This is a genomic window from Formosa sp. Hel1_33_131 (assembly GCF_001735745.1).
Lineage (GTDB): Bacteria > Bacteroidota > Bacteroidia > Flavobacteriales > Flavobacteriaceae > Hel1-33-131.
The window spans coordinates 346,029-403,699 of record NZ_CP017260.1 but is presented as its reverse complement, the minus strand read 5'-3'; the positions used below and the strand labels follow the sequence as shown (position 1 = coordinate 403,699).

Genomic DNA, 57,671 nt, shown 5'->3' with positions numbered 1-57,671 from the left:
TCAAGCGATTGTTTTTCCAACCATCTCATTTGACAAAACGGAATACGATTTCGGTCAAATCATGAATGGAACGCCTGTTGAAACTGTGTTTTCTTACACAAATACAGGAAAATCTCCTCTAGTAGTTACAAACATCAAAAGTACTTGTGGATGTACGGTGCCTCAAGGGTGGAGTAAAGAACCTTTAATGCCAGGAGCATCGTCTCAGTTTACTGTTAAGTTTAACGGGAAAGGTGCCAATAAAATTTCTAAAACAATTACGTTGACTACCAATACAGAAAAAGGAAATGAGCAAGTAAGAATTTCAGCATTTATCACTCCAGATCCAAATGCACCTGTGAAAACTCCTGCGAACAAACCACTTAATATACAATAATAACAACAATACAATAATACGATATGGAAGGTCTTGGTGAATTTGCCCCCTTTATTTTAATGGCTGTAATAGTCTATTTCTTTATGATTGCGCCTCAAATGAAGCGTGCTAAAAAAGAAAAAGCATTTGCAGCAGAGCTTAAAAAAGGAAACAAAGTAATTACTAAAAGTGGAATGCATGGTAAGATTGCCGAATTGAATGATAAAGACAATTCTTGTGTCATTGAAACCTCAGCAGGTAAAATTAAATTTGACCGTTCAGCCATTTCGATGGAAATGAGTCAAAAACTTAATACACCGCCTCCAGTAAAAAAATAACAATCAAAGAGGTCGTCTAAAAAGTAGAATTTCTGTCATTCTGAACTTGTTTCAGAATCTGAAATAAACCTGCCTACCGATGGGCAGGATTTCCTGACGGTAGGCAGGTTCAGATTGATTTCAGATACGTTTTTTTATAGATAACGTTTTTGAGTCAGATCGGCTATTTTACAAATAACCTCGGTTGCACTCAAAATACTTTCCAAAGGTACATATTCATAACGCCCGTGAAAGTTATGTCCTCCTGCAAAGATATTCGGGCAGGGCAGTCCCATAAAACTCAATTGTGAGCCGTCTGTACCCCCTCTAATTGGTTTGATTAACGGTTGGATGTTTAGTGCTTTCATAGCGTCTTCAGCGATGTCAACAATGTGCATCACAGGCACCACCATTTCTTTCATATTAAAATACTGATCCTTAATTTCGATTTCAAAAACACTACTTCCCAAGTTTGTATTGAGTTCTTTTACCAAATTAAGCATGTGTTGTTTTCGAGCTTCAAATTTATCTCGATCGTGATCTCTTACAATGTATTGTAAAACGGTTTCCTCTACCTTGCCTTCCATGCTGTGTAAATGATAAAAACCTTCGTAACCTTCCGTTTGTTCTGGAGTTTCCGTTTTTGGAAGTGCCTCCATAAACTTAGAAGCATAGTACATCGAATTGATCATTTTGCCTTTGGCATAACCCGGGTGTACAATTTTACCTTTTACTTTGATGACGGCACCGGCTGCATTAAAATTCTCGTATTCGAGTTCCCCAATTTGACTGCCGTCCATGGTGTAAGCCCAATCGGCTCCAAATTTTTTGACATCAAATTTATGTGCGCCACGTCCAATTTCTTCGTCGGGAGTAAAGCCAACTTTAATTGTGCCATGCTTTATTTCAGGATGCTGAACAAGGTATTCCATCGCACTCACAATTTCACAAATCCCAGCTTTGTCATCCGCTCCTAAAAGCGTTGTGCCATCTGTTGTGATCAACGTTTGTCCTTTGTAGAGTAATAAATCTTCAAAATAATTGGGCGATAAAACGATGTTTTCTTTTTCGTTTAAGACAATGTCCGATCCATCATAATTTTCTATGATTTGAGGACTCACATTTTTAGCAGTGAAATCTGGAGAAGTGTCAAAATGAGATACAAATCCGATGGTTGGTACTTTGTGCGCAACATTGGATGGCAAGGTCGCCATGATGTAAGCATTCGCATCTATAGAAACGTCTTGCATTCCAATCGCTTTCAATTCGTCCGCCAGTTTATGTGCCAAGTCCCATTGCTTTTCGGTACTCGGGGTTGACATGGAATTTGGATCGCTCTCGGTGTCTATTTTCACATAGCCAATAAATCGATTCAGAATGTGATTTTTATCTAACATATAATTTTGTCTTTGGTCAAAAATAATTAACCCAGCCTTCAAACACAAGAGTTCGCTTGCTTTCTTTTATATTGTGTCTATTTAATGTATTTTTGCACTCAAAATACGCTTCATGTACAAATCGATTATCCGTCCAATTCTTTTTAAATTTGACCCTGAAGTCGTTCATTATTTCACGTTTGATGCCATCAAACTGTTATCTAAAATCCCTGGAATTCCTTTTTTAATCCGACGTCTTTTTCAAGTCAATCACCCTGTTTTGGAACGCGAATTGTTCGGGCTCCGCTTTAAAAACCCGGTGGGACTTGCGGCTGGATTTGATAAAAATGCCGTGCTTTATAACGAGCTTGCAAATTTTGGATTTGGATTTATTGAAATTGGAACCGTTACCCCAAAACCACAAGAAGGCAATCCGAAACAACGTTTGTTTAGGCTTCAAGAGGATAAAGGAATTATCAACCGAATGGGCTTTAATAATGCCGGTTTGGAAGCGGCGATTGTACAGTTAAAGAAAAACAAAAAACAACTCATTATAGGAGGGAATATTGGTAAAAATACCCAAACGCCTTCTGATGGATATACGGCTGATTACTTAGAGTGTTTTGAAGCCTTACATCCTTATGTCGATTACTTTGTATTGAATGTCAGTTGTCCTAATGTTGGGAGCCATGCCAAGCTGAATGACAAAGATTATTTAGAGGAATTGATAAAAGCGGTGCAAGCATTAAACGCCACTTTTGAGGGGTCTAAACCGATCCTTTTAAAAATAGCACCCGACTTGAACGACACCCAATTGGATGAAATTATAGAGCTTGTAGCCGTGACTAAATTGGAAGGCGTCATTGCTTCGAATACCTCTATTTCTAGAGAAAACCTCAAAACCGATGTTGCGAGGTTGGAAGCCATTGGAAACGGTGGTGTCAGCGGTCAACCCATCAAAGAAAAGAGCACTCAAGTCATTAAATATTTGTCCGAAAAAAGTCAAAAAGCATTTCCAATTATTGGAGTAGGAGGGATTCACTCCGCACAAGATGCTTTGGATAAAATAGCTGCTGGTGCCGATTTAGTTCAAATTTATACGGGCTTCATTTACGAAGGTCCCGCTCTTGTCAAGCGCATTAACAAAGCGATTTTGAAATCATCTCTCAAAAATTAGTTTGGATACTGAAATTCTCATCTCGTTTATAATTGCCACAGCGACCTTGGCACTATCTCCTGGGCCCGATAATATTTTTGTACTTATTCAGAGTATGACCTATGGCAAAAAACAAGGCATGGCCATTGTCTGCGGACTGATATCGGGCTGTATCATTCATACCAGCTTAGTCGCTTTTGGGCTGTCTTCTTTTATAAAATCAAACGCAGAATTACTTCTTATTTTAAAACTGATGGGAGCAGGGTATATGCTCTTTCTAGCCTACCGTGTTTTCACATCACCGGCGGTCATAAATACAAACACAGCCACTAAAAGTAAATCGGTAGTTACGTTGTTTAAGCAGGGGTTTATCATGAATGTAATCAATCCAAAAGTCTCCATATTTTTTATGGCCTTTTTCCCTGCATTTTTATACAGTAAAACCCAGTCTTTAGTGGTTCAGTTTTACACCCTTGGATTTTTATTTATGACAACCTCCTTTTTAATCTTTTCAATGCTTGTATTTTTCTCAAGTTCAGTAGGTTCTGCCTTAAAGTCAAATACACGTTTTGGGGTTGTATTAAAATGGGCGCAAATAACCGTCTTTTTAGGCATTGCAATTTTTATATTAATCACACAATAGCTTCAACCATAAATTAACAGATGGAAAAAATTAAACTTATTTGGGATTTCAGAGGTCCTGCAAGCCCACACACTGCGGCTCATTTTAAGATTCACTTATTAGAATTTTTTGCATCCGAAAAATTACTCCTCATAGAATCAGGAGTGGAGTCCGTCAATGAAGTACACCACTATACCTATGCCATCATTGATAAACAGAATTTAGAGGTAATTAAAACTGCATTAAAACCGACAAGAGGCCAGCGCGTCAAAGTGGACGATTAGGAGTTCTATTTATAGGTTTCTAAAAGTTTGTATTGGGCTTTGATGGCTTCTGTAAACTCCGTTTTCATGCTCGCTACCAGTTCCGCAACAGATGGTGAATCATGAATACTGGTCACACCTTGTCCAGCAGACCAGATGGTTGCCCAAGCTTTCGCTTCATTTTCATGAGCGGTGAGTTCTTTTCCAAAATCGATTTTCTTTTGCTGACTGAGCATTTCTTCGGTAATGCCCATGGCTTCCATACTCGGGCGTAAGAAATTAGCTGCGACTCCAGAGATTGCAGCCGTATAGACCACATCATTGGCGCCACTGGAGATAATCATATCTCTATATTCTTTAGGGGCTTTACTTTCTTTCGTATTGATAAATCGAGTTCCCATATAGGCAACATCGGCACCCATTTGCATGGCAGAGGCGATGTCACGACCGTTACTAATACAACCCGACAGAATCACTGTTTTCTTGAAAAAGCTTTTAATTTCAGCCACTAAAGGCATTGGGTTGAGAGTTCCTGCATGGCCTCCTGCACCTGCAGCGACGACGATCAGTCCATCCACATTGGCTTCCGCAGCTTTTTCGGCATGGCGTTTTTTGATCACATCATGGAAGACCAAACCACCATAACTGTGGATCGCATCGACCAATTGAGGCACGGCTCCTAAAGACGTAATAATAATAGGCACTTGGTGTTTCACGCAAATAGCCAAATCCGCCTGTACGCGTGGATTGGATTGATGCACAATTAAATTCACCCCATAAGGCGCGGGTTTTGTGCCTGTTTTTTTTTCAAAATCCGCCAGTGCTGTTTTAATTTCAATCAACCATTCCTCAAAGCCTTCTGTGGTGCGTTGGTTCAATGCTGGGAAGGTTCCAACAATTCCGTTTTTACAACATTCAATGACCAGTTTTGGACCGGAGATTAAAAACATGGGTGCCGCAATGGCTGGAATGGACAGTTCTTTTATAAAGGAGGGTTGACTCATGGTATGTATTTTTAAACAGTGTATTTGTTATTCGTTTGTCATTGCAATATAAGACTTGTAGGGCAAATAGTTGTTTTAATTTTAAAGTACTCTTTAATTGGGTGTCAGATTGCAGTCGTCTAGCAGCGTTAATTTTATGATAAAGACAAATATTACTGTTTAATTAAATACTATATTTGAATCAACAAAACATTAAACACCTCTTTCAATGAAGTCAAAAGTCATCACTACTCTCGCGCTTGTATTTGTTTTTTTAATCTCAACAAGTGTGAATGAAACACAGACCACGCAAGAATTTCAAGCGAAAGCGTATTATTTTTCTAAATCTAAAATGGACCTCGGAAAGTGGGGGGCTCGATTGAGTGAGGCTCAGAAAAAAGAAGTTGGGGCACGGATGAAAAACAGACTCGAAAAAGGCTATGTGTTGTCCTTTAATAAAGAGGAGTCGGTGTTTACTGAGGAGGATCAATTGGATGCGATTTCTGGAGCGACGGATTCTTGGGGTAAGAATTTCGCCCCAGGCAAACAGTATAAAAATGTAAAAACAAACACCCAACTACAACAGCAAGAATTTTATGGAAAAAAGTTTTTGGTAAAGGATGTATTACAACCCATAGAGTGGAGCTTAGATTCCGAAACAAAAAAAATCGGAAATTATTCTTGTTTTAAAGCGACGGCCTTAATTCCGACGAACGAATTGACGTGGTATTCCTTTTCTTGGGATAAGTTGAGAAACACAACTGAGTCCGATTCTACGGAAGTCAAAGAAGTTAAAATGACACAAATAGAAGCGTGGTATGCCCCTCAAATTCCGGTACGTCACGGGCCTTTAGATTATTGGGGTCTTCCAGGTTTGATCTTAGAAGTCAGTGCGGATAATACAACCATGCTTTGTTCAAAACTGGTACTGAACCCCGGTGAAATCATTGAGATTGAAGCACCGAGTAAGGGGAAAGAAGTTTCTAAAATCGAGTATCAGGACATCATTACTAAAAAAATGAAAGAGTTTCGTAAAAACCGTATGGGACGCTAGTGGGGGTTGTTTAGGTTAATTATTGTTTTTAGTTGAAATAATACTTGCACTTAATAAGTGTAAATCCCTTTTGAAACTCAGCCAGAAATTGCATTCACTTTTGGGGTTAGAATTCGGTCGTTTCACTTATCTTTGGAAATAACCAATTGACCAATCAAAACATTGAAAGAAAATATTAAAATTGCATTGTTTGAATTTATAGATTTAACAGAATCTGAATGGTTGGTTTTTTCAGAGTCTTTCATAGTAAAACATTATAATAAAGGGGAATACCTTTTAAAAGCAGACGATCTTTGTGATTATGTTGGATTTGTAGATAAAGGTTTTTTTACCTTCTTCTACCTAATTGAGGGCGTTCAACATATACGAGGGTTTTTTTTCCCCAATGAATTTATTTCTAATTATTCATGTTTTCTTTTAGAGAATAAGTCCAAATTTAATATTCAAGCTTTGGAAGACTCTTCAGTCACACTAATACACAGAGATGCTCTCTTTCGGTCATATAAAAAACTTCCAAAAGTTCAAGAATTGAGCAGAAATATAGTTGAAAATTTATACATAGAAGTTTCAGAAAAATACGAATCATTCTTTCTTAAAACTGCTGAGGAGCGTTATCTGGAATTAATTAACAGTAGGCCTACAATTATTCAAAGGATACCCCAGTATATGATTGCTTCCTATTTGGGAATTACACCCGAAGGATTAAGTCGAATTAGAAAACGATTAGCCAAAAAATAATTTACATTTCTTAACCCAGATCAATGTATAAAGTTGATCGATAAAGTAATTTTGTTTAAATTTTTTGAATAATAGTACGTGTGTATCTAACAAATACAACTTGCGTGATACAATCAAATTAACCAATTACTAATTTAAATTAACCAAATTCATATATCATGAAAAAAATTGCTTTAACTTTTAGTGCCTTATTTTTTACCTTAATTAGTTTTTCACAAGGCATCGCCGTTCAAGGCCTTGCTAGAGATGCGAACAATACTGCAAGAACAAATGCCAGCGTCCCATTGACATTTGAAATTTATTACTTAAACTCCAGTAATAGTCCTGTAGATGTTTACTCAAGTACATCAACACTTCAAACAGATGCATTTGGAGTCTTTTCTCATGTTATTAATTTACCAAACACCACAGAAACTCAATTTAGCAATCATGAGTTGTATTTAAAAATCAAAGAAGGAGCTACTGAAATTTCTAATGAAGTTTTTAAACGTGTGCCTTTAGCATATGCTGCTAGTAACGGCGTTCCTACGGGCTCTATCATGCCATTTATAGGAACAGCAGCTCCAGCAGGCTGGATATTATGTGATGGTGGCGCGATACCTATTGATTCTAACACATTAACTTTAAGAACCTTATTAGGAAGTGCCAATGCCCCCAACTTACAAGGAATGTTTTTAAGAGGGACAGGCACAAGTCCTGTGAACTCTCAGGCCGGTCCCGCATTAAAAACAACACAACAAGATGCTAATAAATCACATAGTCATGCTAAAGGTACTTTAGCTACATCTGATGCTGGTGCTCATAGTCATAATTTATTTATAAGAAAGCACTGGAGGTCATTTGAAGGAGATAGTGGTTCGCCAATACCATATTCAGAAGGGGGTGATTATTCATCTAATTTGCCCACTGATACAGAGCCAGCTCATAGTCATTCCATTACAGGCTCAACAGCTAATCAAGGAACTGAAAGCAGGCCCGTAAACTATGGAGTTAATTATATTATTAAACTATAACTCTCCTAGCTATGAAATTAAATTTATTAATTAAAAAGAGATTAGCAATTTTTGCTTTTCTTCTAGGACTGTGCTATACACTCCATTCACAGGACCAAGAGGGTGCAAGGGTTGTGACGGTTTCGCAAGCAAGCAGCACGCAAGCAAGCAACAGTAATCAATTTTATGTACAAGTTGGCCTTCCTTATTTAGGAATTACAACAGGTTCAGTACATACTACAACACCAGTGGATGTTCGTTTTCCATGGCACATTCTGTATTTATATGATACGTTTGCCGAAGAAACGTTTACAGTTTCAAAAGGGTATTTTACAGATAAAGTGAAGATTAGCTGGAATGTTAGAGCGAATCAAGATTTAATTTCAGGGTTTTATATTTATAGAAAAGAAATAGGTGCTGAAGAGTACGTGCGAATCGCTAGTTTAGGTTCTTTTTCAACGGAATATGAGGACGAATATATCGAAGGCGGTCAACTCTATGAATATAAGGTAGAAGCTATAGGGGTCAGTGCTGTAGAAGAAAAATACAAAACCTTTATGGAAGGGATCGGATTTAGAAGTCCTTCTGGCATTGTGACAGGTAGAATTAGTTTTGAGGGTGGTAACCCCGTAAGGGATGTGGCCGTTTTGGCAACGTCTGCTACAGGGACTCCGTTTAGGTCCTCAGCAATCAGTATTCCTGAAAATAGCAGCTTAAAAATTAACCAATTTCCAGATGCTATCGACGACCGTATCACATTTCAGGCATGGGTTCGACCAGTAGCTGATTTTACAAATACAGGAGATGCATTAACCGTTTTTTCATTAGCAAATTTTGATGGAACTCTGGAGAAAAATGTGAATGTAAAATTGTTTACGGGAGCCGTAAATTATCTAGAGGTGGATATTGATGGCGGTATTTATACAATCAACAACTATTATCCTTCTGGGCAGCTCAATGCAAGAGGAGACGATATACTAAATCCAATTACAGCGTTTAATAGTGAGTTTATTCATTTTTCCATCGTTCTAGAAGACGGTCAAATTCCTGTTTTGTATATAAATGGGCGACAAATGAACGAAGCCTATGCAGAAACAGCTCATGCTGTATTAGTAGATTTAGATGCTAATTATACAGCACCTCATTTTTCAGTTGTATCTCCTACATCTCCTATAAATTTAGATGGAATACACAATGGTGTAGAAACGCATTGGGAGCGCATCTCATTTGGTTCACAAAAAGCCATGCTCATAGATGAAATTAGAGTTTGGAATCGCGTGCTAACAGAAAGTGCTGTATATACCGACTACAAACGAATTATTGATGGGAATGATGTCAATTTAATTTCTTATTTAAGAATGGACGAAGCCGCAGGCGACGTGGCATACGATATGTCACATGCGGGTTTTAGCTACAACAACAACAATGCCGCCGTTTTTGCTGCTGACGCTACAATACCAACAACTCCAAATTGGGTTTTTGGGGAGAATACGCCAAACTCAGACCAACTGGGTATTTTGGGGGTCACAGATATTAATGGAAATTACATCATCAGTGCAATCCCTTACAGTGGTGCTGGAGAAACCTATACCATTACGCCAATTTTAGGCATTCATGAGTTTGATCCTTCACAACAATTGGTTTATATAGGGGAAACAAATACAGTTATTAACAGCGTAAACTTCACTGACACGTCCTCATTTGTATTTAAAGGGAAGATTTTTTATGACAGTAGAGACGTCTTTAAATCGTTTGTAGAAGTAAATAGTCCAGATCCAGATGTACCTAGTTTTACAGATTTAACCGATGGAGATCAATATGTTAGTGGTCCTGGTCTTATAGATGAAGGCTATAATTATTATGAAAAAGGGGTTGATAAATTTTCAAAAGGTGATTACTGGCTAAACGATGCTGGAACAGCAGAGGATACTTCGGATGACTATCTAGAACGCTATGCGCGAATCCCTTCAGAAGGGGTTAGTATCTACATAGATAATGAAATTGTCTTAGATTCTAACAATACACCCATCGTTTCCGATAGCAATGGGGAATTTGAAATTAATGTTCCAATAGGAGAGCATTACATCAGTATTAGAAGAGACGGACACGAATTTGGATATTCAGGAAGGTTTCCTGCAGACCCCACTGTTTTAGATGAATTTTTTGAAGATAGAGAAGAGCAAGTTACCTTTATCGATCAAACAAAAGTAACCCTTGTAGGGAGAGTTGTTGGTGGGGCTGTTGAAAGCGCAAAACCAATAGGTTTCGGACATGAAGGGACGGTGTCTAGAGATATTACCGACTCAAATGGATTTCCACAAACAACCGTAGTCACTTCTGTTAATAATATAGGAACCGCTTCAATTACTTTTGACTATACGCCAGCAGTAGGTGGAATTACAGCCTATACAAAAGCAAATGCAACCACAAATACGGATACTGGAGAATACCGTCTCGATTTGTTGCCATTAGGGTATTCTATAAACCAAACGAATGGTGTGAGTATTGCAAGTAATTCTACATTAAACATACTAGATGCCGTCGAAACGATCAATGTTTCAAGAATACAAGATTCAACAATTCCGTCTTTTGAGTATTCTGACGGAACCACCGAAACAGGGCTTCCTTATGCTTACGAAAAAAGTTTCACCCACAGGTCAACACCTGTTTTAAGTGTCACAGAACAAACGTCTGAAAGTGATTTGGAACGTGCGGATGGGACTACAATCAGTACAGAAGGATTTGACTATTTAGTATATAAACAATTTCAAACGTATTCTATTGAAATGAATCGTTTTGAACCTTATTCAAATTCTGATGACCCTGACGCTGTTCTCACATTTCAAGTTCCAGTATTGGATGGGGAATTAATTATAAACAACAATTTAGCATTGGCAGATTCTGAATCTGAAGTTACAAGCGAAACAGATCCAAGTATTTCAACCTATACATTTAGAGGTGGAGTACCGTCAATAAATGCGCCATTCACAAAAACGTTAAGCATTAATTACCGCTTAAATGGTGTTGATAGTGCTGCACAAAATTATGAAACCGAGGGAATTTTATTAGGAGGCCAATCTGATGGCAGTCAAACTTTTGTGACAAGTGCTCCAGATAAACCAGATATGATTTTGAGAGATCCCCCTGGCTCCAACAGTCAGGCGACCATTAGTAGCGGGGAAACCGTTTCATTTACAACCGAAACGGATTTTACAAATTCTAGCGGAATATCAACAGAATTTAAGGTCTTATTGGGCGTAAAATTTGCAGCTGGTGGTGGTTTAGCAGGGCCCGTAATTGAGTCTCAAGGCACAAACAGTCCTTCTTTAGGTATTGCTGTAACAGCCTCTAGTACGAATGCAGAAAAATTAACCAAAACATATTCCTTTTCTCAATCAATTTCTACAAGCAGCGATACAAGTTTTGTTGGAGCAGATGGCGATTTATACATTGGGCAGTCCAAAAATTACTTTTACGGCTCGTATGATGATATCGATGTGAGAGCCTCTGCAAGTGCAGAGAATTTTACGCTTACAAATTCCGATGGAGAAACTGTTTTTATAGGCAAACAAAAAGCAGTTTATTTTGCTGAAGAGCCCTCAGATACCTTTTTCGTTTTTTCTCAATTTTATATTGTGAATACGCTCATTCCAGAACTGCAAGGTTTTGTAACAGGCTTAGAAGATGGAACCATTGATCCAAGTACTTCTGGTGTGCTAACCATAGAACAATACCAAACGCAAATTAATTTATGGAGATCGACCATTAGAGAAAACGAGCGTCTCAAGTATTTGGCTTTAAACGATCGTGCAAATTACAAAGCAGGTCTAGAAACAACCTTAGACACTTTTATAGCAGAATTAACGGATGCACTTGATCAAGACAATGATCCACTTTCCGAAGCAGAGTTAACAAATAATCTAGAATCATCGACTCTGATAAGAGATTTATTAAACACCAATTTTGAGGATAATGTGTCTATCGATAATGGGGTTGGACAATTTACGAGAAGTGTTGAAACGGCAGTTGTTAGCACAAGCTCAAGTTTAGTGAACTTAAATGCCGATGAAAGCTTTGCTCTTGATTTAGGATTTAATATAAATGGAGTTGGTTTATTAAATACGACCGGAGGTTTTGTAAATCAAGATATCAATACGTCGTTTTCAACTGAAGAAACAGCGACAACCTCTATCTCTTACACATTAGTTGAGAGTGATCCTGGAAATGTTTTAAGTATCGATGTTGTCAACTCTTTTGATGGGAATGGTCCTATTTTTATCACCAGAGGTGGTAGAACGTCCTGCCCGTACGAAGGTGTTCAAAAATCTATATATTATAACCCGGCTACCTATGTAGCAAATGACCCAAATATTATAGAACTCGCGGAAGGTGATCGCCAAGAATTAAGTCTCGCTACACAACAAATTGAAGTCCCACAAATTACGGCTGAGGTTGTAGATGTGAGTAATGTTCCTGAAGATGTGAGTGCTGAATTTAGAGTGCAATTAGAAAACATTAGTACTACAAGACTGGAATCCGACTATATTTTAAGAGTCAACCCATCTTCAAACCCTAACAGTGCAATCATTAATATTCCATCTGATGGAATATTATTTCCATCCTTTCAATATGGAGTTCCAAGGGAGTTTGTTGTGACCATCGGAAAATCGCTTTCAGATGTGTACGACTACGATGATATTGAAATTGTTTTTGAAAGTTTATGTGGTGGTGACGCAAGCGATTCAGTAACCCTTTCAGCTCATTTTGTACCTTCCTGTTCTAATGTGGTGGTATCTGCTCCTTTAGACAACTGGGTGTATAATATCTCAGAAGCTTATAACCTTGATGGCACAAGCAATCCACTTGCTGTAGAACTAAGTGAATACACGACTGGGTTTTCTAGTTTTCAAAAATTAGACTTACAATACAGATCAGCAACTTCATCAACATGGACGCGTTTACATACGTATTATGGAACTCAAGATTTTTATGACGAAGCTGTTATAAATAATGAAACAGAAATTTCAGTGATTACGGAGACTACAATTAATTATCCTTGGGATATTGTAGGGCAAAATATTCAGAATGGTACTTACGAAATCCGTGCTATTAGTACGTGTACCAACGATACGTCCTATATTTCTGAAGTGATCACAGGAAAAGTAGATTTGTTTGCACCCCGTGCTTTTGGAACCCCAACTCCAATAGATGGTATTTTGGGTTATGGTGAAGATATATCTGTACGTTTCAACGAAGCTATTTTTTATAACTCTTCGGTCAGTTTAATCGAAATTAAAGGAGAAACCAACCAATTGCCAATTAACAACAATGTCTCTCTTTACTTTAACGGTTCAACAAATACAGCAACTATTGAAAGTCCATATATTCAGACAGGCGATTTTAGCTTTGAATTTTGGATGAACAATCAAACTGAAGCTGGTACAGCTTCTATAGTAGATCAGGAGAGAGGAATTAATATCGATTTACAAGGGTCAACGATTAGTTTCCAATTTGGGGACTCTACAGTCTCTGGAGGGATCTCAAGCGATAACCTGTTCCACCACTATACATTTACATATGATAGTGCGGCAGGAGTCATCAGCATTTTTGAAGATGATAGAGTTGTTCAAACGGATTCTGCACCCCAAAATTTGCAATATAATTTTGATGCCAATATGGTATTTGGAGGGAACACCTTTATAGGAAACCTTCACGATGTAAGACTCTGGTCCAAAGCCCTCAATTTCACAGATGCCTATGCAAATATTTACACCAAATATGTAGGTAATGAACTCGATTTAGTAGGCTATTGGCCCATGAATGAGGGACACGGAAATTTAGCGCATGACATAGCGCGTTTCAAACATGCGCAAGTAAATGCCGCATGGGACATCAAGCCCAAAGGAGAAGCTTATGAATTTGCTGGTGGTCAATACCTCACCTTAGATAATGTTGCAGCCGTTCAGCTCACCAATGAAATGAACGCAACACTTTCTTTCTGGGTAAAAACAGATCAAACACAAAACGCGACTATTTTCTCTAACGGTAGAGGAGACGACACCGATATTGCAGCGCAAGACGGTACAAGAAACAAATGGGCTGTCAACTTAAATGGGGATGGTAATTTATCCTTTGAAAATGAAAACAACTCTTATAACCTTACAACAACGAGTATCACGGATAATCAATGGCACCATGTTTCGATTCTGATCAATAGATTCGGTAATTTGAAAACCTATGTAGATGCAGCCTTGGTAAGTACCAATCCAACAGTAGATATTTCGAGTTTTTATGGAAATAAAATGTGGCTCGGTGCTAGAGGTCATATAGATTTAGCAGGCACTGAAACAGTAGATCGTGCATTTAGTGGATCAATTGATGAATTCAGATTGTGGAACACGCTTCGGTCTTTTGAACAAATTGAAAGAGACCGTTTCTTTGAAGTTGATACAGACAGTGCAGGATTGTTGGTTTATTCCAAAATGAATGCGCCAGACACTCCCACAGGAAATGGTCCACGCTACTACCATATAGTTCCTGGTCCGCTTTACTCCACGAGTTTGGCAGTCATGAATGCGGGTACTGTAAACTATACGATAGATGTGCCACCAATTAAACCGGCCAGAAACACAATTAGTTTTCAAATCAGTCATGTGATCAATGGCGATCAAATGATTATGGAACCAGTAGTATCTAGCCTAGCCGCCATAGAAGGTCAGGTATTAGACATTACAGTCCATAGAATGTTTGATGAGTTTAATAACATGCAAGCATCGCCCATCACTTGGACCGCTTACGTCAATAAAGATCAAGTTGATTGGTATATTGATGAAGAGCAAACAGTTTCAGAAACGGAACTGATTTTTGGAGATGAAAAAACATACACAATTCTTGTGGTCAACTCTGGAGGAACCTTTCAAGATTTCAGCCTGTTGAATGTACCCAATTGGTTAACGGTAAGTCAATCCAGTGGATTGCTGTCACCAAATAGTAGTATTGAAATATCTGCGATGGTCGATAGTGATTTGGCTGCTGGGTATTACGAACAAGATATGTTTTTACGTACCGAATTTGGGTTTGATCAAAAAATTCAATTAAAATTAGATATTTTCTCTGATATTGATTGGACTTTAGATCCAAACGATTTTCAATACAGCATGAATGTAATTGGGAAAATTATGATTGATGGTGTTTTCGATCAAGACACAAAAGATAAACTAGGTGTATTTTATAATGAAGAACTAAGAGGTGTGGGACAATTAACTTTTGATCCTAACTACCAAGAATATTTTGTGTACCTCACAATCTATTCAAACACAGCGTCAGGAGAAATCTTAAATTTCAATATTTGGGATGCTTCAGAGGATAAAATCCTAGTTGCAACTTTAGACGGAGAGGAAACGACTGAATTTATTTTGAATCGTGTTTTAGGTTCCAATACGAATCCAGCCCTTTTTGAAAACACAACTGAAGTAAGTCAAAGCATCGGGTTTAATCAAGGCTATACTTGGATCTCATTTCCTGTACAAAGTTCTACATTATCAGATGTGAATGCCATCACTTCAAATTTAGATCTTGAAACAAATGATTTAATGCTAAGTCATTCTCCCTCTCTTTTAGAGACGTACTTTAACGACCCTCAAGACACTGACAATAGCAGTTGGTCTGGAAGCATAAGTGACAACGGTGGCTTTAGCACGACCAAAATGTATAAGGTGCGATTAGAGAATGCACAAACCTTAGATGTGTTAGGAACTCCCGTAGATTTATCTACTTGGACATTCCCAATCAGCGAAAATTGGAACTGGCTTCCTTACGTCGTTGGAGAGAATGTAAGAATAGGAGAAGCACTGTCTGATTTTATTCCTTCAGTGGACGATGTCATCAAATCGCAAAATGAGTTTGCCATTTATGATGCCTTAAATGGATGGTCAGGAACCTTGTCATATTTAGAAACAGGAAAAGGGTATATGCTAAGATCTTCCTCAGAACAGGAATTTAAGTATCCCAACTATTTGTCCGGTGGGAGAAGAATGGCTTCAGAAAGTAGTTCTAGTACGGTCAGTTCAGAAACTCAAAGCGCGTTTAATGCATTTTCACAAAACATGAATGCAGTCATTCAATTGCCAGAAGGCTATACAAATGTATATGCTTATAATACCGCAGGAGAATTACACGGACATGCCGTAACTCAAATGGTGAATGGAAACGAGTTGTCCTTTATGACCATAGTTGGCGATACAAGTCAAAATCAAAGATTGGTATTTCATATCGGTGATGGAGATACAACCAAGCAGACTTCAAATACAATTAATTTTTCTGCGGACTCAATTTTAGGAACCACGAGAACTCCCTACATTATTGACGAAGATGCTATTGATTTGAGTACATCTCAATTTATGTTATATCCAAACCCTAGCAAGGACGGGTTTGTGTATCTAGAGTTTTATGCTCAAAACAATCAAAAGGCGCAAGTGCGTATTCACAATATGTTAAACCAGTTGTTATTTGATATGTCGGTTGTAATTGAAAAAGGCCACAACCGTTTAAAAATACCTGTTAATTTCCAAAACGGCACGTATTTCTTAAACACAACGATTGATAACGAGGTTCATAACAATAAAATAATTCTAAATGAAAAATAAAAACAAATTCGCAGCACTTATATTAACCTGCCTTATTTCATTAGGCCTAAGTGCGCAGGCACCCTCGTGGCAAGTCAATGAAAATGAATTTGAATACACAATGACAATGGTTGCATATTTAAATGTAAATGCAACCACTTTGTCTAACTCAAACGACATGTTAGCCGCCTTTGTAGGCGGTGAATGTCGGGGAGTTGCAAACCTGATTTATGCAGAATCTACGGATAACTATTTTGCATACTTAACAGTGTTTTCGAATTCAACCTCAGAAACTGTAAATTTTAAAATTTATGACTCCATCTCCGATACGGTTACAGAGGCGGATCAAACATTGCCATTTGAAATTAACAAACATTACGGCGGGATTACATCAGATTTTGGTTTTTCGAAGCCTTCTCCAAGATACTTTAAGAAAAATGTAATTTTATGTGATGTTTCTAAAGGAGCCATCACTGTGTTATTTGAACAGGACGATGTGTTTTTAACCCTTGAGAAGGATAACCAAACATTCCGTACTAAAACAGCAGTAGGGACGGCTCAATTTGAAAACCTTGAAATGGGAACCTATGTTTTAAAAATTAACAATAGTTTCAAAAAAACAATCACTATTGAACTAGAAAATTAATTTATATATATATGAAAAAAATAAAATTCACCATAGCAGTAATTTTTACATTATCTATTACCACATTAATTTTCACATGCTCATCTGATGACCCTGTGGAAAACCCTTGCAGTGGCTACACATTGCCAGAATTTGTAGAAATTTTTTAGTAGGTCTAAACAGTCGTCTAAATACATTACAGTCCACATTTTGATCGAACAGTCAAGATGACATACTGCGATTTATTCATTTTTTTAGATTTTTTTTTTAATTATTAATATTGAAAACAGACGTATTTTTAGAATATCGAAAAACTAAAAGTATTTTTGATCCCCATTACGCCCCATTTTAATTAATTTTTATATTTACTCCATATTTATAAGACGATAGAGTTATCGTTGACAACATTTATATGGACCTACATAATTTTAAAACCTTCATTACCCCAACGGTTATTCTTTATAGCCCCGGTTTTGCACGTCCTCGTATTACGCGCCGTCGCCCTTAGGGTGTTCCATTAGTTTCTGAACTTAGGTGTGTCCGGTTCGTCTTTCAATTTTTTTCAAACTTTTTTTCAACTTAAATCTTATATAATGGACATCATTATTGCAGATAAATCACATACAATTCACGCCCAAACTATTTGCGACGCCATCGAAGCTGCTGCACAAGTGAGGGGCACAGGGATTGCAAAACGTTCCATAGAATACATTATTTCTAAAATGGAATCGAACAATGCCGCCATTGCCTTAGAAGGAGATACATTTGCGGGCTTTTGCTATATAGAAACATGGAGCCATGATAAATTTGTGGCCAATTCGGGGCTCATCGTGCATCCTGATTTCAGAAATCAAGGCTTGGCTAAGAAAATCAAGCAAGTCGTTTTTGAGCATTCCAGAACGAAGTATCCAAATGCAAAAATATTTAGCATCACAACCGGTCTCGCCGTGATGAAACTAAACACTGCCCTTGGGTATAAGCCCGTTACTTTCTCGGAACTTACCGACGAACCATCCTTCTGGAAAGGCTGTCAAACCTGTAAAAATTACGATGTCCTTCAGCGCACAACTCAAAGCATGTGTTTGTGCACAGGCATGTTGTTTGACCCGAGTTCCAAGCCAGAAAGCACCTCTAAAAAAGTAAAAGAAAAAACCTTTCTAAGATTAAAAAGCATCAAGCAAAGCTTGTTTCTAAAAAAACATAAAAAATGAAAAATTCAAAAAAACTAGTCATTGCCTACAGTGGAGGACTCGATACATCCTACTGTGCTGTCTCATTATCAAAAGCAGGCTACGAAGTTCATGCTGTTAGTGTCAATACAGGTGGGTTTACTAAAAGTGATGTTCAAACCATCGAACAGAACGCCTATAAAATGGGTGTCTCAACCTATAAAAACATAGAAGCCGTTACCACCTTTTATCAAAAAGTAGTGAAGTTTCTTATTTTTGGAAATGTCTTAAAAAATAATACCTATCCGTTATCCGTCAGTGCCGAACGCATCGTGCAAGCCATCGAAATTATTGAGTATGCGAAATCCATTGATGCTAAATACATCGCTCACGGAAGTACAGGCGCCGGAAACGATCAAGTCCGTTTTGATATGATTTTCCAAACCCTTGCGCCAGAGATTGAAATCATCACACCTATTAGAGATCAGAAGCTCACACGACAAGAAGAAATAGCCTATCTGAAATTAAATGGAATTGATTTGGATTGGGAAAAAGCAAAATATTCAATCAACAAAGGACTTTGGGGAACCAGTGTTGGAGGCGATGAAACGCTGACATCCCACTTGGCGTTGCCAGAATCGGCCTATCCATCTCAGTTAGAATCCGAAACGCCTGAAACCCTTACCCTCACTTTTACCAAAGGGCAATTGACAGCACTCAACGGAGCTGAAAATGTACCTGAAATAAACATCCAGCTTCTGGACGAAATGGCCTCAAAATTTGCCATTGGAAGAGATATTCACGTTGGTGATACCATTGTTGGCATCAAAGGCCGTGTGGGTTTTGAAGCCGCCGCCGCACTGATTATCGTAAAAGCTCATCACTTATTAGAGAAGCATACCTTGACCAAATGGCAGCTTCAACACAAAGATTATCTGTCTAATTTTTACGGAATGCATTTGCACGAGGGTCAGTATTTAGATCCCGTCATGCGCGACATGGAAGCGTTTTTAGCCAGCAGTCAACACAGCGTTTCGGGCACTGTGGAAGTGGTCTTAAAACCTTATCATTTTTCAATCAATGGCATTCAATCGGCTCATGATTTGATGAATGCAAAATTTGGAAGTTATGGCGAAATTAACAACGGTTGGTCTGCTGAAGAAGCCAAAGGCTTCATCAAAATTAATGGCAATCAAAACAAAATTCATCAACAAGTAAATTCGGGATTATGATACAAGCAGGCATTATAGGAGGTGCAGGATACACCGCGGGAGAATTGATTCGATTGCTACTTATACATTCCAAAACTGAAATCAATTTTGTTTATAGTACTTCGAGTTCTGGCAAAAAACTAAGCGCCATTCATCAAGATTTAGTAGGCTCCACAGACCAACTGTTTACAGATACAATCAATACCGATGTGGATGTTTTATTCCTCTGTTTGGGGCATGGAAATTCTAAATTATTTTTAGAAAAGAACTCCTTTTCAAAAGACACAAAAATCATTGATTTGTCAAACGACTTTAGACTCACACAAGATGCGATATTTCAAAACAAGCACTTTGTATATGGCTTGCCAGAATTGAACAAATCCGCCATTCAGTCGGCACAGTACATCGCAAACCCAGGCTGTTTTGCAACCGCCATTCAATTGGCAATATTGCCTTTAGCCGCTAAGGGTTTGGTAGAAGATGCCATTCATGTCAACGCCGTGACAGGTGCTACCGGAGCGGGAACGGCCTTGTCAGCAACCACCCATTTTACGTGGCGTGTGGATAATTTTTCTCACTATAAAGCATTTAATCACCAGCACTTGGGAGAGATCCATCAGTCTGTAGATTCGCTTCAAGACGATTTGAAGAGTGTGATTCATTTCATCCCCAATAGAGGCAATTTTTCGAGAGGGATTTTTGCCACACTTTATACAAAATATGAAGGCACTTTAGAGACGGCGAAAGCACTCTTTAAAACCTATTATAAGGATGCAGAATTCACCACCGTTTCGGACGATCCCTTGCATTTAAAACAAGTGGTCAATACCAATAAATGTTTATTGCATTTGGAAGTGCATGAGGGAAAACTACTCATTACAAGTGTCATAGACAATTTACTCAAAGGTGCTTCGGGTCAAGCCGTTCATAACATGAATTTGATGTTCGGGTTTGAAGCACATTTGGGATTACAACTTAAAGCTAATTATTTTTAAAAAAAGACTCATGAAAATAGCAATCATCGGCACAGGAAATTTAGGAAGCTCTATTGCCAAAGGGCTCATCACAAACAATGCGATTACGACTTTATATCTCACCAAACGTAACGTCCGTGGTTTGGTTGATTTTGAAGGTTATAAAAATGTTTTTCTAACCTCAGATAATAAAGAAGCGATTCAGCAATCGGACATTATTATTTTTGCCGTGCAACCTGCCCATTTAGAAAAAATTTTAACGGAAGTTCAGCCCTTTTTAACAGAGAAACACGTGTTGATTTCGACCATTACAGGCTTTTCAATTTCAAGAATTGAAGGCCTTGTGGGAACCGATCAATTTATCATTCGCGCCATGCCAAATACGGCCATTGCCGTTGGGAAATCCATGACTTGTATTTGTAGTAATGAAATGGGCAAACAACGCCTAGCGGTCGCTGAAGCCATCTTTAACCGTTTGGGGACGACCATCTCAATACCAGAACAACAAATGCAAGCTGCCACCGTCGTTTGTGCCAGTGGAATTGCCTTTTGGATGCGTTTGATTCGTGCTACCACCCAAGCCGCCATTCAACTCGGATTTGATGCCGAAGAGGCTCAGAACCTTGCTATGTTTACTTGTGAAGGGGCCGCTAATTTATTGATCACTTCAGGGAATCATCCCGAACAAGAAATTGATCGAGTGACCACCCCAAATGGATGTACCATTGAAGGTCTAAATGAAATGGAACACAAAGGATTGAGCTCGTCGCTTATACAAGGAATGGTCGCGTCATTTGATAAAATTAACAGTATTAAAGCCCACTAATTATGAGTCTATTTGATGTTTATCCACTCTTTGATGTGACGCCTGTAAAGGCAAACGATGTTTATTTGTATGACGAAAAAGGCACCCAGTATTTGGACCTTTACGGAGGGCATGCAGTGATTTCTATTGGGCATTCCCATCCTGTTTATGTGAATGCACTCACCAATCAACTTCAAAAAATAGGGTTTTATAGCAATGCTGTACAGAATCCACTTCAAACCAAGTTGGCAGACCGACTCGAAGCAGTTTCTGGCTGTAAAAATTATGACTTGTTTATGTGTAGTTCGGGAGCGGAAGCCAATGAAAATGCCTTAAAACTGGCGTCGTTTCATACCAACAAAGCCACCGTGATTGCGTTTGACAACTCCTTTCATGGACGCACCTCGGCTTGTGTGGCTGCGACGGACAATCCAAAAATTGTTGCCCCCATAAATGCCCAACAGCAAGTTCGGTTTTTACCACTTGGAGATTTAGATTTAGTAGAAATCACTTTAAAATCCGAGCCTATTTGCGCCATCATTATTGAGTGCATCCAAGGCGTCGGCGGACTGGATGAAAGCAGCACTGATTTTTATAAAGGTTTGGAATTACTTTGTAAAAAACACAATACCGTTTTAATAGCCGATGAGGTACAGTCCGGTTTTGGACGTACAGGTGATTTTTTCGCCTTTCAAAAACACGGGATTACGCCTCATATTATTTCGATGGCGAAGGGGATGGGCAACGGATTTCCCGTGGGAGGTATTTTGATTCACCCTTCCATAAAAGCATCTTATGGACTGTTAGGAACCACCTTTGGTGGCAACCATTTGGCTTGTGCGGCGACCTTGGCTGTTTTGGACGTTTTAGAATCTGAAAACTTAATGCAAAACGCAAAAGACATGTCGGCATATTTTATGGAGAAAGCCAAATCCATCCCAAAACTAAAAAAACTCAAAGGACGGGGTTTAATGCTCGGATTAGAATTTGAGTTCCCTGTTGTAGCACTTCGAAAAAAATTACTTTTTGATCATTTTTTATTTACAGGAAGTTCTAAAAACCCAAACTTGATTCGGATTTTACCTCCCTTAACAATTAAAAAGGCACACATTGATTTATTTTTTAAAGCCTTAGCACAAAAATTATGAACCATTATATAAAAATTACCGACCTTCCTTCCATTGCCTCGGCAGTTCAAGAGGCGATTGCTTTAAAATTGGACCCGTATAAATACCGAAGTTTAGGGGCGCAAAAAACCTTGGTAATGTTGTTTTTCAATGCCAGTCTTCGCACGCGTTTGAGTACCGAAAAAGCGGCCAAACATTTAGGGATGGACGTGATTGTATTGAACGTCACCGACGCTTGGCAATTAGAATTTGAAACGGGGGTGGTCATGAACTTAGATAAGTCGGAGCATGTGAAAGAAGCGGCGCAAGTGATTTCGCAATATGCGGATATTTTAGCCGTTCGTGCTTTTCCGTCTTTAACAGATAAAGACAAAGATTTATCCGAATGGATACTTAACAGTTTTGTGACGCATGCGACCGTGCCCATTGTCAATATGGAAAGTGCGACAGGACATCCGCTGCAAGCATTGGCGGACGCCATTACGATAGAAGAGTTAAAAACGAAACAAAAGCCCAAAGTGGTATTGTCATGGGCACCACATCCCAAAGTATTGCCACATGCAGTTGCCAATTCATTTATAGAAATGATGCAAACCATTGAGGTTGATTTTAGCATCACCCACCCTGAAGGTTATGAGTTAAATCTAGACATTGTCAAAGACACGCCCGTCATTTACGATCAAGAGGAAGCCTTGAAAGATGCCGATTTTGTGTATGTAAAAAACTGGAGTAATTATAAGGATTATGGCAAGATCATTTCTCAAGATCCTAATTGGATGATGACCAAAGAAAAATTAAGCACAGCCAAATTTATGCATTGCTTGCCTGTAAGACGAAATGTAGTGGTAGAAGATGCGGTGTTGGACAGTGAGCAATCCGTGGTGATTGCACAATCGAACAATAGAACGTATGCGGCGCAATTGGTGTTGAAAAAAATTCTTGAAAATGGATAAAAAGAACACTCTCAAGATCGTTAAAATAGGAGGGAATGTCATTGACAACCCACAAGCACTCACGTCATTTCTGACTGTGTTTTCATCCATCAAAGGACCTAAAATATTGGTGCATGGAGGTGGGAAATCCGCCACAGCCTTGGCTAAGAAAACAGGACTAGAGGTACAAATGGTGGATGGCAGACGCATCACCGACGCCGCAACTTTAGAACTCATTACGATGGTCTATGCGGGTAAAATAAACAAAACGATGGTCGCTCAATTGCAAGCCTTGGACTGCAACGCTCTTGGATTTACAGGGGCAGACGCCAATACCATCACTTCTGTAAAACGACCTGTTTCTACACTTGATTATGGGTTTGTAGGCGATGTTAAAAATGTAGAAACTTCTACGTTAGAATTGTTGCTGAATCACGGTATCTCTCCTGTATTTTGTGCATTGACACACAATCAAAATGGACAGCTGTTAAATACTAATGCCGATACGATTGCTTCCGAATTGGCCATTGCTTTTGCATCTCAATTTGAGGTGGAACTGTATTATTGCTTTGAGAAAAACGGCGTTTTAAAAGATGTGAATGACGATAGTTCGGTGATTGAAAAAATTACAGCATCCTCTTATAAAGAATTATTACACGCCCAAGTGATTTACGCTGGGATGTTGCCAAAACTAAACAACTGTTTTCATGCCTTAGAACATCAAGTTTCTAAAGTATGCATCGGGAAACCAGAAATGTTGCTTGATTCCGAAGCGATTTTCACAACACTTACGATCCAATGACGCTAGAAAATTTAACAACTTCCGCGATTCAATTATTAAAAGATTTAATTGAAATCCCTTCATTTTCATCTGAAGAAGATTTAACCGCTGCGCGGATTGAACAGTGGTTTATAGACTCTAAGATTCCGTTTCAGCGATCTCAAAATAATATTTGGGCAATGAATGCCGATTTTGATGCGTCCAAACCCACGCTGCTTTTAAACTCGCATCACGATACCGTAAAACCAAATAATGGCTATACCAAAGATCCTTTTAAAGCACAGGTTGAAGAAGGGAAATTGTTTGGATTGGGGAGCAACGATGCTGGGGGTTGTTTGGTTTCATTGATCGCGACTTTCACGCATTTTTATGCCCAGAAAAATCTAAATTACAATCTGGTACTCGTTGCTTCCGCAGAAGAAGAGAGTAGTGGGGCTGCTGGTTTAAATAGTATGCTGTCCATCATTCCAAACATTGATGTCGCCATTGTAGGGGAGCCGACTTTAATGCAACTCGCTGTGGCTGAAAAAGGCTTGGTGGTATTTGATGCACTTGTGAAAGGAACGCCTGGACACGCCGCACATCCCAACGACGATAATGCGATTTATAATGTGATTGAGGTGTTGCAATGGTTTAAAGATTACCAGTTTGAAAAAAAATCAGAGAGTTTAGGGCCTGTAAAAATGACCGTGACACAAATCCATGCTGGGAAGCAACACAATGCGATTCCAGCAGGGGTGGAGTTGGTGGTGGATGTACGCGTCAACGACCAATACAGCAACAAAGAAATTGTTGAAATTCTGCAAAGTGAAGCCCCTTGCGATTCGATCCTTCCTAGAGGTTTAAAACTCAATTCGTCTTCGATACCCGTGGCGCATCCGTTGGTTCAAGCCGGGATTGCATTGGGACGTGAAACCTATGGATCGCCCACACTTTCTGACCAATCGGTGTTGAGTTGTCCGTCCTTAAAATTAGGACCAGGGGACAGCACCCGTTCCCACACTGCTGATGAGTTCATTTATATAGATGAAATTAAAGAAGGTGTGGCATTATACATTCAATTATTAACTAAAATATTATAGCTATGAAACTTTGGGATAAAGGCATTTCAATCGATGCATTCATTGAAAAATTTACCGTCGGAAACGACCGAGAAATCGACCTTAAAATTGCCACCTATGACATTCAAGCTTCCTTGGCGCATGCGCAAATGTTGGTCAAAATAGGGCTTCTAAATTCGGAAGAACTCATCGCAATCGAAGCCGTGTTTGATACCCTTCAATCACAGATCAGTGAAGGCACTTTTGTGATTGACGCTCAGTTTGAGGACATCCACTCCAAACTCGAATATGAATTGACGAAAGCCTTGGGCGATACGGGTAAAAAAATCCATACAGCCCGCTCCAGAAATGACCAAGTTTTGGTGGCCTTACAATTGTATTACAAGGCGAGTTTGGGCTCGATACAACACAAAACCAAAACGTTTTTTGAAACGTTGATTGCCTTGGCAGATACGCATAAATCAGCGTTGTTACCAGGTTACACGCATTTACAAGTCGCTATGCCCTCATCTTTTGGACTGTGGTTTTCTGCCTATGCGGAATCGCTTATTGACGATGTATATGTATTACAGGCGGCTCAAAAAGTAGTGGATCAAAATCCTTTGGGATCGGCAGCGGGTTATGGAAGTTCGTTTCCAATTGATAGAGAATTTACGACCAAAGCCCTTGGTTTTAAAACCCTCAAATACAATGTGGTGGCGGCACAAATGAGCCGTGGAAAAAACGAACGTATTATCGCATCGGGTTTAGGGAATTTAGCCAATACGCTCGGAAAAATGGCGATGGATATTTGTTTGTATATGAGTCAGAATTTTGATTTTATTGGGTTTCCTGAGTCACTCACTACGGGGAGCAGTATCATGCCCCACAAGAAAAACCCCGATGTTTTTGAATTGATTCGTGGGAAGTGTAACAAACTTCAAAGTTTGGAAACCGAGATGCTTTTGATTACCAATAATTTGCCAAGTGGTTACCACCGTGATTTTCAGTTGTTAAAAGAAAACATGATTCAAGGCTTTGAAGAGCTGGAAGCTATTTTGGATATTTTTAATTATGCGATTCAGGAAATTCAAGTGAAAAAAATTGATTTGAAAGACCCAAAATACCAATACCTGTTTACGGTGGACAGTATCAATAGCTTGGTGATGCAAGGCGCGTCGTTTAGAGAAGCGTATCAGGTTATTGGGGCGCAAGTACAAGCAGGCACTTATAAGTCCGATACACGCATTCCGCATACGCATTTAGGGAGTATTCACAATTTGGGATTGGATGAGATCAGTGCTAAATATCCGGTGTAGGGGTGGAGAGTGATTTTGTTGGAATGGCAGGTTTCTGATTGTCTAAAAAGTAACTAAACCTGTCATTCTGATTTCAGAATCTCAATGAATTGAAAACCAATAATTATAAGAAGCTGAAAGGCGTTTCAGCTTGATAAGGAAAAGATACTTACGTTGTAGCTAGCGAAGTTTTAGCCAGCAGATGTTAATTCCTTTTCAATTTTATTGGATTCTGTCGAGTGTCAAAAATGTCAACTATTTTTATAGTCTCAATCTTCTCATTCAAAGAGTAGATTATTTTGTAATTCGTAACTATTAGACGCCTATAATTTTGTTTTCTATCCTCTAAAAGTTCCTCTTTTTCACCAATCAAAGGATTTTTAATAAGCACTTCGACTTTATCTCGGATTTTAAACATTATACTTTGAGCAACTTTTACATTAACTTTTTTTGTATAGTAGTTAAATATCTCATCAAGTTGATATTCTGCAAAATTTGACCAAATTATTATGTAATTCATTAGCTGTATTTTGCAAAAACTTCATCATGGTTTTTAGATTTCCCAGTTTCAAAATCTTTTTCTGATTTGTCAATACGTTTATTCAATTCATCTATACTCATTGGATAAAAATCATCTTTATTTCCCGATTTTAGAATGCTTTCAAAAAGAGAAATCATTTCCTCACTTTGCAGTTTTAAAAATGCCTGTACAAATTCTATTTTTCGTGTTTGTATGTCCATAGTTACAAATTTACAAAATTAATTTTTTATAGTATTTTACTCACCTCAATTCAGGTTGTTTTAATTTACACGGACTGCAAGTCCGCGTTAGCGGGTGTTTTTGTTGGAATGGTAGGTTTATTTCAGAATCTCAATGTATTGAAAACCAATAATTATGAGAAGCTAAAATAAACCTGCCTACCGTCAGGCAGGACTTCCTGACGGTAGGCAGGTTCAGCTTGACAAGAAAAAAGATTTTTCAGAGAGTCTTATTTCAACTGAAAATCTGGATGCCCTGTTTGCCATAATGCAAAAGAGAGGATATCGGCAATTTCTTTATTTTTCTTATTTTTAGAAGTATCAAGTCCATGTCCTCCTTCTGAATCTACATTAAGAAATACTGGATTATTTGAAGTGGTTGCAGCTTGTAGTTTAGCGGCAAATTTCCCTGGTTGCCAAACGGATACTCTAGAATCATTTAATCCAGCTGTCAAGTATACTGCGGGGTATTTTACTCCTTTTTCAATATGCTGATAAGCATCCATCTCAAGCAAACCTTTAAATCCAATGGAATCTTGGACTGAACCTAACTCTTTAGTATTATTTTTTCCATTTGGTGAAAACTCATACCTTAAAGTATTTAGTACTCCAACTCTTATAATAGCTGCTGCAAACAAATCTGGTCTTTCAGTTATGGCTCGACCTATTAAAATACCCCCAGCACTGCCGCTATAAATAACAGTTTTACTACTAGAAGAGTACTTTTTATGGATAAGATATTCCGAACAGGCTATTAGGTCTTTCCATGTATTAGGTTTTGTTTCTTTATACCCACTTTTATGCCAGAAGTCGCCTTTTTCTCCTCCTCCTCTTACATGCGCCATCGCATAAATCCCACCTTCTTTTAGCCAAGGCAGTATATAAGGATCCAAAAAAGGTTTTTGAGTTATTCCATATGCTCCATATCCTTTTATTAGCACTCTATTTTGGCCATTTAATTCTAGGTCTTTGTTATAAATTAGTGATAATGGAACTTTCACTCCATCATGCGATATGATTTCTATTTCTTCAATTATAATTCCATCAAATAATTCATCATTATTGCCATTTTCTTTGGCTAATTGTTCTTTAGTAAACTGATTTGTTTTATGATTAAATTGATAACGTTCTTTGTCGGACAACCAACCTTTAATTTCAATTCTCAAGTCAGGGAATAAATTCCCATTAGAAGAAACATTAATATAACCAGCTTCTTTGGGTAGAGTAATATTATTGATCTTATTCTTATTAATAAATTGATATAACTTAGCCTCAACTCCATTCTTTGTTTTAACAAAAAACAATCCTTTGCTTGTTAAAGTTAAATCTGTGATTACAGATGATTCATCTTCGGAGACTAAAATTTCTGGATCTTCAAAATTTGGATTAATTAATGAAGTTCTACAGATCTCAAAATTTTTAGCTTTTTTTGCGGATAAATAAACTATATAATCACCCTCTAAATAAAACCGCTTTATTAAATCTTCTTTTTTAAAAAGAGGCTTCCATGTGATTTTTTGGTTGTTAATATTTTCAATAGAGGAGGAGTAGTAATCAGCATAATAGCTAGCCCCCCAAACACTCCCAAATATGTAATTGCTTTTTTCGTTGCTAATAGAAACCTCAGGGAAATCTTCTTCTTTTATTTCAATCTCAGGATTGTTTTTATTTGAAAATAATATTCTGTCGTTAACAGGGTTTTCTCCCAAAACATGTAAACGAGTTTCGGTATTAAATAAATAATTCTTTTCTTTTTTATCAATAACGGGGATATATTCGTAGGTAAATCTAGAATTATCAGCAAGCCATCTTATTCCACCTAAGGCTGAAGGCCAGCAATTATTTATGGATTCGTTGTATAGTTTTTTATTAGATACATCTAAAACAATGATATTGCCAATTTCTAAGTCATCTTTAGTCATAGCTATTGCTACTTTTGATCCATCCCAACTAGGAGCAATATAATTTATAGCACTTCCTTTTTTATGTTTTTCAGGATTAAATAAAAAATACTCCTCACCATGAATCCCTTCTCTATAAAAGAGCTCTTTTGTGTCATTATGATTCTTTAAATAAAAATATAGGTTATTATTAGTTATTAAAATATTTGAAATTTTAGATGTATTGTTAGTTATAATATTTTGAAACTTCAAAATTTTATTTCGATTGTGAATCTTATCAATTTTATTCTTAGCATAGTTACTTTGTTGTTTATACCAATTTAAAACGATAGTATCATTGAGGTTTTCCATATATTTATAAGAATCTTTAACAGTCGTTCCAAAATATTCCTCAACCACTTCTTTTTCTGGCAACATTTCTATAGATGTATTGTTGTTAGTTTTACAACTAAAAACACACACAACTAAAAGTAATAGTTTTAATCTAATGATTTTCATAAACAATTCTTATATGACTCTAATTTTAACTATTGTTAATGCTACGCTATCTATTCAATTGATAATCTGGATGTCCAGTTTGCCAGAGTGCAAAAGAAAGTATATCTGCTAATTCATTATTTTTTTTATTTGAAGTTGCATCAAATCCATGACCACCATCAAAATCAATATCTAAAATAATAGGATTTTCAGAAGCATTTGCTTTTTGCAATTTTGCAGCAAATTTGCTAGGTTGCCAAACAGCAACTCTAGCATCATTCATACCTCCTGTTAAGTAAACTGCTGGATACTCAACACCATCTTTTATGTTGTGAAACGCATCCATTTCTAATAGAGATTTAAATTCTAATGAATCTTTAATTGTTCCAAATTCTTTAATATTATTTTTTCCGTTTGGAGCGAACTCTGAACGTAAAGTATTTAGTAATCCGACCCGTATTATTGCGGCAGCATATAAATCTGGACGTTCAGTAATCGCTCTACCTACAAGTATTCCTCCAGCACTTCCGCTCCAAACAGCTAAATTTTTATTTGAAGTATATTCTTTATCAATCAAATATTCAGTACACGAAATAAAGTCCTTCCATGTATTTGGTTTTGTTGTTTTAAACCCTTCTTTATGCCATGCATCTCCTTTTTCTCCTCCACCTCTCACATGTGCTAAAGCATAGATTCCTCCTTCATTAATCCAGTTTAGTAAATAGTCGTCTAACACAGGTTTATCAGTTATGCCATAAGCGCCATAGCCAGTAAGTAACATTCTGTTTTCTCCATTTAATTTAATGCTATTTTTATAAATTACAGATAATGGAACTAATGTACCATCATACGATGGTACTTCAATTTCTTTAACAACCACATCATTGAGTAACGAATATTCTGCTACTGGGTATAAATTTTGAGGGATAAATACACTTTTATCATAATCATATTTATAGGTCTCTTTTTTATGCGTCCACCCATCAATCGATATCCATAAATCATTAGAGTTTTCATTTTTGGAGGATACATTTATACTTCCTGAAGGTTTTGGGATCTCGATATTTTTTTCTTGATTATTTTCTATTTTATAAAGTTTTGCATCAACACCATTTTTTATTTTTACGAAAAACAAGCCTTGTTTTGTTATAACAAAATCTGTAATAACTTCTTTAGTATTCTCATAAACTAAAACTTGTGGATTTTCAAAATCAGGATTACTTAGTGAGGTTTTACATATTTGAAAATTGGGAGTTGTTTTTGAAGTCATATAAATGATTTCATCTTTTGTAACAATAAAGCGTTTAATCTTTTCTTCTTTTTTAAATAATGGCTCCCATTTAATTTTTTTATTATTAAGTTCATCTATTTTTATATAATAAGTATCTCTATATCTTGAAGCTCTAGTAACCACTCCAATAATATATTCAACATTTTGGTTGTCTAAGTAAATTAACGGGAAATCTTCTTCCTTTATTTTCAGTTTTGGATTCTCCTTTTTTGAAAAAATAACAGTGGGAGATTCTTTAGGGTTATCATTAAATCTATATAGTACAACTTCCGAATTGTGTAAATATTTTTTAGATTTAGAATCAATTACTGGTACATTTACATAAATAATACCAGAATCATCAGGCAACCATTTAACACCTCCTAGAGAAGTTGGAAGTGTATTAGTTATTTTAATATCTCCAACTAAATTTTTAGTTTTTACATCAAGGATTTTTAATATTGAAAATTCTTCGTCATTTTTTGTTAAGCCTATAACTACTTTTGAAGTATCCCAACTAGGTTTAATATAATTTATTACATAAGGATGTTCATTATCAAAGTTTTCAGGATTATATAATAAAACTTCTTCTCCTTTAAAGCCATCTCTTGAATACAGTTTTTTTACTTTAGATGTTGTGTTCTCTTTTAAATAAAAGTAAACATCATTATCCATGATTGTTAGTTTTGAGATTTTTTCAGGAGTCCTTTCTTGAAACTTTTCTATTTTTAATTTTAAATTATCTCTATTAGAAATATTACCTACTACTGATTCTTTATTTTCTTTTTGACCTTTTAACCAATTTATATAAATACTATCATCAATATTTTCCATATAACGATACGGATCTTCTATTCTTTGTCCATGAATTTCATCAACAACAACATTAATTGGTGCTAACACTAATTCTTTCTTATTTTTACATTGCATAATTAAAATACATAGAATTAAAATAGCAATAGATTTATAGTTCATAGGGTTTATTAATTTAAAAAACACACACCATAATAAATTAGAATATGGTGTGTGTTTTTTCTATTTAGTTACTAGTGTTGGATGATCGCCGTCATCATCATCACCTAAATTAGCATTCCCACCAATTATTAATTGAGGGTTGTTGATTTTTGAAATTTGAAATTTTTTAATTCCAAGTTTTTCTTTTTTTAATTCTGTTTTTTTCATAATTTTAAATTTAGAGTTTTATAAATCTACTGCTATAATTTTGATTTAATGCTATTTTATATGTTGAAATTTATAAATATCAACAACAAAATAATTAGCCAAGACTTTTTAAATCAACAACTTGAATTCATTTTTCATTATTAAGTTCTTTAATAAAATATGATGGATAAATACCTGTTTTTTTATGAAATGCAGCCGAAAATGATTGTGCGTTATTAAAACCAGAATCCTCTGCAATAGCTTTTATTGTATATGCTCTAAATTGCTTATTCTTTGATAACCTTTTAATAGCAAAATCAACTTTTAAATTGTTCAAATAATTAGCAAAATTTGCTTCTTTTGTTGCATTTATTACTTTAGATAAATAGGTGCTGTTTGTTTTTAGTTCTTTTGCAAGGGTGTTTAATGTATAATGTTTTTTTGAAAACTTATTTGAACTTTCAAATTTCTCTAAACTAAGTATAATTTCTTTTACTAAATCTTCGGGTATTCCAGTAGTAATAGTAGTTGTAGTAGTAACCTTTATTAAATTTTCTTTGTTTTCTTCTTTAACATCGGAATTAATTTTTGCTTTAATAATTTCAAATTTTTTCTTATTAATTATGCTTTTTCTTATACTATAAAGCAAAATGATAATTAAGAAGATAATGACAATAGATAAAATAATAATTTTATTTTTGGATAAAGAATAACTATTATTCAATTGTTTAATTATGCGTTCTTTTTCTAAAATTAATTCTGGAGTATCATGTTTTTTTACAATATTCTTACTTAACTGATTGTGTTTAACATTAATAATACTATCAACTTTAAGAAGTTTTTTAATTGTATTTAATTGCTTTTGGGGATTATTTTCTTTTTGACTATACTTAAGTAAAATCTTATAAGATTCCTTTGCTTGAAATATTGTTTCAGGATTTTTTTGATATAATGAATCTACTTTATCTAAATATAGTAATGATTTTGAATACTCTTTTAGGCCTTCAAAAGCTTGACTTAAAATCAAATAACTTCCTGCTATTACAAGCTTTTCATTTGTTAATAATTTGGTGCCTTTAATAAGACTGTCAATCGCTACTTTATATTCTCCCTTAAAAGTTTTAGTTGATCCATATGATAATAAAAAATAATTATACAAATACTTGTCATGACTTTGAAAGCTTTCCTTAATACCCATTCTTCCATATATTTCTGCTGAATCTAATATTTTATTTCTGTTATAAGAATCTACAATTGCAAATAAGGACTTTAAGTATTGTCTTTTGTATAAATGTTTATTTTTTGAACTTTCAAAAAAAGAAATATTTTTTTTAAAAATTTCTAACGCTTCTTTCTCTTCATTTATACTGTTTTTTAATAGACCTATATAATGGTTCACTCTTACTTTTCCATAAGTATTATTATTTGCCTGAAAATCATTAAGAGCCCTAATATAATTGTCTAAGGATTCATTATGTTTTGCTAAATAAAACAACTGAATTCCTTTTTGAAGATAACCTTCAGCAGGGTATTTTGAATTTATTAATGTAGCTGTCAAGTCAATAATACTATCAGCATATTTTAAACCACTTAAAGTGTGGGAGTTAATTTCTGACAAATGATTATAGCCATCAGCAATTTTTAGAACATTATTTTCTTTTTTTGCTTTTAAAAGTAACGTCGAAGCATATATTTCACGAATAGAATCTGACTTTGAAGTCTTAATATTGTTTTCTAAAACTTCATAACTTAAAGCCGTTTGTTGGCTCCAAAGGGTTGAAGTCAGAAATAGAAAGATAAATATGGGGGATAATTTATACTTCACGTTGAGTTAATTTAATTGTTTTGCAAATAGGCTGTTGTAATATCGAAATAGGCAATCATAACAAACCAATTCAAATAAACGTTGTTTGTCTCTAAATTGACGGTTGACCATCATGTGTATATAACTAGATAGTAAATGATTTAACGGAACTTCTAATTTATTATTTTTATGCAACTCTAAAATAGGTGTTTTAATTGTTTCGATTTCTCTATTCTTAGTCGTTATTAAGTTTAAGAGAGCGTCATAATCACTACTTTCTTTTAAAGCCATGAACGATTCCACTTTAGGTCTTAATTTTTGATATTTTTTATTTAGCTGTTTGCTGAAGTTTTTCTCCGCTTTAAACTCATTTCTATAAGAAGTCAGGTTCACTTTAGAGAAACTAATTTTAGCTTTTAAATCGTATTCAAAAACACTTAACAATGCATCTATGGATTTTAAAACAAATAAAAATAAGAGTTCCTCATCTTCAATCAAATTCAAAGCATTAATGCTAGTGCTGCTGTCATGAAAAAACAGATTCTCTGATCCAATCATTGTGAGTTTCCCATAGCGTTCAATTTCTCTTTGGTAGGTATCTGTTTGAACCTTCCAAATAAAGTCATTAGCAACTTGATGGTCGATCGCATTTTTAAAGGTATTAATAATCGTCCCTATTTTAGAAAGATCTTCACAATGAAAGCGCACCCGTAAATGATGGTTAGGGTCGTGATACCGAATAAAGAACCATTTGGTGATTAGGTTTTCTTTTAATAGTTTTTCAGTAAATGGCTTTATAATATCCACAAGAATATGATCCGCTGTTCGTTTACCACAATACAATTTATAGTAAATCCATTCATCCCCTAAAAAAAATCTAGTTTGCATAATTAACAGCTTTTTTTAGTTTTTCCTCATTGTAAAATGACACTACAAATTGATTCGTAAAAAAATCATTATCCTCATTTTTTACGATAGGTTTTTCTGTAAATAAAAATTCTTCTAAGATAAACTGTGTTTTGCGTTTAACCGAATCGAATAACAAATGAAGCATTGTTGTATTTTCGAGATTTATAAGTAACGTATTATCGGCTTCTTTTAACTGAACATATTGAGGCATTTGAATAGTTGCTCTCCACCCGCTTATTAAATCCAATAAGTTCGCTCCGTTTTTGTCTAATTTAAATAAAGATTGAAATTTTTTAGTTTCAATAATCCAAGTGGCTTTGGAAAGAATGAGGGTTTTATAACACACTCTAGGTAAAAAGGAATGATTGTTGGCGAGTGCGCCCCAAGAAAATCCAAGCTTTTTTTGAATATTTTGAGTTTGTAAATCACATAAAAAATGATAGATAGGAAGCGTATTTTTTGTGTAATTATGAGCATTTGTTAAACGAGGTAGAATGGCTTTGTCTAATTTTTTTGACCATAAAACAATACGGTTGTTTTTAATAAATACTAAAACATCATTAATATTAATTTGCTGTTCTAACGGCAGATTAGACTTGCCGAGATAGGGCAATTCATAAGCTCTTAAATGCGGTCTTTTAATCACATTTCCAACTCTAGCTTCAGGCAAATGGATGAGTTCAACTAAAACACTGTGTGGGTTCATCTGCTGTTCTATACAGGTCATTTCTTTAACGTAATCAAATAATTCTCCAGTCTCCTCACAAAACCGAGCAAGTAAATTAGCCCCATTGGAACCTCCAAAAGAGTGTATGTAAACACATTCTTCATTGTTTAGAGTAATCACTTCAATGAGTGCGGAAAGGGTGTCAGGTAAATGATCTATAGACACTTCACGATCCGCGAAAATTGCTTCCTTTAGTTCAATGCTATAGTGCTGATTCTTTAATGCATCAAACATTAATTTTTGAATGCTAATTTCAATTTCTGATAAAGAGAAGTTTTGAGAAGAGGAGTGATCTGTTTGAGGCGTAATGTCATTTAAAAACGAAACGGTATTTGAAACAGCTTCATTTTGAATGTAGCCAACTCCCATTTCTATATCCAAAGCCATAGCTAATGGAATTTTTCTTGTTTCATAACGCTCTTTAAACGCTTTTTTGAATTGCTCTAAATGAGGGTTGTGATCTTTTTTGTTAAGGCTACTTAAAAGTGGTAAAGCCCGGCGTAATTCGTGCGCTACTTTTTTGTTTAAAGCATTGTTTTTAGTCGTTGTAAAAAGATCCGTTTGAAACACATCTTTCGTCTCATAAGGCACGCCAAGGGCCTCTAAAATCGGATTACATTTTTTATAATCTTCACTGGTATTTCTGTCAGTGTCATCTAATTTTTGAAGTGTTTTTTGAATGCTAAGTAGGTCTTGTATATTAGAGTCACACTGTTTTAATTGTTTTAAGGTCACTAGTGTTTGGGATAGCATATCAGTTCCTGAAATAGAGTGTTCTAATTCACTACTTAAGACCTGGTTGTCTATGAGTTCATGAATAAAGTGGGTGGCTTCCTCTTCAGTGATCGTTTCGTCCGTAATTGTAACGGCCAATTCAGTAATGGTTTTACCCATTTTAGCTTCATTTAAGACGGTCTCTATATAAACCGAATACTCTATGCCTTCAACAGCATAAGAGCGTTTTAAACCATCTATTTCAAATGCAATATATCGATATTGATCCGCAATTTTATAGAGCGAACTGTTGGGGTAAAACACCAATTGGTTTTTTATGACGGGCTCTTTTTCTAAATAGTTTGAGAGCGCAACCATATAGTTCACATCCAAACGTGTTCGGCGTTTCAAGGTTTTAGTTGTTTCTAGTTCTATACAACTTGTATCATTAAAATGACCTAAAGAGACTCCAGAGAACAGTCCAAAAGGCGTACAACGAGAGGAGGCTCTGAGAACATATTTTAAAAAGCTTTGTTTTAACTTTTCTGCTTTTTTTACAGAAGTGATTGTTCCCTCAAATAGTAATTCTAGTTCAGAGAAAAGGTAGGGCGATGCTAAAAAAACAGCTTCTTTTAAATGAGTGTTTTGCCAATACTCTTTTAGAGACTCATCCTCAAAACCTCTTTTTTGTAGTGCATTTAAAACCCGATTCAATGGTAAAAGAGGTGTTCTTAAACAATAAGTATTGAAAAAAGTATAAGGGTTTTTAGGTTTTAACATGCACTAAGTAGGTTTTGGGACTGTAAATCTACGGATTTTATAATTAGTTCCTAAAATAAATTTAAAAACCTCAAAATGAGTGTTTTATAAATAATTATAGAGGCTGAAATTTATAAATACGGACATGAAATTTATAAATTTCAACTACATAAGTTTTGTTTAAGTTGAATCTAGTTGTAAGTTTAGAGTCTCAAATCAATTAAAAACATGAAGTATTTATTATTAGCTTTAACCTCAATTATTCCCTTTTTTTCTTTTTCTCAAATTATTGTAAAGGGGAAGGTAAAAGACTCTATAAGCTATATAGAGTTTGCGAATGTTATATTGACTGACGTTGATAATAATTTTGTTTCAGGCTCTATAACCAACGATCAAGGTTCTTTTACAATAAAATCAAAAAAAGGAAAATACAATTTAATAGTTACTTTTATTGGTTATAAGGACTGGGTTAAAGAAGTACTAGTTAAAAATAAAGACATTGATTTAGGTAATATTACATTAATACACAGTAAAAATAAATTAGATGAAATAGTTATTTCAGCAAAAAAACCTTTAATCCAAAAAAAAGTCGACCGATTAATTTTTAATGTTGAAAATAGTATTGTTTCTCAAGGAGTTGATGGATTAGAAGTTTTGCAACGAACTCCAAGAATTGATGTTTCAAGTGGTGGAATCAAAATTATTGGAAAAAGTAGTGTTAATGTTTTAATAGATGGAAGAGTGCTCAATTTATCAAGTAGTGATTTAGAAGCATATTTAAGAAGTATTCGTTCAGACAATATTTCAAAAATAGAAGTTATTACAACGCCTCCTGCTAAATATGACGCTGAAGGAAACAGTGGTTTAATTAATATTGTAACTAAAAAAAATCCAAACTTAGGATGGGATGGTTCTGTTGGAGCTACATATATACAAAGAACATATGCTGCCTTTATACCAACCAGTAATGTGAAATTTGCGACTAAAAAATTAAATATATCACTGAACGTCTCTGCTGATACAGAAGCTAAAAAATCTATATCTACAAACGATGTAGAATACACTTCTAGATTTTGGAATACATCAAAAGACAGAAAAGATTCTTCTAAAGGGTTAATGCTAAATCTAAATTCGAATTATAAAATAAATGAAAAATCAGAAACAGGATTTATTTATAGCGGTAGTTTTTGGGATATTAGTCAAAGAGGAAATAATATAAGTAATTTTATTCAAAAGGAAAATTTTGTTTTAGACTCTATTTTAACAACGTTAACAAGAAATAAAAATAAGTATAATTTTCATTCTATTAATGGATATTATGATTTAAAGCTAGATAGTATTGGAAAGAAATTCAGTTTAAATATCGATTACTTAGTAAAAGATAGTTCAAATGATATAGATTTCAATAGTATTAATAGGCTGGGTAATGGTGTTAATAGTTTAAATACATCTGTTCTAAATAATTCTGATAACAAATATGAAGTAGCATCTTTAAAAACAGATTTCACACTACCTTATGATGCTTTTGATTTAGAGGTTGGAGGAAAATTAACTTTTATAAATAATAATAGTAGTCTGTTTTACTACGATACAACATATGGAACTCCAATAATCAATTTAAACAGGTCTAATCAATTCGAATATGAAGAAAGAACATCAGCCTTATATATTTCAATAGAGAAAGAATTAAGTGAAAAATGGATTGCACAAATAGGTTTAAGATACGAAAATACCTATTTAAAAGGTTTCTCTCCTACATTAAACCAGACAAACACTAATAATTTAAATAATATTTTTCCGAGTGCATATATTTCATATGATCCAAAAGAAAATCATTCACTATCTATGTCTTATTCAAAAAGAATTGATAGACCAGGTTTTTCAAATTTAAATCCTTTCAGAATTTATTCAGACCCATATTCTTATGAATCGGGGGATCCTTTTTTATTGCCTTCATTTACTCATAATTTAGAATTTTCATACATTTATAAAAACAACTTATCGCTAATATTATATGGTTCAAAGCTTATTGATGTTATAGACTTTATTACTATAGCTAATGAAAATTCTAATGAGATTATTACGAAGCCGGAAAACCTATATAATCAATACACTTATGGTTTAGATGTTAGCCATCGTTTAACACTTTTTAAATGGGTTAATAGTTATAATTCTGTAAGTACTTATTTTAATAAAGCAAATTCAAATTTTGAAAATGAAACATTAAAATCTTATGATGGTTATGGTGTCTATTTTTCAACAAAAAACACCATTTCTTTAAACGAAAAAAGAACATCCTTTTTTACAATCAATTTCTTTCAAAGCTTTCCGAACGTAGATGGTTTTTTTAAATCAAGAAACAGAGCTAGTCTTGATTTAGGATTGAAATTTAGATTACTTGAAGAGAACCTTCAAGTAAATATATCTGGAAATGATTTATTTAAACAAAATAGAAATGTAGGAGAAGAACAGTATCAGAATTTCACACAGTCTTCAAGTATTTATAACGATATGAGAAATTTTACACTTTCACTTACTTATAAAATTGGTAGTAAAAATGTAAAGCAAAGAAGGATAGCTAAATTTAACGAAGATAAACAAAGACTTAATTAAAAATATAAATCAGTTTTTTATCTGATAACAAAATTGTTGCAACAATCAGGGTAAGCCGAAAACCTTAAAAAGAGTAGGCATAATTCTAATCTTTTGAAATTATGAAATTATCAAATTTTCAATTTGAAAAGCTATCTACTTCTGAATTACAAAATATTGCAGGAGGAACTATGGCTTTAGAAGACGAAGGTGTTACAAGCACTAGAAGACGAAGAACAACATGTACTGGTACAGATCACGATACTGGTAGACAGGATAGCGATTAAGCTATAGTTTTTCTCAATTAACACAAGAGGGTTTTTAATCCTCTTGTGTATTGTTATTATACTAAAAGCTAGACACAAATAGTATAACTAATACAAATATAATTAAAACTAAAGATTATGAAACTATCAAATTTTCAATTCGAACAACTATCTACTTCAGTATTACAAAATGTAGCTGCAGGGCAGATGAAAGAAGTTGCATTTGAAGGTCCTACTCATAGTAGTCGTAGACAAACAGTTTGCTGTTGTTCAGACCAAGATGCACTCAGAAATGATTCAGACTAAATAAAAAAAATATGAAACTAAATAAATTTAAAGTAGAACAATTAAGCTCTTCCAAATTGCAAAATATAACTGGAGGCAAACAGGAAATAACTAATAATACGGCTACCAATACTAGTCATCGTCATACTATGACAACGGCTAATGATAATGATTCTCATTCACACGATGTTGATTAATTAAGTAAGGCATGATTATAATTTTCACAATTAAATATGATATTTCTACTTCAGATGTAATTAGATGGTTGGAATATTTTGGAGAAAAAGTCATCAGATTAAATGCAGATGATGAAATACATAAATTTGATAAAATTACGTCTAAAGGTATTTTTATTAAAAACACTTTGACCAATAAAGTTTTCAATTTACTTGATGCAAAAGCATGTTGGTGGCGTAGAAGAGGTATTGGAAAATCTTATTTTACTGATTTAAAAAAGGAAGATGTGTTATTTAGTAAGGGGTTTAACTTAACTTCTCTTATTGATAAAAATAGTGATCTTATAAAAAATGAAGTAGAAGATTTAATTGATTTTATTTATTATCAAGTTTATCAAAATTGCAAAATTAATTTAGGAAAACCTACATTTAATTTGAATAAACTGATTGTTAATGAAATAGCAAAGAAGCAAGGGTTAAAAATACCAAATTTTAAAATTGTTAGAAATACTACTCAAATGTATGAATTTGGTAAAAATAATCCTAATCTTATTTCAAAAGCTATATCTAATGGAGTTTATAATATTATAGGTAACCAAAGATTTTATTCTTATACCGAACTTATAGAAGACGAGTTACTACACACTACTAATGAAGAAATTCACTTTTTCCCATCACTAATTATGGAACAAATTGAAAAGGAGTCAGAAATTAGAACTTTCTACTTGGACGGGCACTTCTTTTCAATGGTTATATTTTCTCAATCATCAAACCAAACAGTAGTAGATTTTAGAAAATACAATAGTCAAAAACCAAATAAAACAGAACCATATAAATTACCTAAAAATGTTGAAGTAAAATTAGATAACCTCTTTAATGAATTAAAGTTAAACTGTGGCTCTGTAGATTTAATAATAAATAAGAATGGAGACTATGTGTTTTTAGAAATAAATCCTGTAGGTCAATATGGAATGGTCTCAGAGCCATGTAATTATAATTTAGATAAAATAATAGCAAAATATTTAATAAATGGAATATTTAAATAAAGTAGAGTTAAAAGGGGAAAAACTTAATAAAATACCTCTTCATTTTAGAAAGATTTATTATAATCAAATTACATTTATTCATGATGAGTTAAAAATGATAAAATATAATTCTTTTCTTCAGTGTGATAATATGCGAGACTATTATCCAAATAGACAAATTTCTAAAACAATTAATTTTAAAACTTTTAACAATGATGAATAATAATTTTTTTATACTTTCAAGTAGTTGTAAGGTGGTTAAAGGACTCAAAAGAAGTTTAATAATTGATTATTTGAGAAATGAATTATACTTTATTTCAAATGAATATTTTGATTTAATACAAATTTTAAATAGAAATAGAATTAATGAAATAGAAGAAACTATTAATGATGAGTCTAAAAAATCATTTTCAGAGTTTATAGAGTTTTTACTACATAATGAAATAGGTTTTTTTTCTAGTAATTTAGATAGTTATCCCGCAAGAGAAAACTGTGTTGATGATGAGTTTGTGTTATTAAAAGATGTAATTATAGAAATTGATGAGAGTAATTTTTCAGAAACAATGTTTACACAATTAGTAGCTGAAATTGAAGAGTTGAGATGCAACGATGTACAGTTAAGGTTTCTTTCTAAATTTAATTTAAACTTTAAAAAGAAAATATTAGATATAATTAATAAAACAAATATTAATTATGTTGAAATGCATTTGACTTATTCCGAAGAAGTATCTACGAAAGATTTAAATGACTTAATTTTAAACTACTCTCCAATATCTCATATATACATATATAGCTCACCTAAATCAGAAATCGTAGATTTTTCAATTGAAAAAGAAGGATTCTATCCACTTCATTTCGGTAAACTATATTTTATTACATATCCTTTTAATAAAGGGAAGTGTTGTGGAGTTATTAATAAAGAAAACTTAAATTTTGAAAACATAAATAATCATATTGAATTAGAGGAAAAAAATGGATGTTTAAATAAAAAAGTTTCAATAGATTCATCAGGGAATATTAAAAATTGTCCAGTAATGGATTTAATACACGGTAATTTAAAAGAAACTAAAATAAAAGATATTATTAAAGAAAAGACTTTTAATAAGTTTTGGACAATAAATAAAACTCAAATTGATACTTGTAAAGACTGTGAATTTAGATTTAATTGTACAGATTGTAGAGCTTTTATAGAAAATCCAATGGATTTATATAGTAAACCTTTAAAATGTGGGTATAATCCGAGTACATGTACGTGGGAAGACTGGAGTTTAAATCCACTAAAACAAAAAGTGATTAAACAATATGGTTTAGTTTAAAAATAAAATCATTTGAAAAAATTTCCTTTTTATAAGCAAGCAGACTTAAAAGATTGTGGTCCAACATGTCTAAAAATTATATCTAAATATTATGGAAAAAATATTTCTATTCAAGAACTTAGAGATTTAAGTGAAACCACAAGACAAGGAAGTAGTATTTTAGGAATTAGTGATGCTTTAGAAAAAATAGGCATAAGGTCTTTGGGGGCTAAAATATCTTTAAATAGATTATCTGAAGCGCCTCTACCATGTATCTTACATTGGAATAAAAACCATTATGTTGTTTTATACGAAATAAAAAATAATACATATTTTATTTCTGACCCAGCTTATGGTTTAATAAAATACACTAAAGACGAGTTTCTTAAACATTGGATTGGTAATAATTCTTCAGATGAAACTGAAGAAGGCTTGGTACTATTAATGGAGCCAACACCTAAGTTTTACGAATCTAAATTCGATAATAATCATAAATTAAATATTTCTTTTTTAACAAAGTATTTACTTAAATATAAAAAATACATTGTTCAGTTAATAATTGGATTAGTAGCAAGTAGTTTATTGCAATTAATTTTTCCTTTTTTAACTCAAAGCATAGTTGATGTAGGTATTAAAAATCAAGATATTCATTTTATTTACCTTGTTCTTTTTGCTCAATTAGCCTTATTTATTGGACGAATATCAATAGAAATAATTAGAAGTTGGATACTATTACATTTAAGTACTCGCATTAACATTTCGTTAGTTTCAGATTTTTTTATAAAACTAATGAGTTTACCTATAGCTTTTTTTGATACTCGAATGACAGGTGATATTTTGCAAAGAATAAATGACCATAAAAGAATAGAAATAGTCCTTACGTCCTCTACACTTAATGTTCTATTTTCTATGTTTAATTTATTAACCTTTGGAGTTATATTATTGTATTATAATATTCAAATATTTTTAATTTTCTTAGTTGGAAGTATTTTATATTTTATTTGGATTTCGTTTTTTCTAAAAAAGCAAAGAGAATTAGATTACAAGCAATTTTCTCAAATCAGTCAAGAACAATCTAAAGTTATTGAGCTAATTAATGGTATGCAAGAAATAAAATTGCATAATGCAGAAAAACAAAAAAGATGGGGGTGGGAATATTTACAGGCACAATTATTTAAAATCTCTATTAAAGAACTCGAGTTAGAACAATATCAAAGTGTAGGGTCAGATTTCATTAATGAATTAAAAAACATCCTTATTACTATATGGGCTGCAAAATTAGTTATTGATGGCAATATAACTTTAGGGGCTATGTTAGCTATAACCTATATAGTAGGTCAGTTAAACTCTCCAATTTCGCAATTAATAAAGTTTATTAGAGATTTTCAAGATGCCAAAATTTCTTTAGAAAGACTCTCTGAAATTCATAATCAAGAAGATGAGGAGCAACAAGATGAACAAAAAATTACTTCGATTAATGAAGATTTGGATTTAAAACTTAATAAAGTATCTTTCAGGTATATTGGTTCAAATCAGCTAGTTTTAAAAGATTTAGACTTAGAAATTCCTACAAAAAAAATTACTGCAATTGTAGGAACTAGTGGTAGTGGTAAAACAACGTTAATGAAGCTTCTATTGAAGTTTTACGAACCCAGTGACGGAATGATGAAGCTAGGAAGTTACGACCTTAAAAACGTCTCTCAAAAAGCCTGGCGAAGTCAAAGTGGGGTGGTGATGCAAGAAGGTTATATTTTTAGCGATACCATTGCCAATAACATAGCGGTTGGTGTTGATTATGTAGATAAGCAAAAATTAGCCCATGCCGTGGATGTTGCCAACATTCAAGAGTTTATAGAAACCTTGCCCTTATCGTACAACACTAAAATAGGGATGGAAGGCGTTGGCTTAAGTACGGGTCAAAAACAACGTTTACTCATTGCCAGAGCGGTCTATAAAAACCCCAATTACTTGTTTTTTGATGAAGCCACTTCGGCACTCGATGCCAATAACGAAAAAGTTATCATGGAAAAACTGAATACGTTTTTTAAAGACAAAACGGTGGTGGTGATTGCACACCGTTTAAGCACTGTCAAACACGCCGATCAAATTGTGGTTTTAGAGCAAGGAAAAATCGTAGAAGTTGGAAGTCATAAAGCCCTCGTAAAACAAAAAGGGAATTACTATCATTTGGTAAAAAACCAATTAGAACTCGGAAGCTAAGATGTCAGAACTATTAGAAGACATAGAATTGAGAAGTGAGGAAGTTCAAGAGATTCTCACCAAAGTACCCCATTGGATGGTCCGTTGGGGGAATGTACTATTTCTGTTTTTGATACTATTGTTGTGTGCACTCTCGTGGATTGTTAAATACCCAGATGTTGTAGTTTCAGAAGTCATTTTAACCACCGAAAACCCTCCACAAAAAGAATATGCAAAAGTGACGGGTAAAATCGATACTATTTTTGTGAGCGATTCAGACAATGTGAGCAACCAACAACCCTTGGCTATTCTAGAAAATACAGCCAATTACAAGGATGTCTTTTTTCTGAAATCTATTTTGGATACGATACAGATTCAAAAACACTCGTTTTACGTTCCGATCGATGAACTTCCCATTTTGTTTTTAGGAGATATCGATGCGGCTTTTTCTACATTTGAAACGAATTACATTCACTATGTTTTGAATAAAGAACTAAAGCCCTTTACCAATGAGGCGCTCGCCAATAAAACGACGACTTCAGAATTGAACCGGCAGTTGAGAAATTTACAAGGACAAAAAGCACTCCATAAACAAGAATTAGAGTTCAAACAAAAAGATTTATCAAGAAGTAAAACACTTTTTGAGAAAGGAGTGGTTTCTGAACAAGATTATGAAACGAAGCAATTGGAGTTTTTGCAAGCGGAAAGAGTTTATAAAAATATGGCCTCTTCGATTTCTCAATTACGAGAAGCCATTTCAAACAGCAAAAACACCTCAAAAGGGACAGAGATTTCAAGTATTAGAGAAGAAAAGACATTGCTCAAAAAAGTGATTCAGTCTTTTAATCAACTTCAAAAAAGCGTGAAAGATTGGGAACTAAAATATGTATTAAGCTCAAAAATGGTCGGTAAAGTATCGTTCCTCAACTACTGGAGTGAAAATCAAACGGTGAATCAAGGGGATTTGGTTTTTACTATTATTCCAAAGGTAAATTCTTCTTTTATTGCCAAGCTAAAAACGCCTGCACAAAACTTAGGGAAAGTTAAAGTTGGTCAAAACGTAAACATAAAATTACACAATTACCCCGACTATGAATTTGGTGTTTTAAAAGGACACGTGACACATATTTCTGAAATTTCAAACAAGGATGGGTTTTATACGATTGATGTGTCACTGCCCAAAACACTAATTACTTCCTACAATAAAGAAATTGAGTTTAAACAAGAAATGCAGGGCGTTGCAGAAATTATCACAGAAGACTTGCGATTGATCGAGCGGGTGTTTTATCAATTTAAAAAAATATTTAAACAGTAATCACAACTCCTTCGTCAGCGACTTGACAATCTTATTATCCGCTAAAAACGCTTTTAAAATTACTTTTAGGGAGGTGTAGGTGGGAATGGCTAGGATCATTCCGGTGACGCCAAACAGGATGCCTGCGATGATGATGACAAGAAAAATCTCAAGGGGGTGTGACTTGACACTCTTTGAAAAAATGATGGGTTGGCTTACAAAATTGTCAATGAGTTGAGCAAAGACATAGCCAATCAATACATAGGTTGCTTTTGGCAGTATCTCAGTTTGAAAGTCCAATCCGAGGTTGCTGCTCATCGTTAAAAAGAGCATTAAAAAACAACCGATCATCGGCCCTATGTAGGGTATTAAATTTAGTAATGCACATAAAAATGCAATGACAATCCCATTTTCGATTCCAAAAATCATCAAAATAATAGAGTAAATAATAAACAGAATGGTGATTTGAAATACCAATCCAATAAAATATCTAGAGAGTAAATGCCTGATGGTTTCTATGGATTTTCTCAACTTGGATTCACTTTTTTTGTTGGTGAATACATAGAGTGAATTTTCCATGATTTGGGTGTCTTTCATCAGGAAAAAGGTGATAAACGCCACTGAAAATAAACCAATACTTAAGGTTCCAATCGTTCCAACGATGTTATTCAAAAAATTTGGAATGACGTTGATATTTTCAAACAGGTCGTAGTGTTTCATTTCATCCAATACATTTATGCCATGCGCTAAAAAGAAGGTATTGATTTGGGAGATTAAATTCTGGATGGTGTCTTGAAGTTGTTCCAAGTTTAAGAGAGAAAGGTTTTCTCCCTGCTTTTTAATCAAGGGGATGAAAAGACTGATGAGCCCCATGAATATTAAAAAGAATCCCGTCATGGTGGTGAGCACTGCTACGCCGTTTGGAAATTTTAATTTTCGTTTCAAAAAAAGGTTTATCGGTCTTCCTACGAGAGCAATCACAGCAGCAATGGCAATATAGACCAGTACCGATTGAATTTGATATAAAAAAAAGAGCAATAGAAAAACTCCTACAAGAATTGCGATGGTTTTTAAAATAGCTGTTGTTATGGCGTTTGGGTTCATCAGTTTTAAATTTGGTATAAATGTAGCGAAAATTTAAAAACGAACTACAAACACACGCCTTGTATCAGTGAAAAGACTTAAGTGTAATTAATCAGAATTAGATTTTTTTTCATTATTTTTACAGGAATTAACCAACCAATCACTTTTATCATGCGTTATTCTTATTTAGTATGTCTTCTTTTACCATTATTTACGTTTTCACAAATTGACCATTGGGAAAGCGTTGTACTCCCTGGTGACAACTGGGATTACCTGGTGCCAACGTCACAACCCAGCACGAATTGGAATCAGTTGGGATTTAACGCTTCAAGTTGGAGTACAGGACCTTCCGGTTTTGGTTTTGGAGATGAGGACGATGCAACGGTTATATCCCCTACAATGTCTGTTTATATTCGTAAAACCTTTGAAATCACGGATGCTACGGCGGTTGGGTATATGGTTTTAGATATTGATTATGATGATGGTTTTGTGGCGTATTTAAATGGGCAAGAGATTGCAAGAAATTTGGTTTCAGGGGATGTTCCAGCGTTTAATCAGTCTAGTGATGGCAATCACGAAGCCTTATTGTATCAAGGCTATGGACCTGAACGTTTTGAAGTGGATCCATTACTTCTTGATACAGGAACAAATATTCTTGCGGTACAAGTGCATAACCAATCGATAGACTCGTCTGATTTGAGTGCACTTCCAGTACTGTCTTTAGGAATTACTAATTCTAATTATGACTACACTACTCCACCTTGGTGGTTTGTAGCTCCGTACGTTCCAGTGACTGTCAATTTTGTATCTTCTAATTTACCGATTGTTCTGATTGAAACAGATCAAGGTCAAGAGATTCCCGATGAACCTAAAATTGACGCCACTATGAAAATTATTTATAGAGATGAAGGCGCCCGTAATTTTTTGACGGATGCTAGTGATGCTTCAACTCTTGACTATGATGGTGCTATTAAAATTGAAGTTCGTGGCTCTTCGTCGGCTCTGTTGGACAAAAAACAATATGCGTTTACACCCTATGATGAACTCGGAGAAAAAGTAAATGTATCGCTTCTTGATATGCCCAAAGAAAACGACTGGATTTTGAATGGGCTTGCATATGATGCTTCGTACATAAGAGATTTTATCAGTTATAAGCTTTCAAATCTAACAGGGAATTATGCGTCCAGAGGCCGTTATTGTGAAGTGGTTTTAAATGGAGATTTTCAAGGTATTTATGTGTTGCAAGAAAAACTAAAAGCAGATGACAGTCGAATTAATATTAATAAAATTAAGGAAACCCAATTAACCCTTCCTAAACTTACGGGTGGCTATATCACCAAAACGGATAAGATTGAAGGCTTAGAAAATGTTGCATCATGGTCTATGGATAACTATGGAGGGTACCAAAGTAATTTTTTACATGAGCATCCAAAATTGACAACCATTCAGCCAGAACAACATGAGTATATTAAAGGCGAATTTGAAACACTGCAAGCCAAGGTAAATGCTCCAAGCAATAGCTCCATAACAAATGGGTATCCATCGGTTATCGATATCCCTTCTTTTGTAGATTTCATTCTGCTCAACGAATTGGCTTCCAATGCGGATGGGTATGAGTTCAGCACATTTTTTCATAAAGATCGCAATGGAAAACTAAGGGCAGGGCCTATTTGGGATTTTAATTTAACCTATGGTAATGATTTATTTTTTTGGGGGTTCGACAGGAGTCTCACTGATATTTGGCAGTTTGATGATGATGGAAATGAAGGTCCTAAATTTTGGAAAGACCTCTTTGATGATGCAGTATTTAAGTGCTATTTAACGAAGCGTTGGCAAGCGCTTACAGCATCCGGTATGCCATTAAATTCAGTCGAAATTTTTGCATTTATTGATGCGACTTCCACACTGATTTCGGAAGCGGTTGAACGTCAAGAAACAGTTACAGGAACAACAGGAGAGTTTGATCAGCAGATCATTGATATAAAAGATTTTATTACTGAGCGAATCACTTGGATTTCAGGCCAACTCACAGATACAAGTTTGTGCGATGCTGTAACAACGCCGCCTTTGGTGATTTCTAAAATTAATTACAATCCTTTGGTAGATGCAGCATTGGATTCGGATGATTATGAGTTTATTGAAATAAAAAATAACAGCACATCAACTATCAATTTGACAGGTATTTATTTTGGAGGCTTAGGTTTTACTTATCAGTTTGAAAACGGCGCCACTGTTTCTGGTGGGGAGTCGATTTTTTTATCTAATAAAAGTGAATCTTTCTTGTTACGCTACGGCTTTAATTCTTTTGGAGAGTTTTCTAGAAACCTATCCAATGATAGCGAAGATTTAATCTTAAGAGATGCCTATGGGAATGTCATTGATAAAGTTAAGTATAAAGATGTATTGCCATGGCCGGTAGATGCAGATGGAAATGGTTCTTTTCTGAAACTTGTTGGTTTGGATTTAGACAATAGTTTAGCAGCAAGTTGGATAGCACGAGAGGATACAATCGGAAATCTATCTGTAAACCCCCTCCAGTTTGGAGCTTTAGTCAGTCTCTCTCCAAATCCGGTTTCAGATAAATTAAACATAAAAATCGATAAAGGAGAAATTTCTAGCATCAAACTGTGGAGTGTTCATGGGAAATTATACGATACCTATAATTTAAATAGCCAAGCGTTTGAATTGGATATGAGTCATTTTGAAGATGGACTTTACCTTCTCCAAATTCAAACCGACAGTGAAATAGTTGTTAAGAAAATTATTAAGAATTAAACACCTATTTTATATAGTATCTGAGTCCTAAAAACCCATTGCTTCCTTGGTTAGAGTAATACACATAACTGGGGTCAAATGACAATGCATTGGGGTTATTTGGAGTGGCGACTACTTGGCCGTTACTTCCAAATTCAACGTCTTTGTCAAAAGGGTCAAAAGCACGTGCAATACTGTTGGCAGCAGGTTTAAAATTGAAGATATTTTTGATGCCAGCATACACCTCAAACTCCTTAAAACTATAGGTTGCTTGTAGGTTCATTATATTGATGATTGGACTGTTTGGGTCTCTTGTGTCCAGCGCACCAAGCAACGGGAGTTTCATCGGTCCAATGACCGTTCCAGAGAGGTCAAATGTGATTTTAGGCTTGTAGATCGTATAGCTTATTCTGTAATTCCCTGAAAATTTCTCGGTCAAGAAGGGGTATTCGGTTTCGTTATTTTGAATGATTTTTGAATCTATAAATGTAGCGCCTATATTTATTTTGAGTCCGTTTGCAGACAGGCTATTGACATTTAAGGTCACGCCTTGCGTTACCGATTTGCCGTCTAAGTTGCTATAAATAATCTGGTTGGGATTGGTTTCATAGTCTGGAAGAATTCTATTTGAAAATTCAGTTTTAAATACACTGAGGTCCAAATCAAAAATAGTTCCATATTTAGAATACAGTTTTTGATTCCAATTCACATTTACATTCCATGATTTTTCGGGGAGAATGTCTTCGGTAAATACCACATCTCTAGCGCCCGTCAGAGCGGCATGGTCTTCTGTAAATACATTGACCACTCTGTATCCGGTTCCAAATCCGAGGCGAACAATGGAGCTTTCATCTTTACTCGCCCATTTATAGTTGAGTCTTGGCGTCCAAATATCTCCATAAATTGAATTTTTATCATAGCGAATACCAGAGAGGAGGGTTTGGGAATCGCTAAGTTTCCATTCGTCTTGAATAAAAACCCCTGGTAACGAAGTTATTTCTTTCTCTGCGGTCGCAGGCGTATTGTCGTCATAACTTGTATATCTATAGGTTGCACCAAACAGAAGATTGTGGTTTTTTAGTGTTTTGGAATAAACAGCTTGGATAAAGCCAATGGTTTGCAATGCGTTGTATAAAGTGGTGCCATAAGCCGAATTTTGGTCGTGATTGTTTAGACTGTATTGGACAAACAAATTTTCTGAAACATCGTACGTCCCAAACAGTTCTATTCTACTGGTGTAAATACTTTCGCCATAAACTTGATTACCGCCTCTGTGACTTGAATTCCAGTTCATTTCACCACCCCATCTATCTTCATAAAAATAGCGAAAAGCGACATTGTTTTTTTTGGTTTTAATCTTATTAAAAATGGATATCCGATGTTGTAAGGTCAAATCGGTAAATCCATCCCCATTATTATCAATTGGGTTGGAATAGTTAAAATAATTTACACCAATCAAGCCTTGGATGGTTTTTAATTGATACTTAGCACCCAGATCTAAATTTAATTCGCCCCATGAGGTGGTATAGGTCTCGATGTTAAAGCGATGCACATTTTCGGGGAGCTTTGTGATTAAATTAATCACGCCTCCAATGGCTTCAGAGCCGTATAGGGTAGAGGCAGGGCCCTTTATCACTTCCACTTGTTTGATGAGTGATTGTGGAATTCCAGACAGTCCATAAACCGTAGAGAGCCCACTAACCAAGGGCAGTCCGTCAATCAGAACCATGGTGTTGGCACCTTCTTGTCCGTTGATGTGAATGTCTCCCGTATTGCAGATATTACAGTTTAGTTGGGGTCTGACGCCATTAATGCCTTCTATCGCCTCAAAGAAACTCGCTTTTGGAGTGGCTCTGAAAAAATCGGCGGTATAGAGTTCAATTTGAACCGCGCTTTTAAGTTTTGAAACTTGACGAAGCGTCCCAGAAATAACAACTTCGTCTAAACTGTCGTTTTCCAATACAATGGTTCCGAGGTTACGACTGTTTCCATCGACATTAATCACTTTAGGCGTATAGCCAACATAGGATATGACGAGCTTATTTTCACCTTTTTCAGACTCAATCGAAAATACACCCTCTTCATCCGTAATCGTACTTTTACTATTTGTGTTGTTGTAAACAGTAGCCCCAAAAAGTAGATTATTATTTGGGTCTTTAACAACTCCTTTTATGGTTTGTGTGAAAGCTGAATTTGTTAGCAAGAATAGAGCTAAAATTGAAAGTAGGTTTTTCATTTATTTAGATTTATTGTAAATAATAGTTTTTTGACAAAAGTATATTTGTCTTTCGATATATCCAAGCTATTTATAATAAATCTAAATAAGGTTTTTAACAGTTTGATTTTATATTGATAATAACGCACTTTTTTGGTTTTAATTATTATATACAGTTGCCCCAAAAAGTAGATTTTAATCTGGATATTTAAGGATCTCCCAAAAATATTCATGAAATTGTTGAATAAATTGAGCATATAGAGAGCCGTCCATTTTTCAGAAAAGTAAAACAAATGTTAAGCCAGCGAGACATCGATCCGCATGGCAGTCCGATTCCTGACATTGAATTTTAGGGGTGTTGTGATTTATGACATTCGTTTAAAATGCCTCCTTAATAGTTACAATAGACCCAACCAGCAAACCGTTCATTGGTGTCGTTGTTGAGTTCAAGAACATAGAAATAAGTCCCTACAGGAACCAGCGCGCCTTCTTTGGAATACCCCATCCATTTTTGGTCATTATCTCCTTGAAACACCAATACCCCAAGACGGCTGTAAATTTTCAAGACATGATTGAGATGTACGCCGTATAAATTTTGGATGTTAAAATGATCGTTAAATTGATCGTTGTTAGGAGAAAATGCTTGCGGGATTACGACTGTGCAATTCCCTGAAGTAAAGACTAGGGGTTGTATTTCATCACAATCAGAAGTTTCGATTCTTAGATAAATGATTTGTCCGTCATTTTGAATTTCAAAACCCATAAGATTTTGGATTTCATTTGTTTTATTTTGTGCCTCTAAAATGGAATTATAACAGCCTGTTATTGTAACAGATGATTGAAAATAACTACTCAGCGTTGTCAGATCAAAATTAGTTGATGTTGTAATATCGCAAACGGCTACATCGACAAGGTTTAAATTTACGGCAGCGCCTTCAATGATAATGTCCACTGAAATTAAATCTTGACTCTCACAATTATCAATAGTTTGTGTGACGAATACAGTTGTGTTTTCAGTGATTTCTGAAGTAGGAGCCAAGGGGGTTCGACCAAGATTATCGCTGTAAAATCGGATCAACTCTCCGTCTATTTGAAGTGCGTCTAAGGTTGTGGAATTACAGAACACTTGTGGAGAGTCCGCAGTAGGAGGTGCGGTGTCGCAACTACTATCAATGGAGCAGTACTCTAATATTTTCACTTGCTGTAAATTCACAGCTCCACCTGTTGCCGCCGTAAATCCCCAAAACAAGTCGGTACTTCCACTAAATAATAAGTTAGATATATCGATGGCGATAGAAAAAATTTGAACACCCTGAAAAACCAATGTCAACAATTGTTCAGGTGCATTCCATTGTATTTCTAAGGCATGCCACTGTCCATCCTCTAAATTTGGGACTGCTGTAAAAGGTGTGAATTCACTGTGGGCAGCGAGACTGCCAGTGAGGCCATTTTTCACCAATGCAATGTGATCCATTGTCGTAGGATCATTAGAGTTAAACCAAGTATCAAATTCAATGGCTAAAGAAGGGCTTATGCCTTGATAGCCAATTCCACCCCCTGAACTTCCTTGATCACTCGATAAGGGTTGTATGACAAAAGCGATGCCATCGGCTCCAGAGCTGTCGATCGTTCCAAAATTAAGTTCTGCTTCTAATGTGAAATCGTATGTAAAATCTACCAAATTTTGAGACCACAGAAATCCCCCTTGATTATTTAATTCTTCAGTGAGCGTCACGATCTCATCATTGAGCAGTTGTGCAGTTCCATTCAAGACAAAATCATCTGGATTAAATTCAAAACAAGAACCTGTTTGAGAATAGTTAGAGTAAGAAATGATTAAAAGGCATAGAAAAATTGATATGCGACTCATAGTGCTTCGTTAAATTGGTTGGAGCAAACTTATAGCTTTTATTCCTATTTTAAAGAAGATTAGCGTGCTTATATAAGAAGTGTTAGGAATTCATTTATAGGATTGTTTAGAGAAGTACAATTCCTGTTTTCATCAAAATTATAGTTATTTCTCAAATAAAATTGAGATCAATCTAGGGAGTCCATTTGGACTTGTATCATCAAACCATTCCTTTATTTCCACCAATTTCAATCCATTGTTATTAGCACAATCAATATATTCCGAAATATGATGCGTATATACTTCTAATTCCTGCGTTCCGTTTTCAGTTTCATATTGTGCTTTACTTCCTGAATATTGCTTAAAAGGATGTAATTCACTTATAAAAAATAAGCCATTTTTTTTTAACTTCAGATTCCCTTGCTCAAAAATATGATTTAAATCCTCTATATGTTCTAGAGTTAAACTACTAGTTATTAAATCTGCAAAATGGTTTTCAACTTCCCAGTCTTCATTTAAATCCGCTTTTTTAAAAACCACTTTTTTGTTTGAGATTTTTTCTTTGGCCTTGTTGAGCATCTCTTGAGAAAAATCCAGTCCAATTATTTGTGTTGCTTTTTCCAATAACCAGCTTGTGTTTTTACCTGTTCCACAACCTAATTCTAATACATTTTTAAACTCGAATTTACTTAAAGTTTCGATAGTTGATTTCTTATCTAAATCTCTTGTTCGATTTTTATTTATATCATATTGATGAGCCCAAATATTGTAAGCTTTTTCTACACTCATTTGTTTTTTTTATTTTCTTTTTAAGTCCAAATGGTTGATGAAAAAATCTTTTTTGGAAACGTTTTCTTCGAAAAACTTTAAAAGTTCAGATGCCGATTCAAATTCTTTTTCATGTAGTTTGTCATTAACTTCGGAAAAAGTGAGCGTATTTCCTTTGATATTGAAGCCATAAAAAACATTTTTAATGGTATCATTGGATTCTGTTTTAAGATTCATAATGCTAAAGCCATTAATGGTTCTAGAGAAACCAATTAATTCTTCATCAATTTTAGTTTTTTCGATAATTTGCAATCGATAAGATTCCTCGCTGTTTTTTATAATATTAATCCGATCGTCACTATTTTCTACAGAGATCCATTCTCCGATGAGTTCTGGTATTATTTTTTCATCATTGGGAAGCGCAAATTGAGATTCTAAGGCGCAACTCACCATTATAAATAAAATTAAAATTCCGGTAATTCTCTGTTTGTATGTCTTCATTTTTTAAATATTTTAAAACCTTAGTTTATGTGAATTTTATAATGGACTATCCTAAATTAATTTAGTGGTCAAGGGGTTCTTTTTGCAACTCTACAATCACTTCATTTTTTCGATTAAAAAATTCGTAGGGTGCATTGTATCCCAAAAAGTAAAATCTGTTTGTGAAAGCGATGCCTTCATTATCCAGCGCCGTGATTAATTTCTGTTTGTACGTTTCAATTTTTTCATCGTCTGCCCATCCGTTAAATGCTATGGCGGCAACCGTTTTTGCAGGTTCTTCCCTAAATTTTATTTGTGATTGGTTGGGTTGAGGAAGTGTTTGTTTGTCAAATTTCTTTGGAACCATAAATAGCATCGTCATAGAATCTTCTAATGACATGGCAACAGGGGAGGTCATCGCTATTTTTTCGTTCCGATCGTTACCTCCAAAAATATACCCTGCTAAAATGGAGAAACCCTTACTTGAGGATTCCTTATAGTTTTTGGTAGAGAGTTTTACGGAAGTAAATAAAGTGGCATCATACGTGCGTATTTCAAAGCCGTCATATTTTTTAGTGACTTTATAAGGATATGTTTCAATATTCCGTTGGCTATTTAAAGCAAAAAGCTGTATGATGACAAAAGCGAGGAGAACGATTCCAAGTAAAATTGATATTATTTTCATTTTTATGTTTAAGTGTTTAATAGATAATTATCATTGTTTTGATTAAATCTATTATTTAAACAATAAACAAAAAATATTCTTTAGAATAAAATTTTATTTTAAAGAATACTGTTTGGCAGGCAAAGGGAATGAAGTTGAACTATTAAGGAGAAATTTAATCGATTTAGATAATTTTATTATGTAATGTTTGCGTTACATTTAAAATTAAAAATTATGGATCAAAATTTTATTATACCAATTCTTGGAATATTAACAGGAATAATTGTTCCAATCCCAGTCTTTGTATGGAAGTATTATGAAGGCAAGGGAAAAAGAGAAACCGTACTAGAAATATCTAAATACTTAGATGATCCTGCTAAATTAGAGGACTTGTTCAAATTGCCTTAATTTTTTTTTGATAATAATTATGAAGCTATCTTAAAAGGCTTTGCTTTATCAATCTGATACTGAAATAAACCTGCCTACCGTCAGGCAGGTTCAGAATTCCTTCTAGTTTTGACTGGTTTCCCAATTTTATCTTCAATTTTTTTTAAAAAATATATGTAATAAGTTTTATTTTATGAACCAACTATGGATCAAATAGAAGCCAAATTTATATTAAATTTAGAAATTTAATATTAGTGAGTAATCACAACGATTAATTTTTATTTAACACAACCAATTTTAACTTATGATACGATTTATTTTCACATTCATGACTGGCACTCTAGTGTGTTTCAGTCAATCTCTCACTGTTTTTGACGGCAGTTCCATTAGCATTAGTCCCAATAGTTCTGTTTCAGTAGATGGTTTGGAACTGGCTCCTAGCGAAGCCTATACCTTTTCAGGACCGAATGCTATTGAACGTTCCAATTCACCCGTTGAGGTGGGCGAAAGTACAAGTATTAATAGAGTATATCAACTATCCGCTGAACTATCAGACTATAAAGGAATACTCAACTTTAGTTATTTAGAAAGTGAACTCAACTTCATAGCCGAAGGTGATTTGGTCTTAGAAGTACTGGACACGAACGGAGTTTGGATAAATGTTGAGCCAGTGCTTGATGCGGTAAATAACAACCTGAGTTACGACTTTACAGAATTTATTGGCTTTACGTCTGTCACGGCTAGTGACGTATCGGCAACGCTTACGGTCAAGCCAGTTACATTTGATGGTTATGTACGCGTCTATCCAAATCCTACAACAGATTTTTTGCACATTGTTTCCAACACGGTCCAAAAAGCCACACTCTTTAATATAGCAGGTCAAAAAATATTAGAAACCACCGCCGCTACTGAGTTGGATGTTATCAACCTCCCTTCAGGTGTTTATTTATTAAACTTACAAAACAGTCAAAACCAAATTTCAACTTTTAAAATCATAAAAAACTAAGATGAAAAAAATTACAATAATAGCCCTCATGCTGTTCACAGCATTGGGCTACGCACAAGTAGGTGTCAACACCAATACACCTGATGCGTCTTCAGCATTAGAAATTGAATCTACTACAGGCGGAATTTTAATTCCAAGACTCACACAGACGCAGCGAGATGCCATTACTGCACCCGCAACAGGTTTAATGATTTATCAAACCAATCAATCCACCGGCTTTTATTTTTTTGATGGAACGGTTTGGACAAAGATTAATGGTGTCGCAGGTCCACAAGGCGAAGCAGGTTCACAAGGAATTCAGGGTATTCAAGGGGATATAGGATTGACCGGAGCTACGGGTCCTTCAGGGGCAAATGGATCAAATGGTTCAGCAGGAGTTCAAGGTCCACAAGGCGAAGCAGGTCCACAAG

Annotated in this window: 48 protein-coding genes (2 of these 48 cut by a window edge); 32 read left to right on the top strand and 16 right to left on the bottom strand. The window is 34.9% G+C overall.

Features of this window, described 5'->3' with window-relative positions:
• Both FORMB_RS01710 and yajC read left to right on the top strand, forming a co-directional pair.
• A protein-coding gene (locus tag FORMB_RS01710; RefSeq protein ID WP_069675811.1) for a DUF1573 domain-containing protein crosses the window boundary here: on the top strand, positions 1–376 show its 3' portion. Its footprint begins 119 nt before the window's first position; 376 of the gene's 495 nt are visible here — the last part of the coding sequence; its start codon lies beyond the left edge, outside the window; the stop codon is at positions 374–376.
• A 23-nt stretch (positions 377–399) separates the two neighbouring features.
• Positions 400–693, top strand: coding sequence for a preprotein translocase subunit YajC (gene yajC / locus FORMB_RS01705; protein WP_069675810.1), 294 nt, complete (start codon positions 400–402; stop codon positions 691–693).
• A gap of 134 nt (positions 694–827) precedes the next feature.
• On the opposite strand, the gene pepT is transcribed toward yajC, so the two are convergent.
• Positions 828–2,069, bottom strand: coding sequence for a peptidase T (gene pepT / locus FORMB_RS01700; protein ID WP_069675809.1), 1,242 nt, complete (start codon positions 2,067–2,069; stop codon positions 828–830).
• A 112-nt stretch (positions 2,070–2,181) separates the two neighbouring features.
• Between pepT and FORMB_RS01695 the strand changes: the two genes are divergently transcribed.
• The 3 genes from FORMB_RS01695 to FORMB_RS01685 are packed head-to-tail and all read left to right on the top strand — an operon-like array spanning position 2,182 to position 4,110.
• Positions 2,182–3,225, top strand: a complete 1,044-nt coding sequence (locus FORMB_RS01695; protein ID WP_069675808.1) for a quinone-dependent dihydroorotate dehydrogenase — start codon at positions 2,182–2,184, stop codon at positions 3,223–3,225.
• Between the two features lies 1 nt (position 3,226).
• Positions 3,227–3,847 carry a LysE family translocator gene (locus FORMB_RS01690; RefSeq protein ID WP_069675807.1) on the top strand — a complete coding sequence of 207 codons (621 nt, stop codon included), beginning with the start codon at positions 3,227–3,229 and terminating at the stop codon, positions 3,845–3,847.
• Positions 3,848–3,867: 20 nt separating this feature from the next.
• Entirely contained in the window at positions 3,868–4,110 is a 243-nt protein-coding gene (locus FORMB_RS01685; protein ID WP_069675806.1) for a hypothetical protein, read from the top strand.
• A 5-nt stretch (positions 4,111–4,115) separates the two neighbouring features.
• Here FORMB_RS01685 and FORMB_RS01680 read toward each other — a convergent pair whose 3' ends face one another.
• Positions 4,116–5,093: an NAD(P)H-dependent flavin oxidoreductase gene (locus FORMB_RS01680; protein WP_069675805.1), complete on the bottom strand. Its 978-nt coding sequence runs from the start codon at positions 5,091–5,093 to the stop codon at positions 4,116–4,118.
• A gap of 208 nt (positions 5,094–5,301) precedes the next feature.
• Here FORMB_RS01680 and FORMB_RS01675 point away from each other — a divergent pair, with 208 nt between their 5' ends.
• The 14 genes from FORMB_RS01675 to argH all read left to right on the top strand — a co-directional run bounded on the left by FORMB_RS01675 (position 5,302) and on the right by argH (position 26,463).
• Positions 5,302–6,126: a GLPGLI family protein gene (locus FORMB_RS01675; protein WP_069675804.1), complete on the top strand. Its 825-nt coding sequence runs from the start codon at positions 5,302–5,304 to the stop codon at positions 6,124–6,126.
• Positions 6,127–6,288: 162 nt separating this feature from the next.
• Positions 6,289–6,864, top strand: a complete 576-nt coding sequence (locus FORMB_RS01670; RefSeq protein ID WP_069675803.1) for a Crp/Fnr family transcriptional regulator — start codon at positions 6,289–6,291, stop codon at positions 6,862–6,864.
• 158 nt (positions 6,865–7,022) lie between these two features.
• Positions 7,023–7,877, top strand: a complete 855-nt coding sequence (locus FORMB_RS01665; RefSeq protein WP_069675802.1) for a tail fiber protein — start codon at positions 7,023–7,025, stop codon at positions 7,875–7,877.
• Between the two features lie 11 nt (positions 7,878–7,888).
• Positions 7,889–16,501 carry a LamG-like jellyroll fold domain-containing protein gene (locus FORMB_RS01660; protein ID WP_069675801.1) on the top strand — a complete coding sequence of 2,871 codons (8,613 nt, stop codon included), beginning with the start codon at positions 7,889–7,891 and terminating at the stop codon, positions 16,499–16,501.
• Positions 16,491–17,126, top strand: coding sequence for a hypothetical protein (locus FORMB_RS01655; RefSeq protein ID WP_069675800.1), 636 nt, complete (start codon positions 16,491–16,493; stop codon positions 17,124–17,126). Before FORMB_RS01660 ends, FORMB_RS01655 begins: the two co-directional genes overlap by 11 nt.
• Before the next feature lie 572 nt (positions 17,127–17,698).
• Positions 17,699–18,316, top strand: coding sequence for a GNAT family N-acetyltransferase (locus FORMB_RS01650; RefSeq protein WP_069675799.1), 618 nt, complete (start codon positions 17,699–17,701; stop codon positions 18,314–18,316).
• Positions 18,313–19,506 carry an argininosuccinate synthase gene (locus tag FORMB_RS01645; RefSeq protein WP_069675798.1) on the top strand — a complete coding sequence of 398 codons (1,194 nt, stop codon included), beginning with the start codon at positions 18,313–18,315 and terminating at the stop codon, positions 19,504–19,506. The genes FORMB_RS01650 and FORMB_RS01645 overlap by 4 nt, the downstream gene beginning before the upstream one ends.
• Complete coding sequence (gene argC / locus FORMB_RS01640) at positions 19,503–20,480, top strand: N-acetyl-gamma-glutamyl-phosphate reductase (protein ID WP_069675797.1); 978 nt, start codon at positions 19,503–19,505, stop codon at positions 20,478–20,480. The genes FORMB_RS01645 and argC overlap by 4 nt, the downstream gene beginning before the upstream one ends.
• 10 nt (positions 20,481–20,490) lie before the next feature.
• Positions 20,491–21,285 (top strand): pyrroline-5-carboxylate reductase, encoded by a 795-nt coding sequence (proC, locus tag FORMB_RS01635; protein WP_069677860.1) that lies wholly within the window; start codon positions 20,491–20,493, stop codon positions 21,283–21,285.
• A gap of 2 nt (positions 21,286–21,287) precedes the next feature.
• Positions 21,288–22,412: an aspartate aminotransferase family protein gene (locus tag FORMB_RS01630; RefSeq protein ID WP_069675796.1), complete on the top strand. Its 1,125-nt coding sequence runs from the start codon at positions 21,288–21,290 to the stop codon at positions 22,410–22,412.
• Entirely contained in the window at positions 22,409–23,344 is a 936-nt protein-coding gene (locus FORMB_RS01625; protein ID WP_069675795.1) for an acetylornithine carbamoyltransferase, read from the top strand. The genes FORMB_RS01630 and FORMB_RS01625 overlap by 4 nt, the downstream gene beginning before the upstream one ends.
• Complete coding sequence (gene argB / locus FORMB_RS01620) at positions 23,337–24,125, top strand: acetylglutamate kinase (protein ID WP_069675794.1); 789 nt, start codon at positions 23,337–23,339, stop codon at positions 24,123–24,125. Before FORMB_RS01625 ends, argB begins: the two co-directional genes overlap by 8 nt.
• Positions 24,122–25,186 (top strand): M20 family metallo-hydrolase, encoded by a 1,065-nt coding sequence (locus tag FORMB_RS01615; protein ID WP_069675793.1) that lies wholly within the window; start codon positions 24,122–24,124, stop codon positions 25,184–25,186. The genes argB and FORMB_RS01615 overlap by 4 nt, the downstream gene beginning before the upstream one ends.
• A gap of 2 nt (positions 25,187–25,188) precedes the next feature.
• Positions 25,189–26,463: an argininosuccinate lyase gene (gene argH, locus FORMB_RS01610; protein WP_069675792.1), complete on the top strand. Its 1,275-nt coding sequence runs from the start codon at positions 25,189–25,191 to the stop codon at positions 26,461–26,463.
• 184 nt (positions 26,464–26,647) lie between these two features.
• Here argH and FORMB_RS01605 read toward each other — a convergent pair whose 3' ends face one another.
• From FORMB_RS01605 to FORMB_RS01575, 8 genes are all read right to left on the bottom strand, one after another.
• The gene (locus FORMB_RS01605) at positions 26,648–26,962 is read right to left on the bottom strand and encodes a type II toxin-antitoxin system RelE/ParE family toxin (RefSeq protein ID WP_069675791.1); all 315 of its coding nucleotides are present in this window, start codon (positions 26,960–26,962) and stop codon (positions 26,648–26,650) included.
• The gene (locus tag FORMB_RS01600) at positions 26,962–27,183 is read right to left on the bottom strand and encodes a hypothetical protein (RefSeq protein ID WP_069675790.1); all 222 of its coding nucleotides are present in this window, start codon (positions 27,181–27,183) and stop codon (positions 26,962–26,964) included. Before FORMB_RS01600 ends, FORMB_RS01605 begins: the two co-directional genes overlap by 1 nt.
• Positions 27,184–27,431: 248 nt before the next feature.
• Positions 27,432–29,600 (bottom strand): prolyl oligopeptidase family serine peptidase, encoded by a 2,169-nt coding sequence (locus FORMB_RS01595; RefSeq protein ID WP_069675789.1) that lies wholly within the window; start codon positions 29,598–29,600, stop codon positions 27,432–27,434.
• A gap of 46 nt (positions 29,601–29,646) precedes the next feature.
• Positions 29,647–31,824 (bottom strand): prolyl oligopeptidase family serine peptidase, encoded by a 2,178-nt coding sequence (locus FORMB_RS01590; RefSeq protein ID WP_083243886.1) that lies wholly within the window; start codon positions 31,822–31,824, stop codon positions 29,647–29,649.
• 60 nt (positions 31,825–31,884) lie between these two features.
• Positions 31,885–32,031 carry a hypothetical protein gene (locus FORMB_RS12950; protein ID WP_157498060.1) on the bottom strand — a complete coding sequence of 49 codons (147 nt, stop codon included), beginning with the start codon at positions 32,029–32,031 and terminating at the stop codon, positions 31,885–31,887.
• Positions 32,032–32,158: 127 nt separating this feature from the next.
• Positions 32,159–33,835, bottom strand: a complete 1,677-nt coding sequence (locus FORMB_RS01585; protein WP_069675787.1) for a helix-turn-helix domain-containing protein — start codon at positions 33,833–33,835, stop codon at positions 32,159–32,161.
• Between the two features lie 6 nt (positions 33,836–33,841).
• Positions 33,842–34,702 (bottom strand): thiopeptide-type bacteriocin biosynthesis protein, encoded by an 861-nt coding sequence (locus tag FORMB_RS01580; RefSeq protein WP_069675786.1) that lies wholly within the window; start codon positions 34,700–34,702, stop codon positions 33,842–33,844.
• Positions 34,692–36,944 (bottom strand): lantibiotic dehydratase family protein, encoded by a 2,253-nt coding sequence (locus FORMB_RS01575; protein WP_069675785.1) that lies wholly within the window; start codon positions 36,942–36,944, stop codon positions 34,692–34,694. The genes FORMB_RS01580 and FORMB_RS01575 overlap by 11 nt, the downstream gene beginning before the upstream one ends.
• Positions 36,945–37,151: 207 nt before the next feature.
• Between FORMB_RS01575 and FORMB_RS01570 the strand changes: the two genes are divergently transcribed.
• The 9 genes from FORMB_RS01570 (at position 37,152) to FORMB_RS01545 (ending at position 46,076) form a co-directional block, all read left to right on the top strand.
• Entirely contained in the window at positions 37,152–39,536 is a 2,385-nt protein-coding gene (locus tag FORMB_RS01570; RefSeq protein WP_069675784.1) for a TonB-dependent receptor domain-containing protein, read from the top strand.
• A gap of 101 nt (positions 39,537–39,637) precedes the next feature.
• Entirely contained in the window at positions 39,638–39,802 is a 165-nt protein-coding gene (locus FORMB_RS12945) for a bacteriocin (RefSeq protein WP_157498059.1), read from the top strand.
• Between the two features lie 117 nt (positions 39,803–39,919).
• Entirely contained in the window at positions 39,920–40,087 is a 168-nt protein-coding gene (locus FORMB_RS12940) for a hypothetical protein (RefSeq protein ID WP_157498058.1), read from the top strand.
• Between the two features lie 11 nt (positions 40,088–40,098).
• Complete coding sequence (locus tag FORMB_RS12935; protein ID WP_157498057.1) at positions 40,099–40,263, top strand: hypothetical protein; 165 nt, start codon at positions 40,099–40,101, stop codon at positions 40,261–40,263.
• Between the two features lie 11 nt (positions 40,264–40,274).
• Positions 40,275–41,288: a grasp-with-spasm system ATP-grasp peptide maturase gene (gene gwsG / locus FORMB_RS01565; protein WP_069675783.1), complete on the top strand. Its 1,014-nt coding sequence runs from the start codon at positions 40,275–40,277 to the stop codon at positions 41,286–41,288.
• Positions 41,272–41,490 carry a hypothetical protein gene (locus FORMB_RS01560; RefSeq protein WP_069675782.1) on the top strand — a complete coding sequence of 73 codons (219 nt, stop codon included), beginning with the start codon at positions 41,272–41,274 and terminating at the stop codon, positions 41,488–41,490. Before gwsG ends, FORMB_RS01560 begins: the two co-directional genes overlap by 17 nt.
• The gene (gene gwsS / locus FORMB_RS01555; RefSeq protein WP_083243885.1) at positions 41,480–42,583 is read left to right on the top strand and encodes a grasp-with-spasm system SPASM domain peptide maturase; all 1,104 of its coding nucleotides are present in this window, start codon (positions 41,480–41,482) and stop codon (positions 42,581–42,583) included. Before FORMB_RS01560 ends, gwsS begins: the two co-directional genes overlap by 11 nt.
• A 12-nt stretch (positions 42,584–42,595) precedes the next feature.
• Positions 42,596–44,782 (top strand): peptidase domain-containing ABC transporter, encoded by a 2,187-nt coding sequence (locus FORMB_RS01550; RefSeq protein WP_069675780.1) that lies wholly within the window; start codon positions 42,596–42,598, stop codon positions 44,780–44,782.
• A 1-nt stretch (position 44,783) separates the two neighbouring features.
• The gene (locus tag FORMB_RS01545) at positions 44,784–46,076 is read left to right on the top strand and encodes an HlyD family secretion protein (protein WP_069675779.1); all 1,293 of its coding nucleotides are present in this window, start codon (positions 44,784–44,786) and stop codon (positions 46,074–46,076) included.
• On the opposite strand, the gene FORMB_RS01540 is transcribed toward FORMB_RS01545, so the two are convergent.
• A complete protein-coding gene (locus FORMB_RS01540; RefSeq protein ID WP_069675778.1) occupies positions 46,077–47,159 on the bottom strand; it encodes an AI-2E family transporter in 1,083 nt (360 codons plus the stop codon).
• 150 nt (positions 47,160–47,309) lie between these two features.
• On the opposite strand from FORMB_RS01540, the gene FORMB_RS01535 reads away from it, so the two are divergent.
• Complete coding sequence (locus FORMB_RS01535) at positions 47,310–49,913, top strand: CotH kinase family protein (RefSeq protein WP_083243884.1); 2,604 nt, start codon at positions 47,310–47,312, stop codon at positions 49,911–49,913.
• Positions 49,914–49,917: 4 nt separating this feature from the next.
• Here FORMB_RS01535 and FORMB_RS01530 read toward each other — a convergent pair whose 3' ends face one another.
• The 5 genes from FORMB_RS01530 to FORMB_RS01505 form a co-directional block, all read right to left on the bottom strand.
• Positions 49,918–52,128 carry a TonB-dependent receptor gene (locus FORMB_RS01530; protein WP_069675777.1) on the bottom strand — a complete coding sequence of 737 codons (2,211 nt, stop codon included), beginning with the start codon at positions 52,126–52,128 and terminating at the stop codon, positions 49,918–49,920.
• 370 nt (positions 52,129–52,498) lie between these two features.
• Positions 52,499–53,977 carry a lectin-like domain-containing protein gene (locus FORMB_RS01520; protein ID WP_069675775.1) on the bottom strand — a complete coding sequence of 493 codons (1,479 nt, stop codon included), beginning with the start codon at positions 53,975–53,977 and terminating at the stop codon, positions 52,499–52,501.
• A 144-nt stretch (positions 53,978–54,121) separates the two neighbouring features.
• On the bottom strand, positions 54,122–54,745 hold the full coding sequence (locus FORMB_RS01515; protein ID WP_069675774.1) for a class I SAM-dependent DNA methyltransferase: 624 nt from the start codon (positions 54,743–54,745) through the stop codon (positions 54,122–54,124).
• Positions 54,746–54,754: 9 nt separating this feature from the next.
• Positions 54,755–55,225: a hypothetical protein gene (locus tag FORMB_RS01510; protein WP_069675773.1), complete on the bottom strand. Its 471-nt coding sequence runs from the start codon at positions 55,223–55,225 to the stop codon at positions 54,755–54,757.
• A gap of 61 nt (positions 55,226–55,286) precedes the next feature.
• Positions 55,287–55,889, bottom strand: coding sequence for an SOUL family heme-binding protein (locus FORMB_RS01505; RefSeq protein WP_069675772.1), 603 nt, complete (start codon positions 55,887–55,889; stop codon positions 55,287–55,289).
• Positions 55,890–56,102: 213 nt separating this feature from the next.
• On the opposite strand from FORMB_RS01505, the gene FORMB_RS12925 reads away from it, so the two are divergent.
• The 3 genes from FORMB_RS12925 to FORMB_RS01495 form a co-directional block, all read left to right on the top strand.
• Positions 56,103–56,276 (top strand): hypothetical protein, encoded by a 174-nt coding sequence (locus tag FORMB_RS12925; protein ID WP_157498056.1) that lies wholly within the window; start codon positions 56,103–56,105, stop codon positions 56,274–56,276.
• 283 nt (positions 56,277–56,559) lie between these two features.
• Positions 56,560–57,261 (top strand): T9SS type A sorting domain-containing protein, encoded by a 702-nt coding sequence (locus tag FORMB_RS01500; RefSeq protein ID WP_157498055.1) that lies wholly within the window; start codon positions 56,560–56,562, stop codon positions 57,259–57,261.
• Position 57,262: 1 nt separating this feature from the next.
• Positions 57,263–57,671 carry the start of a hypothetical protein gene (locus FORMB_RS01495; RefSeq protein ID WP_069675770.1) on the top strand. 1,295 nt of this gene lie beyond the right edge of the window, so 409 of the gene's 1,704 nt are visible here — the first part of the coding sequence; it begins with the start codon at positions 57,263–57,265; the stop codon falls past the right edge of the window.

Coding starts and splice junctions, on each gene's coding strand:
- FORMB_RS01505 (WP_069675772.1), bottom strand. CDS start 55,889: ATGAAAATAATATCAATTTTACTTGGAATCGTTCTCCTCGCTTTTGTC.
- FORMB_RS01510 (WP_069675773.1), bottom strand. CDS start 55,225: ATGAAGACATACAAACAGAGAATTACCGGAATTTTAATTTTATTTATA.
- FORMB_RS01515 (WP_069675774.1), bottom strand. CDS start 54,745: ATGAGTGTAGAAAAAGCTTACAATATTTGGGCTCATCAATATGATATA.
- FORMB_RS01660 (WP_069675801.1), top strand. CDS start 7,889: ATGAAATTAAATTTATTAATTAAAAAGAGATTAGCAATTTTTGCTTTT.
- FORMB_RS01630 (WP_069675796.1), top strand. CDS start 21,288: ATGAGTCTATTTGATGTTTATCCACTCTTTGATGTGACGCCTGTAAAG.
- FORMB_RS01575 (WP_069675785.1), bottom strand. CDS start 36,944: ATGTTAAAACCTAAAAACCCTTATACTTTTTTCAATACTTATTGTTTA.
- FORMB_RS01580 (WP_069675786.1), bottom strand. CDS start 34,702: ATGCAAACTAGATTTTTTTTAGGGGATGAATGGATTTACTATAAATTG.
- FORMB_RS12925 (WP_157498056.1), top strand. CDS start 56,103: ATGGATCAAAATTTTATTATACCAATTCTTGGAATATTAACAGGAATA.
- FORMB_RS01595 (WP_069675789.1), bottom strand. CDS start 29,600: ATGAAAATCATTAGATTAAAACTATTACTTTTAGTTGTGTGTGTTTTT.
- FORMB_RS01540 (WP_069675778.1), bottom strand. CDS start 47,159: ATGAACCCAAACGCCATAACAACAGCTATTTTAAAAACCATCGCAATT.
- FORMB_RS12950 (WP_157498060.1), bottom strand. CDS start 32,031: ATGAAAAAAACAGAATTAAAAAAAGAAAAACTTGGAATTAAAAAATTT.
- FORMB_RS12940 (WP_157498058.1), top strand. CDS start 39,920: ATGAAACTATCAAATTTTCAATTCGAACAACTATCTACTTCAGTATTA.
- gwsS (WP_083243885.1), top strand. CDS start 41,480: ATGATGAATAATAATTTTTTTATACTTTCAAGTAGTTGTAAGGTGGTT.
- FORMB_RS01650 (WP_069675799.1), top strand. CDS start 17,699: ATGGACATCATTATTGCAGATAAATCACATACAATTCACGCCCAAACT.
- proC (WP_069677860.1), top strand. CDS start 20,491: ATGAAAATAGCAATCATCGGCACAGGAAATTTAGGAAGCTCTATTGCC.
- FORMB_RS01500 (WP_157498055.1), top strand. CDS start 56,560: ATGATACGATTTATTTTCACATTCATGACTGGCACTCTAGTGTGTTTC.
- FORMB_RS01645 (WP_069675798.1), top strand. CDS start 18,313: ATGAAAAATTCAAAAAAACTAGTCATTGCCTACAGTGGAGGACTCGAT.
- FORMB_RS12945 (WP_157498059.1), top strand. CDS start 39,638: ATGAAATTATCAAATTTTCAATTTGAAAAGCTATCTACTTCTGAATTA.
- gwsG (WP_069675783.1), top strand. CDS start 40,275: ATGATTATAATTTTCACAATTAAATATGATATTTCTACTTCAGATGTA.
- FORMB_RS01590 (WP_083243886.1), bottom strand. CDS start 31,824: ATGAACTATAAATCTATTGCTATTTTAATTCTATGTATTTTAATTATG.
- FORMB_RS01625 (WP_069675795.1), top strand. CDS start 22,409: ATGAACCATTATATAAAAATTACCGACCTTCCTTCCATTGCCTCGGCA.
- FORMB_RS01570 (WP_069675784.1), top strand. CDS start 37,152: ATGAAGTATTTATTATTAGCTTTAACCTCAATTATTCCCTTTTTTTCT.
- FORMB_RS01675 (WP_069675804.1), top strand. CDS start 5,302: ATGAAGTCAAAAGTCATCACTACTCTCGCGCTTGTATTTGTTTTTTTA.
- FORMB_RS01535 (WP_083243884.1), top strand. CDS start 47,310: ATGCGTTATTCTTATTTAGTATGTCTTCTTTTACCATTATTTACGTTT.
- argC (WP_069675797.1), top strand. CDS start 19,503: ATGATACAAGCAGGCATTATAGGAGGTGCAGGATACACCGCGGGAGAA.
- FORMB_RS01655 (WP_069675800.1), top strand. CDS start 16,491: ATGAAAAATAAAAACAAATTCGCAGCACTTATATTAACCTGCCTTATT.
- FORMB_RS01680 (WP_069675805.1), bottom strand. CDS start 5,093: ATGAGTCAACCCTCCTTTATAAAAGAACTGTCCATTCCAGCCATTGCG.
- FORMB_RS01560 (WP_069675782.1), top strand. CDS start 41,272: ATGGAATATTTAAATAAAGTAGAGTTAAAAGGGGAAAAACTTAATAAA.
- argB (WP_069675794.1), top strand. CDS start 23,337: ATGGATAAAAAGAACACTCTCAAGATCGTTAAAATAGGAGGGAATGTC.
- yajC (WP_069675810.1), top strand. CDS start 400: ATGGAAGGTCTTGGTGAATTTGCCCCCTTTATTTTAATGGCTGTAATA.
- FORMB_RS01605 (WP_069675791.1), bottom strand. CDS start 26,962: ATGAATTACATAATAATTTGGTCAAATTTTGCAGAATATCAACTTGAT.
- FORMB_RS01520 (WP_069675775.1), bottom strand. CDS start 53,977: ATGAGTCGCATATCAATTTTTCTATGCCTTTTAATCATTTCTTACTCT.
- FORMB_RS12935 (WP_157498057.1), top strand. CDS start 40,099: ATGAAACTAAATAAATTTAAAGTAGAACAATTAAGCTCTTCCAAATTG.
- FORMB_RS01665 (WP_069675802.1), top strand. CDS start 7,023: ATGAAAAAAATTGCTTTAACTTTTAGTGCCTTATTTTTTACCTTAATT.
- argH (WP_069675792.1), top strand. CDS start 25,189: ATGAAACTTTGGGATAAAGGCATTTCAATCGATGCATTCATTGAAAAA.
- FORMB_RS01545 (WP_069675779.1), top strand. CDS start 44,784: ATGTCAGAACTATTAGAAGACATAGAATTGAGAAGTGAGGAAGTTCAA.
- FORMB_RS01685 (WP_069675806.1), top strand. CDS start 3,868: ATGGAAAAAATTAAACTTATTTGGGATTTCAGAGGTCCTGCAAGCCCA.
- FORMB_RS01615 (WP_069675793.1), top strand. CDS start 24,122: ATGACGCTAGAAAATTTAACAACTTCCGCGATTCAATTATTAAAAGAT.
- FORMB_RS01530 (WP_069675777.1), bottom strand. CDS start 52,128: ATGAAAAACCTACTTTCAATTTTAGCTCTATTCTTGCTAACAAATTCA.
- FORMB_RS01695 (WP_069675808.1), top strand. CDS start 2,182: ATGTACAAATCGATTATCCGTCCAATTCTTTTTAAATTTGACCCTGAA.
- FORMB_RS01600 (WP_069675790.1), bottom strand. CDS start 27,183: ATGGACATACAAACACGAAAAATAGAATTTGTACAGGCATTTTTAAAA.
- pepT (WP_069675809.1), bottom strand. CDS start 2,069: ATGTTAGATAAAAATCACATTCTGAATCGATTTATTGGCTATGTGAAA.